This window comes from Aquibacillus kalidii (genome assembly GCF_014280935.1).
Taxonomy (GTDB): Bacteria; Bacillota; Bacilli; order Bacillales; family Amphibacillaceae; genus Aquibacillus_D; species Aquibacillus_D kalidii.
The window spans coordinates 57,672-115,342 of record NZ_JACLZI010000044.1 but is presented as its reverse complement, the minus strand read 5'-3'; the positions used below and the strand labels follow the sequence as shown (position 1 = coordinate 115,342).

At 35.3% G+C, this 57,671-nt stretch carries 48 protein-coding genes and 2 riboswitches (2 of these 50 cut by a window edge); of the genes, 40 read left to right on the top strand and 8 right to left on the bottom strand.

Features of this window, described 5'->3' with window-relative positions:
- The 4 genes from H7K77_RS12905 to H7K77_RS12890 all read left to right on the top strand — a co-directional run.
- A protein-coding gene (locus H7K77_RS12905) for a glycoside hydrolase family 3 C-terminal domain-containing protein (protein ID WP_186578251.1) crosses the window boundary here: on the top strand, positions 1-942 show its 3' end. The gene continues 1,845 nt to the left of window position 1, outside the view; 942 of the gene's 2,787 nt are visible here — the last part of the coding sequence; its start codon lies off the left edge, out of view; it ends in the stop codon at positions 940-942.
- Positions 943-1,369: 427 nt separating this feature from the next.
- Positions 1,370-3,070 (top strand): spore germination protein, encoded by a 1,701-nt coding sequence (locus tag H7K77_RS12900; protein WP_235988930.1) that lies wholly within the window; start codon positions 1,370-1,372, stop codon positions 3,068-3,070.
- Positions 3,071-3,095: 25 nt separating this feature from the next.
- On the top strand, positions 3,096-4,316 hold the full coding sequence (locus H7K77_RS12895) for a Ger(x)C family spore germination protein (protein WP_235988929.1): 1,221 nt from the start codon (positions 3,096-3,098) through the stop codon (positions 4,314-4,316).
- On the top strand, positions 4,313-5,410 hold the full coding sequence (locus tag H7K77_RS12890) for a GerAB/ArcD/ProY family transporter (protein WP_186578250.1): 1,098 nt from the start codon (positions 4,313-4,315) through the stop codon (positions 5,408-5,410). The genes H7K77_RS12895 and H7K77_RS12890 overlap by 4 nt, the downstream gene beginning before the upstream one ends.
- A 169-nt stretch (positions 5,411-5,579) precedes the next feature.
- Here the strand turns inward: H7K77_RS12890 and H7K77_RS12885 are convergent, their stop codons facing one another.
- Entirely contained in the window at positions 5,580-5,786 is a 207-nt protein-coding gene (locus H7K77_RS12885) for a DUF305 domain-containing protein (RefSeq protein WP_222599357.1), read from the bottom strand.
- 191 nt (positions 5,787-5,977) lie between these two features.
- Positions 5,978-6,081: riboswitch (purine riboswitch) on the top strand.
- A 179-nt stretch (positions 6,082-6,260) separates the two neighbouring features.
- Positions 6,261-6,338: riboswitch (ZMP/ZTP riboswitch) on the top strand.
- A 137-nt stretch (positions 6,339-6,475) separates the two neighbouring features.
- On the opposite strand from H7K77_RS12885, the gene H7K77_RS12880 reads away from it, so the two are divergent.
- The 7 genes from H7K77_RS12880 (at position 6,476) to H7K77_RS12850 (ending at position 16,912) form a co-directional block, all read left to right on the top strand.
- Entirely contained in the window at positions 6,476-7,672 is a 1,197-nt protein-coding gene (locus H7K77_RS12880; RefSeq protein ID WP_186578249.1) for a phosphoglycerate dehydrogenase, read from the top strand.
- A 763-nt stretch (positions 7,673-8,435) separates the two neighbouring features.
- Positions 8,436-9,371: an ATP-grasp domain-containing protein gene (locus H7K77_RS12875; protein WP_186578248.1), complete on the top strand. Its 936-nt coding sequence runs from the start codon at positions 8,436-8,438 to the stop codon at positions 9,369-9,371.
- 280 nt (positions 9,372-9,651) lie between these two features.
- Positions 9,652-12,039 (top strand): sensor domain-containing protein, encoded by a 2,388-nt coding sequence (locus tag H7K77_RS12870; protein WP_186578247.1) that lies wholly within the window; start codon positions 9,652-9,654, stop codon positions 12,037-12,039.
- Positions 12,040-12,421: 382 nt separating this feature from the next.
- The gene (locus H7K77_RS12865; RefSeq protein ID WP_186578246.1) at positions 12,422-13,111 is read left to right on the top strand and encodes a response regulator transcription factor; all 690 of its coding nucleotides are present in this window, start codon (positions 12,422-12,424) and stop codon (positions 13,109-13,111) included.
- Positions 13,108-14,115 (top strand): sensor histidine kinase, encoded by a 1,008-nt coding sequence (locus tag H7K77_RS12860; RefSeq protein WP_186578245.1) that lies wholly within the window; start codon positions 13,108-13,110, stop codon positions 14,113-14,115. Before H7K77_RS12865 ends, H7K77_RS12860 begins: the two co-directional genes overlap by 4 nt.
- A gap of 99 nt (positions 14,116-14,214) precedes the next feature.
- A complete protein-coding gene (locus tag H7K77_RS12855; RefSeq protein ID WP_186578244.1) occupies positions 14,215-14,976 on the top strand; it encodes an ABC transporter ATP-binding protein in 762 nt (253 codons plus the stop codon).
- Positions 14,966-16,912, top strand: coding sequence for an ABC transporter permease (locus tag H7K77_RS12850; RefSeq protein ID WP_186578243.1), 1,947 nt, complete (start codon positions 14,966-14,968; stop codon positions 16,910-16,912). Before H7K77_RS12855 ends, H7K77_RS12850 begins: the two co-directional genes overlap by 11 nt.
- 62 nt (positions 16,913-16,974) lie before the next feature.
- On the opposite strand, the gene H7K77_RS12845 is transcribed toward H7K77_RS12850, so the two are convergent.
- Positions 16,975-17,319: a winged helix-turn-helix transcriptional regulator gene (locus H7K77_RS12845; RefSeq protein WP_186578242.1), complete on the bottom strand. Its 345-nt coding sequence runs from the start codon at positions 17,317-17,319 to the stop codon at positions 16,975-16,977.
- A gap of 237 nt (positions 17,320-17,556) precedes the next feature.
- Between H7K77_RS12845 and H7K77_RS12840 the strand changes: the two genes are divergently transcribed.
- From H7K77_RS12840 to H7K77_RS12830, 3 genes are all read left to right on the top strand, one after another.
- Positions 17,557-18,615, top strand: coding sequence for an LLM class flavin-dependent oxidoreductase (locus H7K77_RS12840; protein ID WP_186578241.1), 1,059 nt, complete (start codon positions 17,557-17,559; stop codon positions 18,613-18,615).
- 12 nt (positions 18,616-18,627) lie between these two features.
- Positions 18,628-19,194, top strand: a complete 567-nt coding sequence (locus tag H7K77_RS12835) for an NADPH-dependent FMN reductase (protein ID WP_186578240.1) — start codon at positions 18,628-18,630, stop codon at positions 19,192-19,194.
- Positions 19,195-19,498: 304 nt separating this feature from the next.
- A complete protein-coding gene (locus H7K77_RS12830) occupies positions 19,499-20,107 on the top strand; it encodes a hypothetical protein (protein WP_186578239.1) in 609 nt (202 codons plus the stop codon).
- Between the two features lie 194 nt (positions 20,108-20,301).
- Here H7K77_RS12830 and H7K77_RS12825 read toward each other — a convergent pair whose 3' ends face one another.
- Together H7K77_RS12825 and H7K77_RS12820 are read right to left on the bottom strand one after the other, a co-directional pair.
- Complete coding sequence (locus tag H7K77_RS12825) at positions 20,302-21,489, bottom strand: chromate transporter (protein WP_407926435.1); 1,188 nt, start codon at positions 21,487-21,489, stop codon at positions 20,302-20,304.
- A gap of 18 nt (positions 21,490-21,507) precedes the next feature.
- The gene (locus tag H7K77_RS12820) at positions 21,508-21,816 is read right to left on the bottom strand and encodes a PadR family transcriptional regulator (protein WP_186578238.1); all 309 of its coding nucleotides are present in this window, start codon (positions 21,814-21,816) and stop codon (positions 21,508-21,510) included.
- Between the two features lie 232 nt (positions 21,817-22,048).
- Here H7K77_RS12820 and H7K77_RS12815 point away from each other — a divergent pair, with 232 nt between their 5' ends.
- From H7K77_RS12815 to H7K77_RS12795, 5 genes are all read left to right on the top strand, one after another.
- Positions 22,049-22,393 (top strand): ArsR/SmtB family transcription factor, encoded by a 345-nt coding sequence (locus H7K77_RS12815; protein WP_186578237.1) that lies wholly within the window; start codon positions 22,049-22,051, stop codon positions 22,391-22,393.
- 14 nt (positions 22,394-22,407) lie between these two features.
- Positions 22,408-23,706, top strand: coding sequence for an arsenic transporter (locus H7K77_RS12810; protein ID WP_328701114.1), 1,299 nt, complete (start codon positions 22,408-22,410; stop codon positions 23,704-23,706).
- Between the two features lie 20 nt (positions 23,707-23,726).
- Positions 23,727-24,146: an arsenate reductase (thioredoxin) gene (gene arsC, locus H7K77_RS12805; protein ID WP_186578236.1), complete on the top strand. Its 420-nt coding sequence runs from the start codon at positions 23,727-23,729 to the stop codon at positions 24,144-24,146.
- 618 nt (positions 24,147-24,764) lie between these two features.
- Entirely contained in the window at positions 24,765-25,181 is a 417-nt protein-coding gene (locus tag H7K77_RS12800; RefSeq protein WP_186578235.1) for a DUF1641 domain-containing protein, read from the top strand.
- 37 nt (positions 25,182-25,218) lie between these two features.
- On the top strand, positions 25,219-26,400 hold the full coding sequence (locus H7K77_RS12795) for an NAD(P)/FAD-dependent oxidoreductase (protein ID WP_186578234.1): 1,182 nt from the start codon (positions 25,219-25,221) through the stop codon (positions 26,398-26,400).
- Positions 26,401-26,522: 122 nt separating this feature from the next.
- On the opposite strand, the gene H7K77_RS12790 is transcribed toward H7K77_RS12795, so the two are convergent.
- Positions 26,523-27,155, bottom strand: coding sequence for a helix-turn-helix transcriptional regulator (locus H7K77_RS12790; protein ID WP_186578233.1), 633 nt, complete (start codon positions 27,153-27,155; stop codon positions 26,523-26,525).
- 275 nt (positions 27,156-27,430) lie between these two features.
- On the opposite strand from H7K77_RS12790, the gene H7K77_RS12785 reads away from it, so the two are divergent.
- The 19 genes from H7K77_RS12785 to H7K77_RS12695 all read left to right on the top strand — a co-directional run bounded on the left by H7K77_RS12785 (position 27,431) and on the right by H7K77_RS12695 (position 53,394).
- Positions 27,431-28,051 carry a superoxide dismutase gene (locus H7K77_RS12785; protein WP_186578232.1) on the top strand — a complete coding sequence of 207 codons (621 nt, stop codon included), beginning with the start codon at positions 27,431-27,433 and terminating at the stop codon, positions 28,049-28,051.
- A gap of 83 nt (positions 28,052-28,134) precedes the next feature.
- Positions 28,135-29,082: a bifunctional riboflavin kinase/FAD synthetase gene (locus H7K77_RS12780; RefSeq protein WP_235988928.1), complete on the top strand. Its 948-nt coding sequence runs from the start codon at positions 28,135-28,137 to the stop codon at positions 29,080-29,082.
- A 29-nt stretch (positions 29,083-29,111) separates the two neighbouring features.
- A complete protein-coding gene (locus H7K77_RS12775; protein WP_186578230.1) occupies positions 29,112-29,660 on the top strand; it encodes an NADPH-dependent FMN reductase in 549 nt (182 codons plus the stop codon).
- A 25-nt stretch (positions 29,661-29,685) separates the two neighbouring features.
- Positions 29,686-29,925, top strand: coding sequence for an indolepyruvate ferredoxin oxidoreductase subunit alpha (locus H7K77_RS12770; protein ID WP_186578229.1), 240 nt, complete (start codon positions 29,686-29,688; stop codon positions 29,923-29,925).
- Positions 29,926-30,117: 192 nt separating this feature from the next.
- On the top strand, positions 30,118-30,936 hold the full coding sequence (locus H7K77_RS12765; protein WP_186578228.1) for a sugar phosphate isomerase/epimerase family protein: 819 nt from the start codon (positions 30,118-30,120) through the stop codon (positions 30,934-30,936).
- A gap of 52 nt (positions 30,937-30,988) precedes the next feature.
- A complete protein-coding gene (locus H7K77_RS12760; RefSeq protein WP_328701112.1) occupies positions 30,989-31,612 on the top strand; it encodes an SGNH/GDSL hydrolase family protein in 624 nt (207 codons plus the stop codon).
- 299 nt (positions 31,613-31,911) lie between these two features.
- A complete protein-coding gene (locus tag H7K77_RS12755; protein ID WP_186578226.1) occupies positions 31,912-34,506 on the top strand; it encodes a cellulase family glycosylhydrolase in 2,595 nt (864 codons plus the stop codon).
- A 512-nt stretch (positions 34,507-35,018) separates the two neighbouring features.
- Complete coding sequence (locus H7K77_RS12750) at positions 35,019-37,340, top strand: glycosyl hydrolase family 95 catalytic domain-containing protein (protein ID WP_186578225.1); 2,322 nt, start codon at positions 35,019-35,021, stop codon at positions 37,338-37,340.
- Between the two features lie 289 nt (positions 37,341-37,629).
- A complete protein-coding gene (locus H7K77_RS12745; RefSeq protein WP_186578224.1) occupies positions 37,630-39,450 on the top strand; it encodes a cache domain-containing sensor histidine kinase in 1,821 nt (606 codons plus the stop codon).
- Positions 39,428-40,942 (top strand): response regulator transcription factor, encoded by a 1,515-nt coding sequence (locus H7K77_RS12740; protein WP_186578223.1) that lies wholly within the window; start codon positions 39,428-39,430, stop codon positions 40,940-40,942. Before H7K77_RS12745 ends, H7K77_RS12740 begins: the two co-directional genes overlap by 23 nt.
- Positions 40,943-40,992: 50 nt before the next feature.
- The gene (locus H7K77_RS12735) at positions 40,993-41,661 is read left to right on the top strand and encodes a YesL family protein (protein WP_186578222.1); all 669 of its coding nucleotides are present in this window, start codon (positions 40,993-40,995) and stop codon (positions 41,659-41,661) included.
- A gap of 19 nt (positions 41,662-41,680) precedes the next feature.
- Positions 41,681-43,105, top strand: coding sequence for a DUF4340 domain-containing protein (locus tag H7K77_RS12730; protein ID WP_186578221.1), 1,425 nt, complete (start codon positions 41,681-41,683; stop codon positions 43,103-43,105).
- Between the two features lie 758 nt (positions 43,106-43,863).
- Positions 43,864-44,874 (top strand): ABC transporter permease, encoded by a 1,011-nt coding sequence (locus H7K77_RS12725; RefSeq protein ID WP_186578220.1) that lies wholly within the window; start codon positions 43,864-43,866, stop codon positions 44,872-44,874.
- Between the two features lie 54 nt (positions 44,875-44,928).
- The gene (locus tag H7K77_RS12720; protein WP_186578219.1) at positions 44,929-45,819 is read left to right on the top strand and encodes a carbohydrate ABC transporter permease; all 891 of its coding nucleotides are present in this window, start codon (positions 44,929-44,931) and stop codon (positions 45,817-45,819) included.
- Positions 45,820-45,869: 50 nt separating this feature from the next.
- The gene (locus H7K77_RS12715; RefSeq protein WP_186578218.1) at positions 45,870-47,549 is read left to right on the top strand and encodes an ABC transporter substrate-binding protein; all 1,680 of its coding nucleotides are present in this window, start codon (positions 45,870-45,872) and stop codon (positions 47,547-47,549) included.
- A gap of 106 nt (positions 47,550-47,655) precedes the next feature.
- Entirely contained in the window at positions 47,656-49,683 is a 2,028-nt protein-coding gene (locus H7K77_RS12710; RefSeq protein ID WP_186578217.1) for a beta-galactosidase, read from the top strand.
- A 27-nt stretch (positions 49,684-49,710) separates the two neighbouring features.
- Positions 49,711-52,029 carry an alpha-xylosidase gene (gene yicI / locus H7K77_RS12705; protein WP_186578216.1) on the top strand — a complete coding sequence of 773 codons (2,319 nt, stop codon included), beginning with the start codon at positions 49,711-49,713 and terminating at the stop codon, positions 52,027-52,029.
- A 201-nt stretch (positions 52,030-52,230) separates the two neighbouring features.
- The gene (locus H7K77_RS12700) at positions 52,231-52,755 is read left to right on the top strand and encodes an NUDIX domain-containing protein (RefSeq protein ID WP_186578215.1); all 525 of its coding nucleotides are present in this window, start codon (positions 52,231-52,233) and stop codon (positions 52,753-52,755) included.
- Positions 52,756-52,785: 30 nt separating this feature from the next.
- Positions 52,786-53,394 (top strand): class I SAM-dependent methyltransferase, encoded by a 609-nt coding sequence (locus tag H7K77_RS12695; protein ID WP_186578214.1) that lies wholly within the window; start codon positions 52,786-52,788, stop codon positions 53,392-53,394.
- Positions 53,395-53,443: 49 nt separating this feature from the next.
- Here the strand turns inward: H7K77_RS12695 and guaC are convergent, their stop codons facing one another.
- Positions 53,444-54,427: a GMP reductase gene (gene guaC, locus H7K77_RS12690; RefSeq protein ID WP_186578213.1), complete on the bottom strand. Its 984-nt coding sequence runs from the start codon at positions 54,425-54,427 to the stop codon at positions 53,444-53,446.
- Positions 54,428-55,132: 705 nt separating this feature from the next.
- Entirely contained in the window at positions 55,133-55,504 is a 372-nt protein-coding gene (locus H7K77_RS12685; RefSeq protein WP_186578272.1) for a GNAT family N-acetyltransferase, read from the bottom strand.
- Between the two features lie 178 nt (positions 55,505-55,682).
- On the opposite strand from H7K77_RS12685, the gene H7K77_RS12680 reads away from it, so the two are divergent.
- Complete coding sequence (locus H7K77_RS12680) at positions 55,683-56,195, top strand: GNAT family N-acetyltransferase (RefSeq protein ID WP_222599354.1); 513 nt, start codon at positions 55,683-55,685, stop codon at positions 56,193-56,195.
- A gap of 31 nt (positions 56,196-56,226) precedes the next feature.
- Here the strand turns inward: H7K77_RS12680 and H7K77_RS12675 are convergent, their stop codons facing one another.
- Positions 56,227-56,424: a cold-shock protein gene (locus tag H7K77_RS12675; RefSeq protein ID WP_186578212.1), complete on the bottom strand. Its 198-nt coding sequence runs from the start codon at positions 56,422-56,424 to the stop codon at positions 56,227-56,229.
- A gap of 625 nt (positions 56,425-57,049) precedes the next feature.
- Here H7K77_RS12675 and H7K77_RS12670 point away from each other — a divergent pair.
- Positions 57,050-57,671, top strand: the 5' portion of a protein-coding gene (locus H7K77_RS12670) for a C40 family peptidase (RefSeq protein ID WP_328701111.1). It continues 593 nt past the right edge of the window; only the first 622 of its 1,215 coding nucleotides appear in the window; it begins with the start codon at positions 57,050-57,052; its stop codon lies off the right edge, out of view.

Below are 57,671 nucleotides of genomic sequence, written 5' to 3'. Positions count from 1 at the left end.
TATTTCTCAGAAGACCCACTTATAACAGGTGCATTCGCAACAGTCAACGCTCGCGGTATTGTAAAAGGAGGATCAAACGCTACACTTAAACATTTTGCATGTAATAGTCAAGAGCATGAGCGTCATACGGTAGATGCTGTCGTTTCAGAACGTGCCCTACGAGAAATCTATTTGAAAGGATTTGAAATGGCAGTAAAACATGGTGGAGCGAAAGGGATTATGACATCTTATAACCCGATCAATGGTCATTGGTCTGCCTCTAACTATGATTTGAATACAACTGTTCTTCGTCAGGAATGGGGTTATCAAGGAATTGTAATGACAGACTGGTGGGCAAAAATGAATGATACGATAAAAGGTGGACCATCTGATACGAAAAACACAAACTTCATGGTTCGTGCTCAAAATGATTTATATATGGTGGTTAACAATTATGGAGCAGAAATTAACTCTTCTGAAGACAATACACTTAAATCTTTAGAAGATGGCAGCTTAACTCGTGGAGAGTTGCAGCGATCCGCTATAAATATTTGTAACTTTTTAATGCAAGCACCAGTGTTTTCTAGAAAACAAGAATTAAATGAAACGGTTAAGAAGTTCCAGGCAAATCCAACTCTCGAACAAACAGATGTACAAAGTTTGTCAGGAAATGAACAAGTGAGTACCACTTCAACTAAACCTACTTATATAAAAGTAGATCATGCAGGTGAATATAGAATTATTGTGAAGATTATGTCACCAGACACTAATCTAGCCCAAACAGCTTGTAATCTAACTTTAAACGATCAATTAGTGACAACGATACAAACCAATGGGACAGATGGTAGATGGATTAAGCAGAAGCTTGTAAAGATTGAGTTAGAAGAAGGTCTATATGAGTTGAAACTAGACTTTGTTAAACCAGGTATGCAAGTGGAATGGGTTGAATTTAAAAAAGTATAAGGAACTTATCGGGAAATTTATAAGTGAATAGAATGCTGAGCGAGGTGCTATCAATAGATAGTGCCTTGTTTTTTTGAAAAATTACGAGACAACTAATAAGTTTTGCCTATTTATTTGAATCTTCTTCTTTTCTTTTTTTGAAATCTAGTTTTAGAGATTTCCCACTCATAGTGAACCATATTAAGATTCCAGAGACAAAATTTAAAAAGAAAACTAACAACACAATTGTCCAGATGAACCATTCGGTATTTAGTATCTTCTCATAAGCCCAAAAATGATAAAAGTTCACTTCTTTTCACCCCTTCTCCGTTTAAATGAACTATCACAATACTGACCAATAATATTAAGCTTTATTCAATATGGTTATATATTGATACGATTTGGGCAATATTCAATAAAGAAGGTATCTTTATAAAGGAGAAAGCGAATGCCAACGAACCTTGAATTAAAAATGAAACAACAACTTTCTGAAAATATAGATGCCAATATAAATACAATTAATAGTCTATTAGAAGATAATGATGACTTAGTGATACGTACTTTTTACTTACAATTCCAACAAGAGATTAAGTGCATAATGTTTTATTTAGAAGGAATAGTTAATGCAAATAAGATAGATTCAACACTACATGACTTAATGAGCTATCGGTCAGCTAATAAAGCAACCGAGAATCAAGAAAGTAGCAACAAAGAGTTGGCTGAATCTATCCAAAAACATCTATCACATAATTCCTCGGTTATGGTTTGTAGCAATATTAGGGATGGGATTACTGCAATATTAAATGGTGATTGCCTATGTATCATAGATCAATCAGATCAAGGACTTTGTGTCTCGTCTAAGGGTGGAGATAAACGGGCTGTAGAAGAGCCAATGTCAGAGCAAGTCGTACGTGGTCCACGAGATGGCTTTACGGAGGATATCCGGACTAATACAGCACTTGTTAGACGTAGAATTAAAGATGTGAGACTTAAGATGGAAGGACTTAAGGTCGGAACATCAACACAAACTACGATTAATATTTCCTACATTAGTGGTGTCGTAAAGAAAGGGTTAGTGGAAGAGGTTAAACAGAGGCTTAACAAAATCAATATTGATGGAATATTAGAAAGTAATTATATTGAGGAATTAATAAGAGATGCCCCTTATTCCCCTTTTTCAACCGTAATGAATACAGAGCGTCCAGATAAAGTGGCCGCAGCGCTGTTAGAGGGACGAGTAGCTATATTCGTAGACAACACTCCATTTGTGCTTGTTGTTCCTGTGAACTTCTGGGACTTTTTACAAGCGAGTGACGATTACTATTTACATTACTTGACTGGAACATTTATTAGGTGGGTACGTTATGTTGCTTTTATTATTAGTCTAACACTACCTTCTATCTATGTTTTATTAACTAGTTTTCACCAAGAAATGATACCAACAGCACTTGCACTAACTATTGCATCTGGACGTGAGGTAATCCCATTTCCAGTCTTATTTGAAGCAATTGTAATGGAAATTATTTTTGAACTTATGAGGGAAGCTGGTTTACGAATGCCAAAGCCGATTGGTCAAGCAGTTAGTATTGTAGGTTCTCTTATTATAGGGCAAGCGGCAGTTCAAGCTGGGGTCGTATCTCCGTTTATGGTAATTATTGTGGCACTTACAGGAATTAGCTCCTTTGCTATCCCAAATTTTTCAGCGGCCTATTCTATTCGATTAACTCGTTTTCCTTTACTGATTGCATCCGGTACGTTGGGCTTACTAGGCTTTATTGGAATGTTTTTTATTCTAGCAATTCACGCTGTGTCAATTAGATCATTTGGTGAATCGTATTTAGCACCTGCTACTCCATTTAAGCCTTCGGACCAAAAAGATTTCGTCGTACGTTTTCCTTGGTGGGGAATGAACAGAAGACCGCAGCTTGCCTCAGGAAAAGGGGTGCGTCAGGCTACAAAAAAACCAACACCACCTCAGGAGGAAGAGAATAGTAATAAAGGAAGTAGTAGTGTGATAGAGGCTGGTAAGTACATTAGTCATGAAAAAGCAGATGATAATAGTAAAAGAGGTCGCAAGCAAAGAAAAACAATAAAACTAGCTGATTTAGTAGCAAGTAAAAATAAGAATGATCAAGATAATAGAAAATGATTAGGCTGTAAGGAGATTGTGTTCTATGGCAAGGTACTTTTGGAGAACGGGATTTATGTTAGCCTGTTTACTTATCTTGACTAGTTGTGTAGGTAAAAGGGAAATAGATGACCTTGCGATGGTAATGGGGGTTGGATTAGATCTAGTAGAGGCTGAAAATGGTGAACAGCATGTGAAAGTCACCGCCCAAATTGCTAGACCAGCAGATGCAAGAGGTCAAACAGGTGCTCCCTCAGGTCAAACAGGTGAACCAATATGGACTATATCAGCTACTGATAAATCTATTTTTGGTGCGATTAGAAAATTAGGTAGCGCTTCTTCCAGACGAATTTTCTGGGCTCACTCTTATGTGATTGTAATCAATGAGGATCTTGCTAAGAATGGGATTAAGGACATAATAGACTTTTTTATACGAAACCCGGAATTACGGATGCGTACGTGGGTTGCTGTCACTCCTGATAATGCCAGTGAATTAGTATCATCATTGACAGGACTTGAAGTTATACCAGGACAATCTATTGATGGTTTATTTCGATATAGTAAAATCACTCGTTCCGCACCGAGAACGCAGATGATAGACCTGCATGCAGCCTACTTAAGTGATAGTACAGAGCTTTACTTGGCCCGATTAAAGTTAGAAAGTAATGAAATATCGAACAAACAACCAGAACAAGGTGAAAAGCAGAAAAATATAACACTTGCTGGAACAGGTGTGTTTAAGGGAGATAAATTGATTGGGACATTGTCTGCGAAGGAAACACGTTCACTCCTATTATTTGTAGAAGATGTTAAATCAGGTGTTGGAATTGTAAAGTGTCAAGACGATGAGAGCAAATTCTCTACATTTGAATTGGTCCACGAAACATTGAAAGTTACGCCAGATTATAAGAATGGAAAGCCAGAATTTACTTTAACAGTGAGAACAACTGCCAAATTAGTCGAAACGGATTGTACTATTGGATTTGATGATGATGATAAAATTGCTGAGTTGGAGACAGATATAGAAAATGAATTAAAAAGTGATGTAACGAACATGTTAGATAAAGTTCAGAATGAATTTGGTGTGGATATTTTGGAGGCTGGTAATGTTTTTAATAACGAGCATCCAAGTGAATGGAAGGAACTTCGAAATAATTGGAATTCACATTTTGAAAAAGCTGCTATTCATCTAAATATGGATGTGAAACTTAAAAGTGGTGCGCTTTTATTTAAACCAACTACTTCGGGTAAGAAGGTTGATCAATGAAATATAAAATAACAAATGGCATGTATATGGCCTTAATAATTAATATGCTTTATCCAAAGGCAATAGGGATTACACAAGGAAGTATTGCTAGAGAAGTAGGGAGCGATATGTGGATATCAACACTAGTCGCTACTTTGCTCGCTCTCCTTATATTTTGGTTACTGGTAGTTGTGATTCAGCGTATTCCGGAATTAGATATTATTGATCATAGTAAAGTTTTATTTGGCCCGTTGTTCTCCAAACTTGTCTCTCTAATTATGTTTATATATTTTGTGCTTTCTTTTGGTCCAATTATGGTTACCTTTGTCTATCATTTGAAAGATTTTTTCTTACCCGACGCACCTGTCATCCTTTTTATTGTAGTAGCAGTAATTGTTGGCTCCTATGCAGTTTACTTTGGAATAGAAGTAATTGCTCGAATTTCGCTAATAGGTCTTTTTTGCATTATTTTATTAAATACTCTTCTCATTATAGGTTCACTTGAGGACTTTGATATCCGTGAATTACTTCCTGTCTTTGAATTTGGTATAACTAGTCCTATTCTTGCTAGTAGACATCACCTAGCTGATTGGTCTATCGTGATGATGATGTGCCTGGTTATTTTACCAACAGTAAACAATGATGAGGGGTGGAGGAGATCTAGTATGTTTGGTGTAATCTTCTCTCTCATATTTGTGGTGATGTGGCCAATTTTAGAAACAGGTGTGTTAACCTCTCAAGTTACTTCACAATATTTGGTTGCCTGTATGCAAATGGCTCGAAGCGCCCACATTGGTTTTTTTCTGCATAGATATGAAATGGTGATGATTGCTTTTTTTGGTATTTCGGTTTTAACCCAAATTACAATAGCACTATTATGTGCCTCTGTATGTTTTTCTAAGTTATTTGGTTCTAAAAAATATCATCCTGCAATCCTACCAAGTGCCATCATCATGGGAGCATACGGTTATTGGGTAGTTTTGAATCATAACCGTGCTATGGGGATTCTGGAAAATTCATGGGTAACTTATTCATTATCCATCACTCTCGGAATAATAGGGTTTATGTGGATCATTGGTTTTTTTATGAAAAAGAAGATAAAAAATGCAAAGTGACAATGTCATTAATGCCCTTTGTCATAAGAAAAGGATTCTGTCTTAACAAACAAGGGTTAAAGTGGGATGGATTAACCCTGGAAGTATAGAAGTGAGTTTAATAATAAAATCAAGAACGAGTGTAACAAATGAGGCTTCCTTCGTTCTTAATGTACTGCTTATCATGGAGTTAGGGATTGGCTAATTGCTCTGCCTCTAAGTCTAGAATAAGCTGCTTTATTTCCCCAATCTCTTTACGTTGCGATTCAATAATTTCTTCGGCAAGTTTTTCGACTCGGGGATCAGAGAGGTTTGCTCGTTCACTTGTTAATATTGCGATAGAATGATGTGGAATCATTGCTTTCATCCATGCTGTGTCTTCAACAGTCCTTATCATTCCCACACGTTAAAATCTAATCTAATGTTAGAATTCCATCTCTGAAAATATAAAGTAACACTGAAGTGAAAAACGACTATTATGAGGTGTAAGTTATTTCAAAGTGTACTTAAAGGCGAACGATTATATGTTTTTTGCGTTTAATATTAAGTTATAGTTGATTTAAATCATGTTCTTTGCTATATTATCCATATACAATTTAAATATTTACTCGTATATATTCAGTAATATGGTCTGAGTGTCTCTACCAAGTTCCCACTACAAGAACTGGACTACGATTAAAGTATTTGACGGAACCCTTAATTTTGGGCTCTGCTTTGAGTGAAATAGGATACTTTAACCAAGTCGGTCTAGAGGGTAGGAGCACTATATCTCTTAGGCCTTTTTTGATATATTCTAGAGATTTCATACAACAAGTATTGAGATTGGAAAGCTGCTCAATTATTGCAATACCTTTCTACAAATTAAAAAGACAAGACTATGTGTGACTGGCGAACGCGGAAAACCGCGAGGGAGCACTTAGTGTCATAGCCGTTCGCCTGGGCAGAGGTAAGGGATCATGATCCCTTACCTCTTTCTGTTTATTAGGAGGGATAGTCGAAACTATTTTGATTAGAAAACTAGATGAATGGACAGATGGAAGCCTTGTTATGCCTTTGCCTTAGACAATTTAGAGGAGGAATATAAAAATGAGCACAGTGTTAATAGAGAAAGAAAAAACAGTTAGAACCTTAAACAATATTTCTAAAAGTGGATTAAGTGTGTTTAAAAATAATTATACAATTGACGGTGACAATGAAGATCCAGAAGCTATTTTGGTGCGTAGCTTTAATATGCATTCTATGGAATTTGGAAATAGCTTAAAAGCTATTGCCCGTGCAGGTGCGGGGGTTAATAATATTCCTATTGAAACATGTACAGAAAAAGGTATTGTCGTATTTAACACGCCTGGAGCCAACGCAAATGCGGTGAAAGAACTTGTACTCACTTCAATTATGGCTTCTTCTCGAAACCTTTTTGATAGTATTGCCTGGACGAAAACGCTAGAAGGCGAAGGGGACAACATTTCCAAACTTGTAGAAGCAGGGAAAAAACAATTTGTTGGGAAAGAAATGAAAGGGAAAACGTTAGGGATCATCGGATTGGGAGCGATTGGTGCATTAGTAGCTAATGATGCTATTGCATTAGGGATGGATGTAATCGGTTTTGATCCTTTTATATCGGTAGATACAGCATGGAACCTATCAAGTCATGTTCAACGGGCAATGACCATTGAGGAATTATTCTCTGAAGCGGATTACATTACTGTACACGTTCCCTTTACAGATAACACGGCAGGCATGTTCAACAAACAAACATTTGAATTGATGAAGACTGGTGTTCATATTTTAAATTTTTCACGTGGTGAGTTAGTTAACGAAACAGATATCAAAGGGGCACTTGAAAGTGGCAAGGTAGGTAAGTATATTACGGATTTCCCTAATGAAAATGTATTGAAAATGGAAAACGTAATTGCGATACCTCACCTTGGTGCATCCACAAAGGAATCAGAGGATAATTGTGCTGTTATGGCAGCTCGTCAGGTGAAGGACTTTTTAGAAACTGGAAATATTAAGCATTCTGTAAATTTTCCCAATGCCTGTCTTCCTTATACAGGGAAAACACGCTTAGCTGTATTTCATAAAAATGTTCCCAATATGGTAGGGCAAATTACGTCAGCATTATCAAGCTTTAGCCTTAATATAGCTGATATGGTTAACAGAAGTCGTGGGGAATATGCCTATACAATGGTAGATATTGAAAATGACGTCACGGAGGATATAATTCCTAGTTTGGAAGATGAAATTAGTCTGATCAATGAAGTTGTTAGGACTCGTATAATTTAAAGCTTACAAATTACATTAAAAGTGTTTTAATTAAAGTTTCTCATTCATTGTTATTAAGCAGACAGCCGTAGTTGAGAGAAAATCTGTAGTAACTTGATATACTTTAATTATTTAAGTGCAAACCCGACGCTGCGGATTGTGAAGTGAAAGGAATTCTAACGTCGCGAAATTAGATAAATATCAAGAATTCTCTATGTAAAGGGCTCCTTACATTGCGAAATTAGAAAAACAATAAGAATTCGCTTTGAAAGGGCAGCTTACGTCGCGAATTTAGAGAAACCAAGAGAACTCCCATCGTAAGAGGGTTCCTTAGAACGCGAAATTAGAGAAACCATAAGAACTCGCATCGTAAGAGGGTTCCTTAGATCGCGAAATTAGCGGAACCAAGAGAATTCGCATCGTAAGAGGGTTCCTTACATCGCGAAATTAGCGGAACCAAGAGAATTCGCATCGTAAGAGGGTTCCTTACATCGCGAAATTAGAGAAACCATAAGAACTCGCTTCGTTAGAGGGCAGCTTACGTCGCGAAGTTAGATAAACAATAAGAATTCGCTTCGTTATGTTGCCTATCCAAATACTTACTGGTGATTCTATGGAAAATCTTTAATACCACAGTGGTTAGGAAAAGATTTTTTTCGAAAAGATGGTTTTCTTTCTACTATCTAAAACCGATAAACAAACATTATCTTTGACACTATTATATCTATTGTGAATACTGAAGAAAGACACTTAGAGTAGTGACAAAAGTAAAGGGGTATTTATTATGTCTAAGATATATGTTATTCACGAAAATGATGATTGGACCCAACATTTAATCAACAGGTTCGAGGAGTTAGAGTTACCTTATGAAACATGGCATCTGGATAAGGGATTAGTCGACTTATCTTCAGAACCACCAGAAGGTATCTTTTACAATCGGATGAGTGCTTCATCCCATTCAAGAGGACACCGTTATGCACCAGAACTAACTGGAGCAGTTCTTGCATGGCTAGAACAACATAACCGGACAGTTCTAAATGGCAGTAGTGCACTAAATCTAGAACTAAGCAAAATTAACCAATATGCGGCCTTAGAAGCAAGTGGAATTAATACACCAAAGACAATTGGAGCTGTAGGACGTGAATCATTATTACAGGCTGCAAAAAAGCTTGATAAAACCCCATTTATTACGAAGCACAATCGTGCAGGAAAAGGATTAGGTGTTCAACTATTCCACTCTGTTAAGGCACTAGAAAATTATCTGGATAGTGAAGAATTTGAAGAACCTATTGATGGAATTACGCTTATTCAGGAGTATATTGAATCACCCGATTCGTATATAACTAGGGCTGAGTTTGTCGGTGGTAAGTTTATCTATGCAGTAAGAGTCGATACATCGGATGGGTTTGAATTGTGTCCTGCAGATGCTTGTCGGATTGATGACAAGTTTTGTCCAGTTGGGGAAGAAGAGGAAAGACCAATGTTTGAAATTATAGAGGATGTAGATCGCAATCTAATTGCGAAATATGAATCGTTTTTAGCTGCTAAGCAGATTGATGTTGCAGGTATTGAGTTTATTCAAAACGCAGATGGTGAAGTTTTCACGTATGATATAAATACAAACACAAACTATAATTCAGAAGCTGAAGCTAAGGCGGGCAAGTTTGGTATGTTGAAGCTTGCGAAGTTCTTAGGAGATACTTTACATCAAAATAAATGAACATAAAATAATAGTATTACGGAACCCCAAGTTTGAAAGTGAACTTGGGGTTCTTTTATTAGAGTTCAAAATAATCTTCCTGTACGGTGGTTAATTTTTTAAATGGAAATGGAAAACTAAACTAATATAAAAGGATAGTAAAGACTGTGTTACTGCAATCCAGTTTAGAATGATGAAACTATTATTGAATTAATATGAAATTTTTCTAAAAAAATCCATTTGCTTATAGTATAATGTTTACAAAACATAGCATATTTCGACATGAGGGATTGTTTAGCTAATGACATATTCATTCTTTTCTTTTAATATCTTTGATGTTGTTCTCGTCATTATATTATCTATTATCAGCTGCAAGATTGGATTTGAATTCAGTATACGACTAAAAACACTACGTAATAGACGGCAGCTTAAACTAATTTTGTATTCCTTAATGTTGGGAGCTAGTTTCTGGATTAATTACACGTATGTTTATCTATCGATTCCCATTCCGATTGGGATAGACAATCCAATTCAATTTTCCATCATTGTGTTCCTATTTTGTTTTGGAGGAAGCTACTTTACCTTAGCCATGTCTAGAGCTCATGAACTAAAGATATGGAAATATATAGTTTCTAGTTTTTTTATTACTTTCCTTATACTATCGGTGACAACCTTTGGATTATCAATTCTATTCATGGAGTTTGTCGATTTTAAATCTGCTTTATTCTTTTTGAGCTTTTTGACTGTAAGTACTACAGCCTTTTGCTTGCTAAGGTTTTTAAGACAGATTACTAATGAAGAGGACAAATCAATTAGAAGTAGATGGTTAAATTTTGGATCGATTGTTTGTGGGTTATCAATTGGTGGAATCCCATATTTAGTGCTTACAACTATTCTGGACTTTGATAGCTTATTACAGCACGAATATAGTGGGTATGCCTTTTTGGACCCATTTATATATGTTATGTCCACTAACTTTATTCTTATGATATCTCCTGATTTGTTTGCAGAGCGAGTCCTCTCAACAACGTTAGTAAAATACAAATCATTATTCAGTTTTAATCCGAACGCTGTTTATTCGGTAGATTTAGATGGGAAGATTACTAGTGTCAATAAGGAAATGGTCAAAATGACAGGCTATGACCAAGAAGAATTAATTGGAGAAGATTTTATTTCATTGTTATTAAGAATTAAAGATAAGCAATCCATTAATGATTATTTATCTCAAGTAAGAAAAGGCTCTGTAAAAGATATCGAAACAACGATAACGGATAAATCTAATCAAATTACTTACGTTAAAATTACGACGATGACCATCGTTATTAATGGTAGTATAACTGGTTATTACGCGGTTATGAAGGATATTTCGGAGGAAAGACGATCTCAGGAAGTGATTCAAAAGTTAGTTTACTATGATGACCTTACTAAATTATATAATAGAAGGAAATTGTTAGAAATAATAAATGACTTAGTTACTAAAAAACAAGAGTTTTCGATCATGTTAATAGACTTTGATCGATTTAAAAGAATTAATGATAGTTTTGGTCACGCATTCGGAGACGAGTTATTAAAGAAAATAGCTGTTAGATTAAAATCAGTTATGAAAGATAATGGAATTGTCGGAAGGTTAGGTGGAGATGAGTTTCTAATCGTATGTCAAAAGACTGATATAGAATCCCACTATCTTCCTGCTATTATTAATGAGTTTAGAAAACCAATGACGATTATGGGAGTAGAAGTGATTTCAACAGCTAGTGTAGGAGTCTCGAGTTATCCTATCGATTCTAACAATATCGATGAATTATTGAAGTTTGCTGATATTGCCATGTATCATACAAAGGATAATGGGTCGAACGGCTACTCCTTATTCTCCAATAGCATGTTAAACGGAAATTTAGAAGGAATAGCTATTGAGAATGAATTAAGGCATGCGATTGAAGAGAATGAATTATCAATCTACTATCAACCTAAATATAATATGATAAATGGAGAAATGGTTGGAGCTGAATCACTGTCAAGGTGGAGACACCCAATAAAAGGTTTTATCCCTCCAAGTATATTTATACCTTTAGCTGAAGAAATTGGAATAATAGATAAATTGGAAAAAAACATGATTGTTGGTGTTTGTGAGATGCTTTCACGGTGGAAAAGTGAAAACAGAAAAATATATCGTACGTCTATTAACATCTCATTACCCACTTTACTAAATGATGATTTAATAGAATTTATCTCTGCTACTCTGACAAACTGTCATATTGATGGATCTTTATTGGAATTTGAAATCACCGAGCGGATAGTAATGAAATATGAGGAAGAGGTAAATTATAAGCTACAGCAATTGAGGGAATTTGGCATAGAGATAAGCATAGATGACTTTGGAACAGGTTATAGTTCGTTAAGCTATTTATATAAACTTGAGGTAGATAGATTAAAGATTGATAAGTCATTTGTAGATCAATGTGTTGTTAATTCTGAAGTGGTATCGACTATTATTTCTTTAGCTAAAGGTTTGGGTCTAAAGGTGATTGCAGAAGGGGTCGAGGATAAGGAACAATTGGAGGTCTTACTAGACTTAGGTTGCTATGAAGCGCAAGGTTTCTATTACTGCAAACCATTAGATTACGCAGAGTTTGAACTGAGATTACCTACTATTACCACTTATTCGCAACAAGGTAGTAATGAGTTCTAATATAAAGAGTTTTGAAAAGGTGTCAGCCCGTTACTTTATGTTCGGATTGACACTTTTCTTTATTAATTCAAATTCAACCTAGTTTATGTTTTCTTATACGCCGCCCCACGAAGAATTTGGATTATTACAGAGATTTAATTGGTGGAATTCCTAGTTTGAAGGTACAAAAAATAGAATAGTTATTTGGTTGGGTTAATGTTTAAAAGGAGAAGAAGTGATAAAAGGAATACCACACTAATTTCAGGTGTGTCACCTTTTAGAATGATTTAAAAGCTTTCTGATAAAATAATCTAATTTTAGAAAAAGAGCATGTTATTTTATTAAAAGATTACGATGACTCTGCTATAATTCTTGTAGATATAGTCTTGAGAGTGGGGCCTTTATGTTTAAAATTTTATTAGTTGAAGATGATAATGCTTTATTTAATGAGATTAAAGAAAGGTTGTCTCAGTGGTCTTATGAGGTATCAGGAATTGATGATTTTCAAAAAGTAATGGAAAAGTTCACTATGTTTACGCCCGACTTAGTTATCATTGACATCCAACTACCTATGTATGATGGTTTTCATTGGTGCAGAATGATCAGAGAGCATTCTAATATCCCTATTATTTTTCTTTCTTCAAGGGATCACCCTACTGATATGGTCATGTCAATGAATCTTGGTGCTGATGACTTTGTTCAAAAGCCATTCCATTTTGATGTTCTAATTGCTAAGATTCAGGCTATCCTACGTCGTGTTTATAACTACAATACGGAGGCTCTCCATCTAAAAACATGGCTTGGAGCAACAATTGATAGTGAGCGAAGCCGAGTTACCAATGAGCAGGGGACAATGGAGCTAACGAAAAATGAAATGTACATATTAAATATATTGATCGATAGAAAAAATAAAATCGTTAGTCGTGAGGAATTAATAAACCGGTTATGGGATGATCAACGATTTGTCAGTGATAATACATTAACCGTAAATGTGAATCGTTTGAGGAAAAGATTAGACGAAATTGGATTAGGAAAATATATTCAAACAAAAATGGGACAAGGTTACTTAGCAGTAGACCAGGTGAATACATGATAAGAAAATTTGTACGCGAGAGAATTAGTTGGATTATGGTTGTTCTAGCCCTGCAGTTGTTAGGGTTGGTGATGGCTTTTCTAGATTCAGCGATTAGTTTTTCATCCATGTTTTATTATGTGTTTTTATCTACTGTTATTTTTGTCCTGTTTATCGTCATCAGATTTCATCGAGAAACTAATTTTTTTCTAGAACTCCTAGATCGAGAAGACAATCTAGATAAGACGAGCCTGCCAGAGGCAAGTTCCCCTTTTGAAGAAATCGTTGAGAAGAGCATCACGAAAACAGTTGACCATCTCAAACACGAATCTTCAAGGAACAAACTAATGCTTGAACAAGAAAAGGATGAGCTCCTATCTTGGATCCATGAAGTAAAGACCCCGATGACAACGATGCATCTAATAATAGATAGAATTGGGGATCTACATGTAAAGGCTGATTTAACTAGGGAATGGCTTCGTATCCACTTACTCTTAGACCAACAGCTTCATCAAAAAAGAATTCCTTTTATCGAAAATGATTTATATATAGAAGAAGTTAAATTAAACACTATTATTGTAGAAGAAATTACAACATTGCGATCGTGGTGTATGCAAAAAGATATAGGAATTGAAATAAATCTTCAGGTTGAGACAGTGCTAAGTGATGCTAAATGGCTAGCGTTCATTATCCGTCAATTAGTAACGAATGCAGTGAAGTATAGTAATCCGTCTTCTGAAATCTTGATAATAAGTAGGAAACAAAATGGTCGAACTTTCTTACAAGTAATGGACAACGGACGTGGAATAGATCCGAAAGATTTACCTCGTATATTTGATAAGGGTTTTACATCTACTAATCAACATGGTGATCATGCTGCAACAGGTATGGGGTTATATCTTGCCAAAGCAGCTGCTGAATCTTTGTTAATTCACATTAAGGTGGAATCGAAAGTTGGAATAGGGTCTACTTTTTCACTATTCTTTTCGGAAAAAAATGAATTTGAAAAGACTAGAGGGATGTGACAAAAGTGTCACATCCCTTTGTTATTTGTTAGGAGAATGAAAGGACTCTTGAACAAATGCCGTATAAAATAAAACTATCAAATAGACGGAGGTACTGATATGAGCATATTAGAGGCGAGCAAAATCCGGAAAAGTTTCGGTAATAGGCACACAAAACAGGAAGTATTAAAAGGAATTGATTTAACTATTGAAAAAGGTGAGTTCCTTACTATAATGGGCCCGTCAGGATCTGGAAAAACTACTTTACTGAATGTATTGTCTTCTATTGATCAAGTAAGCGACGGTGTAATAAAAATCAATGGAGAAGAGCTTACTAGAAAAAAGGAAAAACAGCTAGCAGAGTTTAGGAAATACCATTTAGGGTTTGTGTTTCAAGAATATAATTTACTTGATACACTAACAGTTAAAGAAAATATTCTGCTTCCCCTATCTATCTCAAAGGTTTCCAGGCAAGAAGCTAATAAAAGATATGAAGCTCTAGCATCAGAGTTAGGAATTGAAGAGTTAAAAGATAAGTATCCAAATGAAATTTCTGGTGGTCAAAAACAACGAACATCTGCAGCACGAGCTTTTATCCATGAACCAAGTATTATTTTTGCCGATGAGCCGACTGGTGCACTTGATTCTAAGTCAGCATCTGACCTGTTGGCGAAAATGAGTGAGTTAAATCAAAAACGTCAATCCACCATTGTAATGGTTACACATGATCCAGTAGCTGCAAGTTATAGTAGCAGAGTAGTCTTTATAAAGGATGGAGATATTTATACCCAGTTGAATAAAGGGGAAGAAACGAGACAGGCTTTCCTGAAAGATATTATGAAAACGCAAGGGGTATTAGGAGGGGTTGAGTATGAGTATTAATCAACTAATACTTCGGAGTTTAAAGAAAAATTTAAAGAACTATTACCTCTATGTATTTGCGCTTATTTTTAGCGTTGCCCTGTACTTTGCATTTGTAACATTGCAATTTGACCCATCAATGGATGAAGCAAAGGGTTCTATAAAGGGGGCTGCTGCCATTAAGACAGCCTCGGTTTTACTAATAGCAATCGTATCTATATTTCTTATCTATGCAAATAGCATTTTCATCAAACGTCGTAGTAAGGAAATTGGATTATTTCAGTTAATTGGGATGACAAGGATCAGAATTTTCCGGTTAATAAGTATGGAGAATTTGATCATCTACTTTGGCTCACTAGTAATGGGAACATTTATAGGTTTCTCGATCTCTAAATTAACAACGATGATCTTATTCAAAATTACAGCTGTTGACACCGTAGCAAAATTAAATTTCTCTATGGAAGCTTTTAAACAGACTTTACTAGTATTTAGTGTCATTTATCTACTTATTATGATGATGAACTTTTTATTTATAAAGAAACAAAGTATTCTTTCTTTGTTCCGGGTCGTTTCTAAAACAGAAGGAAAGGTTAAGAAAATCTCTATTCTTGAAGTACTAATTGGAGTATTAGGAATTGTTCTCATTATAACAGGTTACTATGTCTCTTCCCTATTATTTGACGGGAAGTTCACGTCAATAAACAAACTATTTATTGCGATGGTATTTATCCTTGCCTCGGTGATTATTGGTACTTATTTTTTCTATAAAGGATCAGTAAGATTTTTGGCAAATCTCATCCGTAAAAGAAAAGGTGGATATTTAAATATTAATGACGTCTTATCACTGTCGTCCATCATGTTTCGTATGAAGTCAAATGCGTTGTTGCTGACAATAATCACCACTGTTTCTGCACTAGCAATTGGGTTTCTAGCATTAAGTTACATTGCTTATTATTCGGCAGAGCAGACTGCAAAGGGAATTTCAGTAGGGGATTTTTCTTTAGTTAATAGTGAGCATGCTGAAATGTTTACGAAGAAATTGGAACAGAGTGGGATCAAATTTGAATTAGATTCGACTAAAGTATTACAAGCAGATGTTGATATGGAGAATATCATAGGTTCTGAGTTAAAGGAGTTAACAGCAACTGAGGAATTAATGCCACTAGCAATTGTTAGTGACGAAGAAGTTGCCGGTGTGGATGTAACAGAAAGTGAAACCCTACTGACTGGGTATAATGATGCACTTAGGAAGCTAATGGGTCTAAAGAATTCAGGGGAAATTATAATTCATGGGAAAACGGAAAAAATCACGCAAAATTACATTGGTTTAAATAAAGACACTGTTGTCTCCACTTACTTTTCAAATGGTGGTATGCCGACAGCAATTGTCGATAAGAAAACTTTTTCACAATTAGAAAATGATCTAGATACTAAGATTCAAAAAGAATCTTCATCCTTTATTAGTATTAATCTAGAAAAAGACGAAGATTTGGAAGAAGCAAATCAAATTTTTCAAGCGATGACAACTAGCGAAGAAATTGGCTACTATTCCTATATTCAACTAGCCAATTCTCAGAAACAAATTATGGGATTGATGATGTTTATTGTGGGCTTTTTAGGACTGGCATTTCTAATTACGTCTGGCTGTATCCTATATTTTAAACAAATGGGAGAAAGTGAAGAAGAAAAGCCAAGCTATACAATCTTGCGTAAGTTAGGTTTTACGAAAAAAGACTTAGTAAGAGGTATCAGAGGGAAACAAATTTTCAGTTTTGGTATTCCGTTAATAGTAGGTTTGTCACATAGTTATTTTGCTGTTCAATCAGGTTGGTTTTTCTTTGGGACAGAGCTTTGGATGCCGATGATTATTGTTATGCTCTTATATACAGGACTATATTCCATCTTTGGAATCCTTTCTGTTCAGTATTACAAAAAGGTAATTAACAGTGCATTGTAGTCAGGTAATGCCTATAGCAAAAGAGACGAGCCAAATGACCAGCTCGTCTCTTTTTGCTATTGTTAGGAGCTCTTTTGGTTTTTCTTCATCTTATGCAAAGTGTGGTTCATACCCCATTCATGCATAGCTTCTAATATAGGTTCTAAGCTACGCCCATACTCAGTAACAGAGTATTCTACTTTTGGTGGGACTTGAGGATAGACTACACGTTCTATGATATCTTCTTCCTCCAATTCCCTAAGCTGCTTCGTCAACATTTTCTGCGTAATTCCGGGCATGCTACGTTTAAGCTCATTGAATCGTTTTGTACCTAATTGTAATAAGTGAAGTAAAATAATCGGTTTCCATTTTCCGACTAATATACTTAAAGCATCCTCAACCCGACAGTTATCTGGTACTTTATCCATGTTTAAACACCCTCCTTAAGTATCCTTTTGTATACTATACCACTTTTAAGTGCGTACTTATATATTTCGACGTTATAATCTATAATGATATTTTGTAAGGCAAATTAACATGAGGAAGTAATTTAGGACGTTTCTTTAAGCAAATTACTTTAAGTTAGTACCTTGTTTAATATAATAATATAGCTAAACACATAAAAGTCAAAAGTATGATATAAGAGAAAGAAAGGTGTAGAAGGTATGGATAAATATGGGATCGATCCGAATAAGGGGCTAGAATTTGGTATTTACACACTAGGTGACCACTTACCAAATCCTGTTACAGGAGAAAGAAATTCGGCACAACAACGTGTTAATGAAATCATAGAATATGCTAAGTTAGCGGATCAGGCTGGATTAGACTTTTTTAGTGTCGGTGAAAGCCATCAGGACTATTTTGCAACCCAAGCACATACAGTAGTACTTTCCGCTATTGCACAAGCAACTAATAATATAAAATTAGGAAGCTCATCTACCATTATTAGTACATCTGATCCAGTAAGAGTTTACGAAGACTTTGCGACAATCGATTTAATTTCAGGAGGAAGAACGGAAATTATAGCTGGTCGTGCTTCTAGAATTGGTCTATTTGATCTATTGGGCTACAATGTTCGGGATTATGAAGCATTATTTGAAGAGAAATTTGACTTGTTAAGAAAAATCAACGAAGAGGAAGTTGTCAATTGGAGTGGGGAATACCGTGCCTCTCTGAAAAATGCAGAAGTGTTACCACGTCCGAAAAATGGAAAACTACCAATTTGGCGTGCAGTTGGCGGTTCACCTGCAAGTGCAATAAAGGCAGGTTACGCTGGGGTACCTATGTTCATGGCTCATTTAGGTGGGCCAGTTACGGTATTTAAACGCACCATTGATGCCTATCGTGAAGCTGCAGAGCGTGGTGGATTTAATCCAGATGAATTACCAGTTGCAACAGCTGGCTTCTTTTATGCAGCAGAAACTTCTCAACAAGCTCTTAAAGATATGTATCCGCATATAAATGAAGGAATGAAGAAAACGAATGGCCAAGGCTTTCCAAAGCAACACTTTGCCCAAGGTATCGATCCACATAATGTAATGAACATAGGAAGTCCTCAGGAAATCATTGAAAAGATACTATATCAGCATGAAGTATATGGTCATCAGCGTTATATTGCGCAAATTGATTTTGGTGGAGTACCTTTTGAAAGATTAATGAAGAATATCGAACTTATTGGTAATGAGATACTACCAGCCATTAAAGAATATACGGCTAAAAATTAGGAGGGGTGCAACATGAAGATTGTTGGATTATCCGGATCTAATGTCGGTTCTAAGACACGAACGGCAATGGATTATACAATAAAGTCATTAAAAGAAAAGTATTCTGAAATAGATGTAACACTAATTGACCTTGCTGAATTTGATGTTCAATTTAGTGATGGAAGAAACTTTATGGAATATGAAGGAGACACAGGATACGTCACAAAAACAATTATGGAAGCAGATGCCATCATTATTGGAACTCCAATATTTCAAGCATCTTTACCTGCAACGTTAAAAAATATTTTTGATTTACTACCAGTAAATGCTTTTCGAGATAAAGTAGTAAGTATGCTAGTTACAGCAGGCTCTGCTAAGCATTATTTGATCCCAGAGCAGCAATTAAAACCGATCTTAGCTTACATGAAAGCACAAATGGTTCAGACATATGTATTTATTGAGGAAGCAGATTTTTATCGCAAACAAATTACGAATGATGATGTACTGTTCCGACTTGATCGATTAGTGGAAGATACAGTTGTCTTAACAGAAACATATCAAAAAGTACGCGAGGCAAAAGAAGCAGAGTATGATTTTTAATTAGTGTTTAAGAAAACAAATGAAATCAGCAATCCAATTTCCTTATATTGGACTGCTGATTTTTTGGTTTTACAGCCTTGATAATGAACTGAAGGTGAATGAAGACTCTGATTAGCACCTGTTATAGTGTACGAGGTAAACTCTCAGCTTAAAGGTTTGCTTGCAAAACATTGTACTAACTTTTATGGGAGATGGATATTTATGGTAATATAGAGGGGGAATAATGAATCGACTTTTTGACATATAAGGGTTTAGAATAAAAAGCAATTTATCTGTTAGAATTTAATTTTTTGGAGGTGTACATATGAAACGAATGTCCTTTGAACCACCAACAGACCACTATGATACAAAGATTGAATCAATTGATGAACAAATATGTGAATTAATGGCGCATCGAAAAGAACGTTCCAATAATAACCCTGGTTTTCCAACTAAACAACTTATTTCCAAGTGGTCAATAAAGTATCATTTCTATGAAGATTTTCTAAACAGTGTATTTTCACATTTTTTAAACGAAGAAATATACAGACCGGATATAGAGCCAAAAGGATTTCTGAGGAATATTCCCGTTTTAAAATCATTTGAAAAGGATAATATATTTTATTCGGTAACTTTTGTTCGTCAGTTTAAAAATGCAAGTGTCGTACATTTTAATATTGACAAAGAAGTTTTTGATGAGGAATTACCAATACAAGAACATACATTTTTTGACCTTTCTATAGAAGGAAAAGGGACTAATTATGACTGTCAAAATAATTTCGGTGGAGGGTCAGGAGGACATCATTCTTTTACGTTCACTGTATCCCCAGCATTGCCTGATGATTTTTCAAATATTAAGTTAATCTTTAAAGAATATAAAGTACCATATCAAAAACTAACTGGTTTTGAAGTTGTTATAAAAATGGACGATTAAACAAAAGTGAAATCTTTTCACTTAACGGGTGAGGATTGAAAAAGCTTTTCATTACTTAAGAGTTTATGCGCTATTGCTTATAGCAGTAAAGCATGCGCAAAGAAGCCTTCTTCAGTATTAAAATAAATAAAAAAGCCGCTCAGAGCTTATTTTCTGAGCGGTTTAAGTGTTCCTATATTATAATTGTAAATCATTTAAATGAAAGACAGCAATGCTCCGCCCAATGCACCAGTAACTACAATAATCCAAGGTGGAAGTTTCCAATAAACTAACATGCTGAACAAAATAGCAGCAAATGCAAAGTCTATAGGTGCTAAAATGGAGCTAGTCCAAATTGGTTGATAAAAGGCAGATATTAATATGCCGATAACAGCAGCATTTACCCCCATCAATGCCCCTTTAATTTTCGGATTACGTCGTAAAGACCCCCAAAAAGGTAATGTGCCATAGATAAGTAGAAAAGCAGGTAAGAAGATTGCCACTGTTGCTAACAAGCCGCCTTGCCATCCATTCATGACGGCACCAAGATAGGCCGCAAAGGTAAATAAAGGCCCAGGAACAGCCTGTGCTGCACCATAACCAGCTAAGAAAGACTCTTCACTTAGCCAGCCTGTTGGAACAAATTCACGTTCCAATAACGGCAAGACAACGTGGCCACCACCAAATACTAATGAGCCAGACCGATAAAAACTATCAAACATAGCAATCCAGTTAAGTGTAGTAACCTCTCTTAAAAACGGCAGAAGAATTAGTAATCCAAAAAATAAAGAAATACATATGATAGCAAACCTTTTTGATATAGGTACCTGTATATCGGCATCTTCGGTAGTACTATGATTCCTATAGAGCAAAAAACCGATGATGGCAGCAATTAGGATAATGCCAACTTGAGAAAATGCAGTTTGCCATAATAGGGTAGTAACTAACGCTAATAAAGCAATTGTTTTTCTTTCTACATCAGGAGTTAACTTCTTTGACATCCCAACAATTGCATGAGCAACAACTGCGACAGCTACTATTTTTAATCCATGAATCCATCCAGCATCGGCAACGTCTAAACCCTCGAGAACCAGTGCGAAAAGGATAAGAGCAAGCACCGAAGGAAGTGTAAAGCCAATAAAGGAAATAATTCCCCCTAAAGCACCAGCGCGCATAACGCCAATTCCAATCCCAACTTGACTACTTGCAGGACCAGGAAGGAACTGACATAGGGCAACTAAGTCTGCGTAGCTCTTTTCATCCATCCATTTTTTACGTTGAATATATTCATTATGAAAGTAGCCTAGGTGAGCAACGGGTCCACCAAATGAGGATAGCCCAAGTCTAGTAGAAATGATTAGAATTTCTAACAATGCCTTTATTCCTGTTTTCTTTTCTTTCAATATCATCACCTTCTTTAGTTAATCTCTTATTTCTTTAAAAAGCTCATAAGCTTTCTTTCTTGCTTCAACTAATACTTGATTTCCTTTGTCTGTTGTTGTGTAATACTTTCTCACTTTTCCTTCTACGGTTCGATCCTCTCTGTCTAAGAGGCCATCCGTTTCCATTGTGTGTAAAATAGGGTATAACGTACCAGAGCTAATTTTATACCCATGCTCCTGTAATTCCTCGACCATCCATGCCCCATAGACGGGATGTTCCTTTGCGTGGTGTAAAATGTGGATATGAATGAAACCGAGAAACAACTTTCGTAACACTTTGTCTTCCAAAATCAATCACCTTCTCTATAATATCGAATACCAATATCGAAATTCGATAATGGAAGTTTACAAGAAGGAAGGGTTCTTTTCAAGTGGTTGTATTAGAGTTTACAAATTCTTAACATTCATTTGAAGCATAAACAACTCCTTAGAAATGTTTGTAAACCTATAGAAAAAATTCATTTGAATATATAAGTAAATTATTATATAGTAATATCCAGAATGAATGGAGGTGTTCTCTATGATTAAAACTCAAGTTGAAATTGATAAGGCTGCAATGCTATTAAAGTTATTGGGCGATAAAACACGTTTAACGATGATGAAAATTCTTGATACTCATGATTGTTGTGTGTGTGAATTCGTAGAAATATTTAAAACTAGTCAACCTTCAATTAGTCAACATCTTCGTAAATTGAGGGATGTTGGGTTAGTGAAAGAAGAAAGAAGGGGACAGTGGATCTTTTATTCCATGAATAAAAGCAATGAGTACTATAGCTTTATACAGCAAGTTATTAATCAATTGCCTGACCAAAACTATCATTTAAAAGAACTAGAAGAAAAAGGTACAAGAATTACATGTTGTTAATTGGAGGGATAAATGTGTCAACATCAATTTTACTGGCATCGGTTATCTTCCTTATAACGCTTGTCCTAGTAATATGGCAACCAAAGGGATTATCAATTGGATGGTCTGCTTGTGGTGGGGCAATTGTTGCGTTATTGGCGGGAGTAGTTGGATTGACTGATGTTATCGCTGTAACAGAAATAGTTTGGAATGCTACCTTGGCGTTTATTGCTATTATTATTATTTCGTTAATACTAGATGAAATTGGATTTTTTGAATGGGCAGCCTTACATATGGCACGAGCAGCTAATGGTAACGGGGTAAAGATGTTTATTTATGTCAGTATCCTTGGCGCAATTGTTGCTGCATTTTTTGCAAATGATGGTGCTGCTTTAATTCTTACACCAATCGTTCTAGCGATGGTGCGTAACCTCAATTTCAATGAAAAAATGGTCTTTCCATTTATTATGGCAAGTGGATTTATTGCGGATACTACCTCGTTACCATTGATAGTGAGTAATCTTGTTAATATTGTATCAGCAGATTTCTTTGATATTGGTTTCGTTGAATATGCATCTAGAATGATTATCCCAAATCTGTTCTCACTTGCAGCGACAATCACTGTTTTGTTGATTTATTTTAGAAAAAGTATTCCACGTACGTATAATATCGATCAATTAAAAGAACCAGCTGATGCGATAAAAGATTTACGTATGTTCCGTATTTCTTGGTATGTACTTGGAATATTATTAGTTGGGTATTTTGTTAGCGAGTTTGTTAATTTGCCTGTCTCAATTGTAGCAGGTATTATTGCCATTTTCTTTTTAATAATGGCTAGGGAAAGTAAGGAAGTAGATACTAAAACAGTTATAAAAGGTGCACCCTGGGCAATTGTGTTCTTCTCCATAGGAATGTATGTTGTCGTATATGGACTAAAGAATGCAGGGCTAACGGATGTATTAGCTAAGTTAATTCAAGCTAGTGCTGAGCAAGGATTATTTGTAGCCACAATCGGTATGGGTTTTATCGCTGCTATTTTATCTTCGATTATGAACAACATGCCTACAGTAATGATAGATGCCTTGGCAATTGCTGAAACGAGTACATCTGGAGTAATAAGAGAAGCCCTTATTTATGCCAATGTAATTGGTTCCGATTTAGGACCTAAAATTACTCCGATTGGTTCATTAGCTACATTGTTATGGCTTCATGTTTTATCTCAAAAAGGGGTTAAGATTTCCTGGGGTACTTACTTTAAAACAGGAATTATTTTAACTATCCCAATATTATTTATTACATTAGTAGGGCTATATCTAACATTATTAATATTTTAAATGAAGGAGACTATGTAAATATGTCTAAAAAAACGATTTACTTCTTATGTACTGGTAATTCTTGCCGTAGTCAAATGGCTGAGGGTTGGGCTAAACAATATTTAGGTGAGGATTGGAATGTGAAAAGTGCAGGTATTGAAGCACATGGATTGAATCCAAATGCAGTTAAAGCGATGAATGAAGTGGAGATTGACATATCCGATCAAACTTCAGATATTATAGATCCAGATATTCTAAATAATGCTACATTAGCTGTAACGCTTTGTGGTGATGCTGCGGACAAATGCCCAGTAACCCCTCCTAGTGTGAAACGTGAACATTGGGGATTTGATGATCCGGCGAAAGCAGAAGGTACTGATGAAGAAAAATGGCAAGTTTTCCAACGTGTTCGTGATCAAATAGGTGAACGAATTAAGCGTTTTGCTGATACAGGTGAATAGAAAAGAAAAGGATTCAGGGACGATTTTATACGTCCCTGATTTTTTACTTGTTGTTTAGTCGTACAATGTCAATAGTAAATATATATTTTAATTTAACGAATGAAGTGATTATTAATTAATTATTTTTGATTAAGTGGCGGTTATTTTTTGTGAAGAACATTGTTGTTGGTTTAACACAAAAGTAATAAAATAGGAATTAATGGATAATAGTCGGAGGAATCATGCTGAAATACATGTTAAAATTGTAGATATAAACTTATACACAGTTAGATTTACTTACATATTGGTGAAATAAATACGGTATTTATTATAATTTGTGACAATATGTACTCTTTGATTGTTAGAATTCAAAATTACTGATAAAATTAGATAGTATGGCAGATTTAAAAGAACAAAAAGTAAAGAAAGTATATTCATTATCTGAATAGCCGTCATTACTTTATTGCAAAATAAGCAGTAATAATATATTTTCTTTATTTAATATTATGTAGGGCAATTTAATGTGAATATAATCACTATTTTGGAATCATAGCTTGTTTTTAAAAGGGTTGGTTAACTGTCTTCCATTACTCTTTTACATAAATAATTAAAAAGAATGTTCTATTAGGAGGAAAAGTTATGTCAGAGTCATTTCAACAAGAAAACGATCAACATAAGTCAGTTTCAGAGAAAGAATTACTTGAACAGCTTCTAGATCCTCAAGTACAGGAGTCATTAACTACATTAATTAAGGAACTTCCTAAGCTAACAGAATTAGTAACGCTTCTATCTAAGTCGTATGACACTGTTCAATCATTTGCAACTGACGATGTGTTCAAGAGTGATACTGTTGGTGCGATTACCGAAATGGTAGAACCAATTAAGTCATCAGTGAAAAATGTAGCGGCAACTGCAATCGAAGCAAAGGATGAGTCAGAAAAGAGTACAGAAGTTATTGGGCTGTTTGGACTTTTAAAAATGTTAAAGGATCCTCAGGCACAGAAACTTTTCCGTTTCGTTAATGCTTACCTTAAAATCTCAGCAGAACGCAAATAATCTTCAAAAGACTTTATTTTAAAATGGAGGAGAAAACATGTCTAAAAAGATCGTCATCATAGGTGCTGGTTACGGGGGACTTCTTTCCGCTTTAACTGTTAGAAAATATTTAAATCAATCAGAAGCAGAAGTGACTTTAGTAAACCAGACTCCAACACACCAAATTATTACAGAATTACACCGACTTGCAGCTGGTAATGTAAGTGAGCAAGCAGTCGCAATGCCACTTGAGAAGCTTATTAAAAACAAGGACATCGCACTTAGAATTGCCAAAGTTGAATCATTCGCAGTTGATAAAAAACAAGTACAATTATCTGATGGATCTTTCCTTACGTATGATGCACTAGTTGTAGCGCTAGGTAGTACAACTGCTTACTTCGGTATTCCGGGTCTTGAAGAAAATAGCCTTGTATTAAAGTCAGCTGATGAAGCGAATTATATCCGTAAACATGTCGAAGAACGCATTCGTGAATTTGCTAATTCAGGAAAAGAAGAAGATGCTACCATCTTAATCGGCGGTGGTGGATTAACTGGTGTCGAACTAGTTGGAGAACTTGCTGATGAACTACCTGAACTAACTAAAAAATACGGTGTAGACTATAACAAAATTAAATTGTTACTTGTGGAAGCTGGTCCTAAAGTTCTTCCAATGCTATCAGACGAACTTATTGACAGAGCAATGCAAAGTCTAGAATCTCGTGGAGTTCAGTTCTTAACTGGTCTTCCTGTAACTGGTGTAGAAGGAAACGTTGTAGATTTAAAAGATGGACAAAAAATTAAAACAAACACGTTTGTTTGGACTGGTGGCGTACAAGGTAATCCATTAGTTGGAGAGTCAGGTTTAGAAGTAAATAGAGGCCGCGCAACTGTGAATCAGTATTTACAGTCAACATCTCACCAAGATGTATTTATTGCTGGTGATAGTGCAGTTTATTTCAAACCTGGTGAAGAACGTCCACAGCCACCAACTGCTCAAATTGCATGGCAAATGGGTGAATTAATCGGGTACAACCTATACGCATATTTAATGGGTAAAGACTTTGAAGAATTCAGTCCAGTAAACTCAGGTACACTTGCTAGTCTTGGTCGTAAAGATGCAGTAGCTACAGTTGGGGCAAATGCTACTCAACTTAAAGGTATGCCTGCTTCCTTAATGAAAGAAGCTAGTAACATTCGTTACCTCTCCCACATAAAAGGATTATTTAGTTTAGCATATTAAAAAAGAAGTAGATTCTAATTTGATTAGGATCTACTTCTTTTTGTTTCTCGTAATTATTGTTGGTTATGTCGTACCTTCTATAACAGACACCCACAAGAATTACTGCGAAAGGGTATCTGTCATTAATTGTTTACTTTAATCAAAAATTTACAATGATCATTGCCTTCTGTTTTGCAGCTAGTTCTTTTCACATGATCTGTGTTCAGAACGGTTTTAAACATAGAAGTTTCACAATGGCATGCAACTTTGAATTCTTTTGCAACGGCCATGATTGGACAGTTATATTCGATAAGTTCAAATGTTGATTTATCAATTTGAATTAAGTCAGCCATATAGCCCTTTTCATTTTGAATAGCAGCCATTTCTTTTATTTTTTCTGTTGATGATCTCTTTTCCATTCTAATGGAGTATTCCTTAGATAATCGGCGTTCACGATTTTGGAATAACTGAACGATTGACTCATCACCATGGAGGTCACGTATTTCTTTCATAAACTCAACACTTAACCCCTCATAGTTTTTAGGAAATAATCGTTCACCCTTTTCTGATAAAGAGTACATTTGAGTAGGTCTTCCCATAGGTAATTTAATCTCTTTAGCTTGGATTAGTCCGTCTTTTTCCATAATAGATAGGTGCTTACGTACAGCCATATCTGTAATTTCGAGGTGCTCGGTTAATTCACTAACTTTTACCCTCACTCGCTTTTTCAGGATTTCAAGTATCCTGTCCTTTGTGGTTACTCTAGTTTGGTTCAATTGAAGCACCTCCTTAAAATGAGATAAGATCCTTGATAAAAATTGCGTATCTAAAATAAAAAGCAGTGCAGATTAATAGAGCACCACTTTAGCTTAAATTAATTATCTTTAGACTTATTATATAAGATAGTATAAAAAGTTAACAGTAATAACATTCAATCCGTAACGAGCAAATTAATTGCATTTACCTATTGTATCAGATAGGATAAACACATACTTATTATACTTTTTGGTATAAAAAGAATAATATATTAAATTTATTGGAGGAATTTATCATGGCAAAATTTGAATTACCAGCATTAAAATATGATTTCGATGCATTAGAGCCTCATATTGATAAAACGACTATGGAGATTCACCACGGTAAGCACCATCAAACATATGTAAGTAAGCTTAATGCTGCGATTGAAGGTAAAGCAGATCTAGAAAGCAAGTCTTTAGAACAGTTGCTAAGCAATTTAGATGCAGTACCTGCCGAGGTTAGAACAGCAGTTAGAAATAATGGTGGTGGACATTTCAACCATACGCTTTTCTGGGAAGTCATTGCACCGGGTAAAGAACAAGCAGCTCCTAGCGGTAAGTTAGCAGATGCAATAAATGCTGCTTTTGGCAGTGTTAGTGCATTTGAACAAAAGTTTTCTGATGCAGCTGCAACACGTTTTGGTTCAGGTTGGGCATGGTTAGTAGTAAACCAAAATGGTGAGTTAGAAGTAACAAGCACACCAAATCAGGATAACCCTATCATGGAAGGTAAAACTGCAATTTTAGGGCTTGATGTATGGGAACATGCTTACTACTTAAATTATCAAAATAGAAGACCAGATTATATTGCAAGTTTCTTTAATATCATAAATTGGGATGCTGTTGCTAAAAAATATGCGCAAGCTATAAACTAATAGTTAATTTGTAGAATAAGGTACCGTTATGGTACCTTATTCTATGAGTAAAAAACTATTTGTGATAGAGAAAAGGGATGGCAATGGAAATTATTGAAGTGACTGGAAAACCACCTTATAATAAAGAACCACTTACAATGGTAATTGGGAAATTTGATGGTATTCATAAAGGACATGAGGCAATTCTGCGTACTGCAAGACAATACATGGATAAAGAAAATGATACGTTAGCAGTAATGACTTTCTCCGATAATCCGTTATGGGTAATAAAACAAGATCCCAACTTTAAACGAAAAATAACCCGAGATATAGACAAGTTTGATTTATTAGAGAGGTTTGGATTTGAGCGTTTTTATCGAATCCTCTTTACCAAGGAATATGCTAGAACGACTGCGGAAACATTTGTATTAGAACATCTCTCACAATTAAATGTGAAGCGTATCATTGTAGGAGAGGGGTTCCGTTTTGGAAGTGGTGCAACATCTTCTACGGATGCACTTATCGGTTTGTGTAAACAACTTAAGATTGATGTAATAGTCGTTCCTAGTATTAAAGAAAGTGGCACAAAGATAAGTAGTCGACACATTCGTGCATTGATCGAAGATGGGTTATTGGAACCTGCTCATTCTTTATTGGGACGTCCATTTACGATAACGGGTAAAGTTGTACATGGCCAAAAAATGGGGAGGAAGTTAGGTTTTCCTACTATTAATTTGGGCGAAATAGATGAGTATGTTGAACCAAAACCAGGCGTTTACCTTGGGGTTGTAGGCATTCACCAGAATGATGTTATTACCGAATACTATCATGTGTTAATAAGTGCAGGTTATCGACCAACTGTTAAGGGTGAAGGATATTTAGTTGAAGCCCATTTACTTAATTTTTCTGGAGATCTATACGATAAAACGGTTTCCGTATCTTTCTTACGCTTTATGCGGGAGGAAGTAAATTTTAATGGGTTAGATGCGCTTATCGAACAAATGGAACAAGATAAGCAAGATGCGTTACAATTGATTGGTCAGAACGAATAAAAATTAATACTGGAAAGGGAGGATGTACTTTGAAACTGGTTGGTGTTGCTGGTTCTTTAGCTGGATGGAAAACAAATGTTTTAATCCATAAAGTATTGGAAGCCGCAAAGGAAATCGACTCAAGCATTGAGACAGAATTAATTGATTTAAGGGACTTTGACGTTCAATTTGTGAATGGGGACCCATTAACCTTTTATAATGAAGATACCTTTAATGTTGTAAATAAGGTTTCAAATGCGGACTTTCTTATAATAGGTACGCCTATCTATCAAGCATCGATAACTGGGGCATTAAAAAACCTGTTAGATCATTTTCAGGTAGACGTATTCAAAGGAAAAGTAACAGGAATGATAACATCTGGAGAAATTGATAAACATTTTCTTGTTTCGGAATATCAACTGAAACCAATCCTCACTTATTTAAAGGGATTAGTTCCAACCGGTAATGTGTTTGTTCATAATGATGCATTTGATGATGAAAACGAAATAATAGATGAAGACATATCTAAAAGAATAAAGTTACTTGCAGATGAAATGATTTTCCTGCAAAAAAGTCTGGATAATAAAAAGAGTCATTAAGATAAATGAAGGTAGGAGGATTGTTATGGCATTCGTTATTACAAGCCCATGTGAAATAGAAAAAGCAGGAGAATGCGCAACAGTTTGTCCTGTTGATTGTATAGAAGAGGGGAAATCTCAGTTTTACATCAATCCGGATATTTGTATTGACTGCGGTGCATGCGTGGCAGTTTGTCCTGTGGATGCAATTGTAGAAGAATATGATCTTACGGAAGAACAAGAGCCATATTTGGAAAAGGCTGAGAAGTTTTTTGAGAACTTTTAACTATAATAGAGTAGCATCTAATTAAATAGAATTGATAAAATAGCGGTTTTTTTCAAGAAAATCGCTATTTTTATATTATAAATAATTAGTTTTATGGTAGTCTAGACTTAAAAGAGATATCGTATTTCCAAATGAATGTAATCGCTTTAATTTATTGTTGGAATTAATTACTAGATAGTGGAGGGAATTCAATTGTCCTTAAAATTAGCTTTTACCACATTAGGGTGTCCTAATTGGGATTTGAATACTATTATAAAAAATGCAGTGAAAAATGGATATCAAGGTGTGGATTTTCGTGGTTATTTGGGAGAATTCGATATATATAAGCTCCCTGTATTTACTACAAAATTGGAGGAGACAAAACAGTTATTCAAAGATGCTTGCCTAGAAATACCTTGTTTTTCTAGCTCTGTTAGTCTAATTACTAAATCTGAACAGCAATTAAAAAAGAGTTTAGATGAGCTGGAGGCCTATGGATACTTATGTAATCAGTTTGGTGCTTCTTATATTAGAGTATTTGGAGGTATGATCGGTGACATGACAAAACAGGATGCGCTTCGGATAGCTATAGATAATGTAGAGCAAATGCTGGTGATTGCTGAGAAATATAACGTAACCTTACTTTTGGAAACACATGATGATTTTATTGACAGTCAATCTATAAAACATTTACTAACCAAAGTTGAAAGTCCGCGACTTCAGATATTGTGGGATGTACACCATCCTTATAGACTAGTTGGAGAACTCCCTGAGGAAACATGGAATACGTTAGGAGATCGGATTAAGTACACCCATTGGAAAGATTCATACTTGAGGGACGATCATCCGCGTGGCTATCAACTATGTTTATTAGGAAGTGGGGATATACCATTAAAGGAGAGCTATAATCAATTAATTGAAAATGGTTATAGCGGATACTTTACTTTAGAATGGGAAAAGATTTGGTGCCCCGAAATTGAGGAGCCTGAAGTTGCATTTGAACAATTTGCTAAGTTCATGAGGACTTTATAAAAAAATAGAAATGTGATTAAAGAATGGTATCTAGCATATGGGAGTGAATTCTGTGAGATTTATAAAGGGTGACAAAATTATTTTAATAGGTGATAGTATAACAGATGCTGGACGTCTTAGTGATCCGGAGCAAGTTGGAGATGGTTATTACAGATTAATTCGGGATTACTATTTAGCTAGTTTTCCGGAACTTAATTTACAGTTTATTAATAAAGGTGTCGGTGGGAATCGCGTTACAGATTTGTTTGATAGATGGCAAGATGATGTTATTGCCTTACAACCAAATTGGGTATCCGTAATGATCGGAATAAATGATGTCTGGAGACAACTAGATAGTCCAGGTATAGAACAAGTCTATCCAAATGATTTTGAAAGAATTTATACAGATATTTTAACAAAACTTAAAGAACAGACTGATGCTAAAATTATTTTAATGGAGCCGACTATCATTGAAGAGAACCTTGCTTCAAAGGGAAATCACTTACTTGTTGATTATGTTCAAATAGTAAATGACTTAGCGGTTAAATTTGATGCTTTATTAGTGCCTACAAATAAGGTTTTTAGACAATATGTAGAAGGTGGTTATGATAATAATTTGACAACTGATCATGTACATATGAACTCAATAGGTAATATGTTACTAGCAAAGACATGGATAGAAACGGTACAAAACTAGACAAATTGATCACTGGAGTTGTGACAGTAAAAACAAGCTTAGATTAAATATCTAAGCTTGTTTTTGTTTGTGGTGAGATTAATAAATTTATTAATTTGATGAGAATTTTAGTAGCAGTACACTTCTTATTATAAATATCGTCTATTTGCTAAATCTGTACGGTACTCTCTTTTTTGCAAATCACTAGTTTATAACTGAATTTATATCTAATTCGTTGTGTACTAAATAAAATCACTCTATGTTAAATTTTAGAAAGCGTTTACAATAAACGCGAAAATAGTAGGAAAAGGAGTGTTTTTATGATTAAACGTAAAGGAATTGTTGGACTCTTGACAGCTTTTTTGGTAGCAATGTTTTACATTTTTCCTCAAGTTGCTCAAGCAGAAACTGCCACACAGGTTGAATATGATATAACTACTTATGCAGCAGATATGCAACCTGGGTGGAACCTAGGCAATACTTTTGATGGATTTGATACAGAAAAAGACGTATTTGATGAAACAGCTTGGGGCAATCCACTTGTCACAAAAGAACTTATTAATAGCATTTCCGATCAAGGTTTTAAAAGTATTCGTATCCCTGTAACTTTCTCAACTAGAACGGGTGAAAGTCCTGATTATACGATTAATGCACAATTTCTTAATCGTCTTCAGCAAGTGGTGGACTGGTCACTAGAAGCTGAATTAAAAGTTATGATTAATATTCACCATGATTCATGGGATTCCATTGCTAAAGGGATGTCTAGTGATCATGACAATACCGTTGCGCGATTTAATTCAATCTGGATGCAACTTTCTGAGAGATTCAAAGAATACCCAACTGACCTAATGTTCGAAAGTATTAATGAGCCACAGTTTTGGGGACCAGGTGGAGATGAAGAAGGACAAAAATTTCTAGATGAATTGAACAATTCCTTTTATGATATAGTGCGAACTTCAAGTGGAAACAATCCTATCCGTCCACTTGTAATCCCAACATTGCATACCAATTTTGAAGAACAAGTACATGTGGATAATCTCTACAATTGGATTATTTCAAAAAACGATCCCTATATCATTTCAACTGTTCACTATTATGGGTACTGGCCTTTTAGTGTAAACGTGGATGGTACGACTACCTTCGATGAAGCAACAAAAAATCATATCATTGATAATTTTAATCGGGTAAATGAAAAATTTGTTCAAAATGGTATTCCAGTAGTAATTGGAGAATTTGGACTGTTAGGTTTTGATCAACATATAGGAACAATTCAACAAGGCGAAAAACTTAAATTCTTTGAATTTCTAATTAACTATGCGAATGAAAAAGATTTGGTTCATATGCTGTGGGATAATGGTCAACATTTCAACCGTATATCTCACGATTGGAAGGACCCACAACTTTATGAAATGATGCGTGCTAGCTGGGAAGGACGTTCAGCAACGGCTGAAACAAACTTCATTTATTTGAAGCAAGGCGAAAAGATTGTTGATGTCGAAAGAAAGCTAAACTTAAACGGTAATACATTTATTTCCCTTCAAGTGAATGGTGAAAACTTACAAGAAGGACAAGACTATGAATGGAACGGGGAGATATTAACGATTAAAGCGAGCTTACTTTCTGACCTTATTTCAGAAAAACTAGGAAAAAATGCAACACTAACGGCAACTTTCAATAACGGTTCAAATTGGTATTTTGACATTTACAATTACAAGACACCTACTTTTGAGAATGCTTTAGGTAGTACAAATGATTATGCTATACCAGTTCAATTTAATGGAACTGACTTAAAAACTATGGAAGCTATATATACAGATGATAGTAGCCCAGCAGGACCACAAAATTGGACAACATTTAAGGAATTTGGTTATGCATTTAATCCTTCTTATGAGACCAATGAAATAACTTTCCCATATGGAAATGAACGCTTTTTTAATGAACTGGACAATGGACGTGAAGTTGAATTAACTTTTCATTTCTGGAGTGGAGAGCAAATTACCTATACTATTGTAAAAAATGGTGAGGGTGTTGAAGGGAAAGGTAAAGTTCCTGATGAAGTCCCTGTTGATAATGGCAATGGACAAATGCATGAGGAAGTGGTAAGTACACCACAAATCGAAAATGGAATTGCTACGGTATCAGATGAGGATATTGAAAAATTAGCAAATGGTGGATTATTTGTTATTGAGATTGGTGATAGAGAAAATGTTAATAACATTATCTTAACAAGTGATCAAGTGCAGAAGCTGGTAAGCAAGAATGCTAACATAACAATTTTAAAATTTGGAATAAGCTTGGTTGTGGCTACTGCACATTTTAATCCAAATCAATCAGTATCGATAAGCATCGAATCAGAAAATGCTGATCAAATGAGTATACCGGAAGATATGAAAGTGAGAAGTGAAATCTATGATTTAACTATTACGCAATCAAACAATATTAGTGAATTTGGAGATAATCCAGTAACACTAAAATTTGCCGTGAACGAAGAAAATGTAAAAAAACTTGATAACTTGAGTATTTATTATTTTAATGAAGAAACGAAAAAGTGGGAGATCGTTGAAAGTGTTTATAAAGATGGAGTAGTAAGTGCAAATGTTTCGCATTTAAGCATTTACACTGTTTTAGAGAAAGAAATTTCAACTACAAAAGAAGATCCGAATATAACAGCCCCAGTTAAAGATGATAGGGAAGAGGAACAACTTAATAACGAGGGGGCAAAGGACAAGGAAGCAAATGAACAAGACAACAATAGTGGGAATGATCAAGGAGACTTGCCGACTTCTGAAGAAAACCAAGAAGTGCTTCCCAATACTGCAACACCGTTATTTAATATGATGTTGGCTGGCTTCAGTCTATTAATATTAGGAAGTGTATTCTTTCTATTTATAAAAAGAAGAAAATCAATAGAATAATGATGTAGCAAAGGGGGTGTCCCAATTTAGGGGCACTCTCTTTTACCTTGCTATACCTCTAATTTTTAACTGAATTTGTATCTAATTAGTCATGTATTTATAAAAAAAACGCTATGTTAAAATTAAATAAACCGCTTACATTTGTGAGGGTGTTAGCGATTCGTTTAAATTTAACTGTCCGGCGCAGAAAATTAGATACATTACTTTTTTGATGGAGGAGGAGAAAGGTGATGGATAGAGAACATCTAGCATTCTGGTATATCCAAAACACTTTGGAAAACAGGATAGATAATGTAATGAGTAAATTATCGATAGATGAGTAGATTAGTTTATTATTCACAAAGTGCAATCAGAAGAAATTAGAAGAATTGACATGGATACTGAAATTCCTGATCAATTGGGTAATTATGAATTTCCATTTGTAACTTCACGAGGGATGCATGATCTGTATATATAATTTCAAGGTCCGGTTTCTATGGCAACGATTCAAATAAAAAAATGTTGGTGATAGGATGAATACTTTCGAAACTAGTTTTCCTTTAAGGGGAGCTTGGAATAAAAATTATGGAAATACGTGGGAAGAGGCATTGGTTAGTGGCAATGGTAGACAAGGTGTTATGGTACTTGGTAACCCTTCAAACGAAACCATTATTGGAAACCATGCTAGGTTATATTTGCCAACTGGTACCAATAATTCACTACCTAACATGGCACCATATCTCGATCAGTTTAGACGAATTATCAAGGAAAAAGGATATGAACAAGCCGTCGAATTTTATTATAATAAAGCATTAGAGTTAGGTTACAGTGGGTTACAAATGAGTGATCCTTTTCATCCTGGTTTTCATTTGCATATTAATTCTTCTTTTGGAAAGGTAAAGAACTATAGAAGAAGTGTAAATTTTGATTCGGGGGAAATTCAAGTTAGTTTTTTAGATGGAAGCGGTAATTGGCATACTCGAAAAACGTTTGTATCCAGGGCAGATGACATTATTGTTCATTCCATACAAAATGAACATAGTGACGTAACTTGCAAGCTTGATATTGAAGATTATAAACACGAATTGATTAACCACGAAAGAGAAATTGGAGAGAGCTTCGTAGGCTTGACGAACAAATATGTATTAGGGCCTGGTGGGTTTCAAGTCGCTATAAAGATTGTAGCCCCAGGTGGAACTGTAAAAGTAGAGAACAATCAGATACTAATAGAACACGCCAAACAACTACTTTTAATCATGAAAATAGTTCCCTTTAAAACAGAAAAGTTACTAAGTATTAACCAAATCATTGCCGAATTAGAAACAGTTTTATCCTCCTATGACGCTCTTATGGAACGTCATCTAGGTTTGCATCAAGCATTATTTGAACGTGTTAGATTAAATCTATCAACAGATACGGAAAGACTTAGGTCAACAGAGGATTTGTTTGCTGAAACTAAAAAAACAGAAAAATTACCTTTTGCTTTAATAGAGAAAATGTATGATGCAGGTAGATATATGTATATATGTAGTGCTGGTGAACTAACACCAAATCTTCAGGGAATATGGACGGGAACCTTTAAACCTGCATGGAGTGGTGACTACACATTCGATACGAACGTGCAGCTCTCGATTGCATCTGCTTTATCTTGTGGGATGAATGACGGATTAAAAGGGTTGTTTCGACTAATAAATGAATTGCTTCCTGGCTTCCGTGATAATGCAAGGAATTATTATGGGGCAAGAGGAATTATGGCTCCGGTTCATGCGAGTAATAGTGGGCAGCATTTTCATTGGAACAGCGAATGGCCACTTCATTTATGGACATGTGGTGCAGGATGGCTCGGGCACTGGTTTTATCAATATTATTTATTTACTGGAGATAAACAATTTTTAGAGGAACAAACCATCCCTTATTTAATGGAATGTGTTCAATTTTATGAAGACTTTCTAATTGAGGACCCAGATGGTAAGTATCGTTTTACCCCTTCCTACTCTGCAGAAAATGGCTGTGGTGACAATGCAACGCAAGATATTGCTGTTGCAAGGGAAGTATTACAAAATTTAATTAGCAGTTGTAGAGAACTGAAAGTACACCATTCTGAAATAAAGAAGTGGGAAGACATGCTTGTGAAGCTTCCGGATTACATGATTAATCAGGAGGGTGCTATACAGGAATGGGCAATAAATGGAAAAGAAGAGAACTATAATCACCGACACTTTTCACATCTTTATTCGATATTCCAAAGTAGAGAATTCAATGAGGAGTCAGAACCGAGATTATGGGAAGCATCAAAAGTGGCCTTAAACAAACGCTTAGAGGCTTGGTTAAGAAGTGAGGATGCCGACACATCCTCTACACATGGTCGAATGCATGCAGCCCTTTGCGCAACCCAATTTAATGATAGCAAATTAGTCTATGAAATATTACAGATGATGGTTGTAAAGGAATCCATTTTTCCATCAATGATAACATCCCATTACAATGATCGGCACTTATTTAATGTAGACGGTAATGGTGCCATTCCCCAAGTTATTAATGAAATGATTATTGATGGAGTTCCTGGAGAAATAATTTTACTAAGAGCACTTCCAACTCATATTCCAAAAGGTAGATTAGAAGGAGTAAGGGTACCTAATCAAATTGTTATAGATAAGGTTGAGTGGGATCTCACAAATAAGAAGGTGGATATATCTCTGACTTCTTTTATAGACCAAGAGATTAGAATAAAACTGCCAAACTTTAGACAATGTATAATAAAAGAGAGTACTAGGTGCTTTACTAGCGAAGTTGAGGGAGAATTGTTACTTAAGGTAAGTAAAGATACCCGTGCGGAACTAGTTTTCCAACTTTGAGGATCTCTTAGAAGTAGGTTAAAGAAAAAAACTTTATAGTATTTATATAATGAAATCTATAGTAAACAGATGTTAGATACTGTAAAATAACGGTAAAGTAGTGGCTGTGCCTAATATTTTATAGAAAGGCATGGCCTCACCTTTTCTTTGAGAACCCTTTTATTTTTAATTAAATGGAAGCGCTTAATAATTTTGGTGAGTGTATTTTTTAAAAGAAGAAGGCAGCTTTAAATAAATGATGTACAGCCGTACAAAAACAACAGGCGACAGGACGGTAGGGGGAACACCGATGAAATTACTGGAAAGGTTATTAACTTGGTTAACTGACATTAGAATTAGACATAAATTACTAGGAATCTATATTGTTGTAACCTTAATTCCGGTATTACTAGTAGGTATTTACCTTAACTATGGGATGAGAGAAGTTGTCCTGAACAATTCACTAAATGAAACGCATGCCAATATCGATAAACTAGAAATGCGATTAAACACAGTATTTAACCGTGCTACAAAAATTTCTGATCTTATATATATGAACAAAGATGTAGAAAAACTCCTTTTACAATCTTATGAAAATAATCTAGAAATATATAATGCATACAATCTATACCCGATCTTCGATGAATATTTGAAATACTACAATGAAATAGAAAATATTCAATTTTTTATGACAAAGGATATTATTACTAATTCCTATTTCGTGTACGCAGACAAAGAGATAACAAGTAAGGAATGGTACCAACAGGCTTTGAAAAAGAAAGGCTATGTAAGTTGGGTTTATAAAGAAGACCACTGGACAAAAAAGAAATTCCTAACCTTAACCAGGGCCGTTTATTCCTCTAATAATCAATTACTTGGGGTTTTGTCTGTCTATATTTCACCTGATGTATTAAACGAAATATCGAAGGATGAGGTATATGATGCCTATATTTCTTTAAACAATGAAACCATAGTTCATAATAAGAACCGTGATTTAATTGGCACGGAACCAACATTTTTAAATCATAAAAGTTCTGATATAGAACAGGGTAACTTTGTACTAGATACAACTTATCAAGAGGAAGAGGTTAAAGTTAATGTCCGTTCCTTTCATCCTGAAAAGGCATTAGAGGACAGTATTCAGATAGCAGCAATCATTCCAGTAAAAGAGGTAATGCAGGAATCAAACACAGTTCTCCTTAAGGGGTTCATTGTTGTTATTGGGTGTATTTTAGTTTCGATAACATTGATTGTCCTATTTATCCGTACCTTTGATCGACGAGTTAACCTATTAAAGCATGCTATGAATAAAGTTTCTAAGGGTGACTTTGAATTAAGAAAACAAATTGAAGGAAAAGATGAAATTGGGGAGGTATATCGAGAACTATCTATTACAGCTGAAAGTATCAAAAAATTAATTAATGAAGTATATATTCATAAAATTAAAGAAGAAAAATGGAAAAGAAAACAAAAGGAATCGGAATTTAAAATGTTATCGAGTCAAATTAATCCTCACTTCTTATACAATACGTTAGAGATGATTCGGATGAAAGCATTTATGAATAAAGATGTTGAGGTTGCCAATATTGTAAAACTACTTAGCAAAATGATGAGATCTGGGTTAGAAAGAACGGATAAACCTGTATCTTTAGAGCATGAAATCGACATTGTAACAACCTATCTTGAAATTCAAAAGCTGCGTTTTGGAGAAAAAATAGAGTATGAGATTTCAACAGAATGTGATCTGACAAACTATAAAGTATTCCCTTTACTACTCCAACCTATCGTGGAAAACTCGGTTATACACGGATTAGAAAACAAAGAAGGGCGGGGAGAGCTGCAGATTATTGTTAAAGAAAACAGTAACTATTTGATGATTGATGTGAAGGATAACGGCATTGGTATTACTAAGTCAGAACTTGAAAAGTTACAATTACGTTTGGATCAATCGGAAGAGCAGTCAACATCTAACAGTATTGGATTATTCAACGTTCACCAACGAATCAAGTTGCATTATGGGGACGAATTTGGTTTAAAGGTAAATAGTGAGAAAAATATCGGCACGACTGTCACCTTGTACTTACCCTTAAGGAAAGGACTAGATAGCAATGAGAAAAGTAGTAATCATTGATGATGAACCTATTGTTAGAGAAGGGTTGAGAAACATAATTTCTTGGTCTGATTACGGGTACTATATTTGTGATGTTGGAGTGGATGGGAGAGACGGCTTAAACAAAATTCGGTTACAAGATCCAGATCTTGTCTTAATAGATATTCGAATGCCAGGTTTCTCAGGCATAGAGATTATTCAACAGATTAAGGAGGAGGGCTATAAATGTAAATTTATTATACTTTCTGGATATTCTAGTTTTTCCTATGCGAAGGAATCTATCAAGCTAGGAATTGGATCCTATTTATTAAAACCAATTGATGAAGAGGAATTGATTAGTTCAATAGTAAAAGTTTCTGAGGAATTAAAACAGGAAGAAAATATAAATAATCAACTTACCCTCTTTAAAAGAATAAATGAAGAGCAGTCCCTAAAAAAACTATTGGAAGGTAGAGCTCACGAAATTGATGAAAGCCTATTGGAAGAATGGACAGACGAGCTATTTCAAGTTGTAAGTTTATTTAAAGAAATTAACCAGCCTGGTTATCAGTGGTTAACAAATGAATTGACGGATCATGAAGATGCTATTAAATTGATCCGAAAAGACGCACGAATACATCTCTTGTTTATTAATCAAGAAGAAAAAGTGATTAAGGATTATATTCAATTCCTTATTACTAACCTTGAAAAGTATGGTAATGAGGGTTGCACGGTCCTACTAGGAAATCCCGTAACAGGTAGTGTACAAATAGTTGATTCTTTTAGGCAAACTCAAAAATTGAAAGATGTTTATTTTTGCCACAGTCAGGAGTCTTTCCTCTCCTATGAAATGTTAGAAGAGAAGACTCAGGGAAAATCACTCGAAACAATTAAAAATAATCTCTGTAGGTTTATGGAATTCAATGATTTTAAAAATATTACGAATGAACTCAAACAAGTTGAGAAGTACTACCAATTCTCTTATTTTTCTCAAGATCGTGTAAAGGCAGAAATAATTGATTTTACTGCATCGATTTTCGAATACTTGCAAAAGCACCACTCATCTGTCGTATTTACACCTAAAGAAGTTTTGGTTGATAAAATCTTAAAACAGCCGACATTACAAGATTTACTTCAATATATTCAGAAAGAACTAGAAGCTGTTAGTCAAAATATAAACAAAAATACATCAAATAGAAGTACAGTTCAAAAAATGAAAGACTATGTGGACCAGTATTTTTATGAAGATTTAAACTTGAAGCTCTTAGCGGAGCTATTTAACTATAATAGCTCCTATTTAGGAAAAAAATTCAAAAAGCAAACTGGAGAGTATTTTCACACTTATTTAGATAGGGTGAGAATCGAAAAAGCAAAAGTGGCCCTATCTAAAGGGGATGATAAAGTATATCAAATCTCTGAACGTGTAGGTTACTGTAACATTGACTATTTTCATAAAAAATTTAAAAAGTATGTTGGTATTAGTCCAAAGGAATATCAAAAGGGATGTAATGATAAAAGAGTAAAGACAGAATAAGAGAACAAGATCTTATATTTAGGTAAAGATCTAATTGTGAGGGGATTTCTATGTCAAAGCCAATTACGGATCGCCCGATCTACGTAGCGATGAGGTATATGTATGTATTTTTGTTAATAAATATATACTTTTTATTATGTAATATTACGTTTATAGTAGTCTATTTTTTAGCAGATTTCACTTTTGAAAATATATTATTATTCTATTTAACACTGATACCAGCAGGGCCAGCAATTGCCGCCGTTCTGAGTTCAATGGGGAGGTTTATCAGAGAAAGGGAAATTAGTCCTACTTTAGACTACTGGAAGGCTTATAAGCGTAATTTTGGAATTTCTATGAGGTACTGGTTCATTCAATTAACTGTAATGTTTATTTTAGTAGTAGACTTTTATTATGCTACTCGTAATATAAATGCAGCCTCTCCCTTGTTTTTAATTTTGCTTTTCATTTGTGGGATGATTATGATGTATGCCTTTCCAATCCTCACTCGTTTTGAAGTGAAAATGAAGAATTTATTTCTTATTTCTATTTATTCTAATTTTAAATATTTTAAAACTACATTACTAAATGCTACCAGTATCATATCATTTGGATTTATATTTTATTACATTCCAAGCATTAGCTCGCTATTTGCAGTTAGTTTAATTTGTTTTTTCATCATGTTTAACTTACAAAGTCCTTTTATTCAAATGGAACGTGAAATGACAGAGCAGCACTAATTAGGTCGGGGGTATTAAAATGAGTAAACGATACAAGTTGATATCAGTCGCAGTTGGGTTTACCTTATTTATCGGATTATTAATTGTTCTTTCTAATCAGCCTGTTAAAACAGCAAAACCAGATGTTGAGGCAGATCAAGGTAAGGAAGAAGAGGCAGCAGCTGTAACGGTAGAAAATCTTCTACCCTCAACAGATGACTTCAAAGAAATTCGTATTACTAACGAAAATGGTGAACTCATGCTAAAACAAGATGCTAGTGGTAACTGGAATGGAATTGATTTAGATAGAGAGCAGGATAATAATAAAGTTAATAATGCTATTGTGGGTATTTTTTCATTGCAGGGTATTAAAGCTAGTTCTATTTCAAGAGAGGATACCGGATTGGATGAATCAAAAACGACGATAGAATTACTAGGTGAATCTGGAACGACTGTTACTACTATTTCAATAGGAAAGATTAGTGAAGATGAGAAATTTAAATATGTTGCTTTATCTGATAAAAAAGATGCGATTTATCAAGTTCCAGTAGCTCTCCTACAACCGATTCCAACACGAAGTCATGATTTAACGGATAATTCTATTACAACGATTAAATCTGAGTCAGTAAACAAGATTACGATCAATAATGGCATGGAAACCATTGAACTACTACCAAGCTCCCCATACGAGGAAGAGGAAGTTAGAACAAACCTATCCGGGTGGTTTATGCATCAACCTTATAAGGGAGTATATAGTGTTCAGTATAATAAATTGGAAAATATCCTACTTGGTGTTAACGAATTGGAATTAGAAGAAATTATGGTTGAAGGTGTAGATGATCTCCAATCATATGGATTAGATGACGTTAACTTTACAATATCGCTTCAGTCAGATTCAGACCAAGATACCATCCTAATCGGTAGTCCAGCCGGTGGCAATACTTACTACGCTAAAATGAAAGATGATGACAAGGTGTTTACGATAAGTAAAAAGTTATTGGAGCCCTATAGTTATCAAGCGTTTGATATCGTGGATCATTTCGTGAAAATTATAAGTCTTGATGTACTTAGTGAGATCAAGGTGAAGACCAATGATAATGAGACAGTTATGAAGATTGCCAAAAATCTGGCGGATCATGCCGTAAATAGTAAAGAAAAGGGTATGACGTTTAAAGTAGATGGTCATGTTATGGAAGATAAAAAATTTAGAGATTTATATAAGCGAATTGCAGGTTTGAGTGCAACCGATGTAGTAACTAACGCTGAGTATGATCATCCCGAGGTATCAATCACTTATACTATACAGTTAGCCTCAGATGAAACGAAGGAAATACTGGTTGAATTTGTATCTTATGATGAAGAAAACTATGTGGCTTTTGTTGGAGATACAGCAGAGTTACTTGTTGATAAACAACAAGTAAAGGATATGATTAATGAGATTAACAAGGTAAAAAAAGACGAATAACCCATTAAAAATCCATGTACACGGTGATGTGCTTGGATTTTTTAATTTGACTCTTTTCGTACAGCTGTTACGTCTCAATATCTATAGACTATGCAGTAAGTAATTCTCATAATTACTTAATTGATGAGTGCGATCACTTGCTTCGGCAGAATACTCCGCTTTTCGTGGGCACGGCCTCAGCCTCCTCATCAGCAAAGAACGCTTCTTCCGGGGTCTTCGGACGCGTGTTGTTCCCACAGAAGTCTCCGTATTCTGCCTACGCTGGATTGTGTTGTCTAGTCAATTTTAGCTTAATACCTGAAATGAATTAATTAAAAGCACATCTCTCTTTTTGTGAAAATTAGGCAAGTGGAGGAAATATACGGAGACTCCTGCGGGAACAGCGAAGACGGTGAGACCCCACAGGGAGCGTTCTTTGCGACCGAGGAGGCTCAGCGCGAGCCCGCGGAAAGCGTAGTATATTTCCGGAACGGTTGATCAGCATTTATTAAGATTGTAAAAAGTTAGTTACTGGAGAGTTTATCTCAACACTCTAGTAAGGGAAGGATTTAAAATGTGAATTATTCTATTTGCTCATAGTCTTATTCACATCGTATGTGTCTATATTTTACTGTTTGATAATATCTAGTTTTTACATGATTTTTAGTCTAGTTTAATGCGTATCTTTTGTAAGCGATTTCTTTTATGCTTGTATTAAGCAATAGAGGCAAGAAGAAATACATTCTTAGCTCTTTTCTAAGTAGTAAGGAGAGATTATTATGGGGAAATCAGTCAGAGAAGTTAGAGGGCAACCTAATGCCCCTCTAATTACAGAAAGGCCTATCGATAATGGGGAATTAAAAAAACCTCCAAAGCTTCCCAAGAAAGGATTCTGGAAACAAGTAAAGAACCAAAAAGCACTAATTTTAATGTCACTCCCATTTGTAATTTGGTTAATTATATTTAAATATATACCAGTTGGCGGTTGGGTGATGGCCTTTCAAAATTACAAGCCACAGAATGGGTTGTTTGACCAGGAGTGGGTCGCACTAAAGCATTTCAAGGATTTATTTAATGAACCAATGTTCTATCGGGCATTAGAAAATACACTAGGAATGGGAATCCTTGGTTTAGTGTTTGGTACAATCTCAGCAATCATTTTTGCATTATTGTTAAATGAATTAAGGCTGTTACATTTTAAAAAGTTTACGCAAACAGTCTCCTATTTACCACACTTTGTTTCATGGGTAATTGGTGCAAATATTGTCATCACTATGCTTTCACAGGATGGTGTTATCAATAATTTGTTAATGGGAATCGGAATTATCAACGAACCAATTGGGTTTATGGCAAATCCCGACATGTTTTGGGGAATTGTTACTGTCGCTGATGTGTGGAAAGAAACAGGATGGAATGCCATTATTTATTTAGCTGCAATGGCGGGGGTTGATCCACAACTATACGAAGCAGCCAAGGTTGATGGTGCTAGTAGGATAAGACAGATGTGGCATATAACGCTGCCAAGTATTCGACCAGTCATCATTGTACTTTTAATCTTAAGTATCGGTAACTTAATCAATATTGGCTTTGAAAAACAGATGCTATTAGGAAATAATATTGTAGCTGAAAAAGCTCTAGTTATTGATTTATATGCATTGGATTATGGTATCGGAATGTTCCGTTATTCCTTCGGTACGGCAATAGGAATATTCAAATCAGTAATTAGTATCATTTTAATCATTATCTGTAACCAGTTTGCAAAACGGATTGGTGAAGGACGAGTGTTCTAGTACAAAAGAATGAGGAGATAAATTTCCTGATTTTGAGGAAAGGGGAAGAATAACATGCATAACAAAAAAAAGAAATGGACGTTATTTGATATAGTGCTAGTTCTATTTATGGTGTTCGTACTGGTCATTACCTTATACCCATTTCTAAACATACTGGCGATCTCGTTAAATAATGCAGTAGATACAGCAAAAGGTGGGATCCATATATGGCCAAGGGAATTTACATTTGCTAACTATACAGAAATATTTGGAAGTAACGATCGATTATTACAAGCATTTCTCATGTCCCTTTTGCGGACAGTTGTTGGTACAATTACAGGATTAATCGCAAGCACGATGCTAGCCTATACGTTGAGTCGAAAAGACTTTGTGTTTAACAAAGTTGTAGGCATATTACTTGTTATGACCATGTTCATAAGTGGAGGATTGATCCCAGACTACATGCTAATAAGACACCTCGGATTAATTAATAATTTCTGGGTATATATTTTACCAATGCTATTGTCCGCTTTTAACGTTATAATCATTCGATCCTTTATGGATAACATACCAAAAGCGCTAGAAGAATCAGCCAAAATCGATGGTGCAAATGATTTTACAATCTTTACTAGGATAATTGTGCCATTATGTTTACCAGTTATTGCGACGATTGCCTTATTTTTAGCAGTAGGTCAATGGAACAGCTGGTTTGATACGTATCTATATGCTAGGGCAAACGAGAATTTAACGACACTGCAGTATGAATTGATGAAGATTCTAGACAATTCAAATATCTCAGCAGGAGATATTACGTCTGGAAATGCAAAGGTGATAGCAGATCAAACTAATCCACAATCTATTAAAATGGCGATCACTATTATTGCTACACTTCCAATATTGCTAGTTTATCCATTTTTACAAAAGTATTTTGTAACCGGTTTAACACTTGGGGCAGTGAAAAGCTAAACTTGGTATTAATGAAAAATTAATATAAACAAATAGTAGGAGGGTCTAACATGAAAAAGGTATTATCTATTTTTACATTGTCATTACTGTTCCTTATTGGAGCAGTAATCATGACAGGTTGTTCCGATGATTCATCTTCAACGGATGATTCGGAAGGGGATAGTGAAGAATCATCTACTGAACCTGTAACACTAACTTTTTATAGTGAGGATGGGGTAGAGAAAACTTTCGATGATCCAGTCGCAAAGAAAATTACAGAAGCAACAGGCGTAACGCTAGAACTAGACTATCCTGTAGGTGGTAATGACGAAACGATTCCATTAATGATCGCTAGTGGAGACTATCCTGACATGATTTATGCAAAAGGTGATATTGGGAAGTTGATAGAAGCTGGTGGTGTAATAAAATTAGATGACCTAATTGAAGAAAAGGGAGATAACTTAAAAGCATTGTATGGTGACCAACTTGATCGACTACGTAATTCAATAGATGATCCTAGTATTTATACTGTAGGTACCTATGGAGTGGAAAATGCCTATTGGGCTACAAGTGGAACATTTCAAGTGCAATTGGATGTGTTAAGAGAACTTGGTTACCCAGAAATAAAAACACTTGAAGATTTTGAAAACGCTATCACTGAATATAAAGAGAAGTATCCGGAAATCGATGGACAAAAAACGTTAGGGCTATCTTTGTTAGGTAGTGATTGGAGATGGCTAATCACTGTAGGTAACCCTGCTGGATTTGCAGCAGGAATCCCAGATGACGGCCAGTGGGCTATTAACGATGAAACAGGAGAAGCAACTTACAAATTCTTAAAGCCAGAGCTGAAAGAATACTTTAAATGGTTAAATGGCATGAATGACAAAGGCCTATTGGATCCCGAATCGTTTACCCATACCTATGACACTTATATTGCAAAGCTCTCTTCAGGCAGAGTATTAAGTATCGCAGACCAAGACTGGGATATAGCAGATGCAGACAAAGCACTTGTAGCTGATGGGAAAGAGTGGAAAACCTATGCACCACTACCTGTAACACTCGGTCCTGAATACAAGTCTCAAGGGTTAAAAGATTATGGTTTTGCTGGTGGTTGGGGAATTGCTATTTCTTCTACTAGTGAACACCAAGAAAGAGCGTTCGAGTTTCTTGATTGGATGGCATCAGAAGAAGCTCAAATTCTTGTCAACTGGGGTGTAGAAGGTGAAAATTACGATATCGTTGATGGTAAGCGTGTCCTTCAAGAAGATGATAAAGAACGTAAATTAACCGATCCTGATTATGCGAAGGAGACTGGTGTTGGATTTTATGTGTACCCTTTCCCTCAATGGGGTAACGGTGCCGTTGATTCTAATGGTCAATCTATAACGCCAGATACAGAACAAGATATCATTGCAAGCTTTAATAAAGCGGAAAAAGAAGTTTTAGCTGAATATGAAATGGAAAACTGGACTAATTGGTTCCCGCCAACTGAAGAATTAGGGATTTCTAATCATGGTGCTGCAGCAAACTATGCTATACCACCTGGTAGTGATTTACAAATTATTCAACAAAAAGCGGATGATCTAGTAGAGCAAAGAATTACGCAAGCTATTTTAGGCGATCCAGCTGAATTTGATGATGCATGGGATTCCATGATTCAAGAATTAGAGGATATGAATATTGAAAAGGCCAATGAGGAAATGACGAAATTAACCCAAAATAAAATGGAATTATGGGGTACTAATTAATTTAAATTAAAAGAATGCAGCCTGGTTCCGTAGTTCTGGAATCAGGCTAAATTTTCTAGACTAGTTATCTACTATATTAAAGTTAGAGGATAGGTGCTGATTATAAATGATTAATAAAAGACTACCAAAAGTTTGGTATGGGGGAGATTATAACCCAGAGCAGTGGGATAAAGACACATGGGATGAAGATTACCGAATGTTTAAGCTAGCAGGTATCGATGTTGCAACGATAAATGTTTTCTCGTGGGCTTTAAATCAGCCAAATGAGGATACATATCACTTGGAGTGGTTGGATGAAACAATTGATCGATTACATGAGAACGGTGTATTTGTCTGTTTAGCTACCAGTACTGGAGCACATCCAGCTTGGATGGCAAGGAAATACCCAGATATTAGACGAGTTGACTTTGAAGGAAGAAAGAGACAATTTGGTGGAAGACATAACTCTTGTCCAAGTAGTCCGACCTATCGAAAATATGCGGAGAGAATGGCTAGTAAACTGGCTGAACGGTATAAAAATCATCCGGCAGTTCTAATTTGGCATGTATCCAATGAATATGGTGGCTACTGTTACTGTGACAATTGTGCAAATGGTTTTCGTGAGTGGTTAAAAAGTAGATACGATACATTGGATGCCGTTAATAAAGCATGGAATACTAGTTTCTGGGGTCATACTTTCTATGAATGGGAAGAGATTGTTCCGCCAAATGGATTAAGTGAAGAATGGCAGGGAGGGCAAAACACCAACTTTCAAGGAATTTCTTTAGACTATCGACGTTTTCAATCAGATCGTCTTTTAGAATGCTATCAGTTGGAAAGAGATGCGATTCGCAAACATACACCTGATATCCCCATCACAACTAATCTAATGGGTTTATATCCGGAATTAGACTATTTTAAGTGGGCAAAAGAAATGGACATTATCTCATGGGATAATTATCCTTCGATCGATACACCTGTAAGCCTAACTGCTATGACACATGATCTTATGAGAGGGCTAAAAGGTGGGGACCCGTTTATGCTGATGGAACAGACTCCAAGCCAACAAAATTGGCAACCTTATAATTCATTAAAGAGACCAGGAGTCATGAGGTTATGGAGTTATCAGGCAGTGGCACGGGGTGCAGATACCATTATGTTTTTTCAGTTACGTAGATCAATTGGTGCAACTGAAAAATATCATGGAGCAGTGATCGAACATGTTGGACACGAACAGACTCGAGTTTTTCGAGAGTCTGCTGATTTAGGTAGGGAGCTTATCCAACTATCTGACAAATTTATAGATGCTCGTATCAATGCGAGGGTTGCTATTGTGTTTGATTGGGAGAACCGTTGGGCGATTGATTTATCTAGTGGACCATCCATCGCATTAGATTATGTGCAAGAAATCCATAAATATTATGATGCTCTTTACGAACAAAATGTGCAAGTAGATATGATTGGTGTAGAGGAAGAACTAAGTAAATATGATATTGTGATTGCACCTGTTCTGTATATGGTGAAAAGTGGTCATGCAAAAAAGCTAGAAGCTTTTGTAGCAGCAGGGGGAACACTTGTTACAACTTTCTTTAGTGGGATCGTAAATGAAAATGATCTGGTTACAACCGGTGGCTATCCAGGAGAATTACGTAAGCTATTGGGTATTTGGGCAGAAGAGATTGATGCACTTGATCCTAAGGTTACCAATCAAATTGTTATGAAAGAAACATTGGGTGATTTACAAGGTGAGTATGAATGTAATCTCTTATTTGATCTTATTCATACGGAGGGAGCAGAAGTTTTAGCAACTTACGGATCTGACTTCTATCAGGGAATGCCAGTATTGACTAAAAATATATTTGGTACTGGTCATGCTTATTACGTAGCTTCTAGTCCAGATAAAGCTTTTTTAAAGGGATTACTTTCCAATCTTTGTCATGATAAAGGGATTGAACCTTTAGTCAAAAGTGCGGAACAAGGAGTGGAAGTATCAGAACGTGTTAAAGCGGGTAAATCCTACTTATTTCTATTAAATCATAACGAAGAAAAGGCTACTTTCGTGTTGAAAGAACAACGAAAAGATTTAATTACGGGTCAATCTATTAGTCAAAAAGCAACTATTCCAGGAAGAGCTATTATGATTCTAGAAAACTAGTAACTATAAAGAATGGGGGAACAGATAATGAAATTTACAAGTGGGAATTGGCTTGTTAGAGAAGGATTCACGATAAACTTTCCTAAAATCATTCATGATATGGAGGTGAATGACGATGGGATAACTCTTTATGCACCATGTAAGGATATTAATCACCGTGGGGATACACTAGATGGACCTTTACTTACTATTAAATTAACTTCACCAATGAAAAACGTTATCCGATTACAAACTTGGCATTTTAAAGGTGGAGCGAAAAAGTATCCGAATTTTGATGTTCAAGATCAAAAAAGTGACTTTCAAGTTGACGAGAATGGCGATGAAATTATTTTCTCAAGCGGAAACCTAACGGCAAGAATAAATAAGAAGCCGTTTGGAATGGAAATATTAAATGGTACTACAACGCTAACGAACATAGATGGAAAAGGCTTGGCATGGATTACAGGACCCGAGAAAAAAACGTATATGAGAGGACAGCACAGTTTAAAGGTTGGTGAGCAATTATATGGATTAGGGGAGCGTTTTACACCTTATGTGAAAAACGGTCAATCCGTAGATGTATGGAATGAGGATGGTGGAACTAGCTCAGAACAATCCTACAAAAATATTCCTTTTTATTTGAGTAATCGTGGATATGGTATTTTTGTAAACCACCCAGAAAAAGTCAGCTTTGAATTAGGTTCAGAGGTTGTTTCTAAATCACAATATAGTGTGGAAGGTGAGTATTTAGATTACTACATCATTAATGGGCCTACACCTAAACAAGTAGTTAGTCGATATACGGACTTAACTGGCAAGCCAGATCTACCACCTGCATGGTCATTTGGATTATGGCTATCAACGTCGTTTACTACGGATTATAATGAGGAAACAGTTAACCACTTTGTCGATGGAATGGCTGAGCGTGGTATTCCTTTAAGCGTATTTCATTTCGACTGTTTTTGGATGAAAGAATTTGAATGGAGTAACTTCATATGGGATGAAAGGAACTTTCCAGATCCACAAGCAATGCTGAAAAGGCTTAAAGACAAAGGATTAAAAATCTGTGTTTGGATAAATCCATATATCGCCCAAAAGTCATTGTTGTTTGAGGAAGCTTGTGAACATGGTTATTTAATAAAAAGGACGAACGGGGATGTATGGCAGTGGGATTTATGGCAAGCAGGAATGGGGATTGTAGATTTTAGTAATCCAGAGGCTTGTGCATGGTTCGCTAGCAAGTTAAAAGTACTGCTAGATATGGGCGTTGATTCGTTTAAAACAGACTTCGGGGAACGGATTCCAACAGAAGACGTAGTCTATCATGATGGTTCGGATCCATATAAAATGCATAATTACTATGCGTATAAATATAATGAAGTAGTGTATAACTTGCTTAAGGAAGAGAAAGGGGAGAAGGAGGCAATTGTCTTTGCTCGTTCAGCTACTGCTGGCGGACAAAAGTTCCCAGTACATTGGGGAGGCGATTGTGATTCTACCTATGAGGCAATGGCGGAAAGTCTAAGAGGTGGTTTATCTTTAACAATGTCTGGGTTTGGTTATTGGAGCCATGATATTGGTGGCTTTGAAAACACAGCTACGCCAGATGTATTTAAGCGTTGGACGGCATTTGGTTTATTATCTAGCCACAGTCGTTTTCATGGTAGTTCTTCCTATCGAGTGCCGTGGAAATTTGATGAAGAGGCAGTAGACGTGGCAAAACACTTTGTAGAGCTTAAGAATAGTTTAATGCCGTACTTATTTCGTACTGCTGTCGAAAACAACCAAACAGGAATTCCAGTCATGCGTTCGATGCTATTAGAATTTCCAGAGGATCCGCTTTGTGACACATTAGATAGACAATATATGCTTGGGGATTCCGTCTTGGTGGCGCCTATTTTTAATGAAGAGGGAGTAGGGTCATATTACTTACCAAAAGGAAAATGGACACATCTACTTTCAGGTAAAACAGTTCAAGGTGGTACGTGGAGAAAAGACAAATATGATTATTTCAGCCTACCTTTATTTGTAAAAGAGAATACAATATTACCTAGAGGGGCTGTTAGTAATAAACCAGATTATGACTACATGAGAGATGTATGTTTCCATGTTTATACCCTACAAGATGGGAAGGAAGCGACTGCAACCATTTATGACATGGATGGAAAACAAGCTGGTGAGATTAAGTTGTCACGTATTGGAAATGAGATAACAGTTAAACATGATATGAGCGGTAACCCTTTCTCTATTCTCCTACATGGTGAATCGATACAATCTGCCACTAGTGATGATTGGTCAAATGATAAAGATGGTGCTAAAATTACATTTCATGCAACTAACGAATCACATACTTTTACGTTAAAATAACAAAGATGATAAAGGTTGTTTCCTGAATAAGGGACAGCCTTTTTTGTGAGTTATTTTAGCTATCTAGTTCACATTTAAGGGGATTTTTACTATCATTAGTTCAACCATTTTCCTAATTTAAGTGGGAATGTATTTATGATTGCGATAGATATGATTATAAGTACTCGTAAGAATGTGTTTATAGAAATAGGGAGGCTTATTATGCTTTTTAATAAAACGATCGGACTACAGTTGGATAAAAAACAGAACAAAATAATAAGAAGAAAGGCAGTTAGAGGTATCATTACTGTTAATAACAAAATTCTTCTTGTTCTGTCCAATAAGGGGGATTACAAACTCCCAGGAGGCGGCATAGAAGTTAGCGAGAACCATGAAACAGCCCTAATTCGGGAAGTGGTCGAGGAGACTGGATATTTCTCTATTATTAATGGGGATAAACAAGGAATGATAGTAGAGAGGTATGCTGATCGGTTTGAATCTGATGCAATTTTTGAAATGACCTCATATTATTATTTTTGTGAATTAACAGGAAAAAAAAGCGAACAGAACCTGCAAGGATATGAAATGGAGCAGAATTTTAAAGCTACATGGATGCAGATAGATGAAGCAATAAGACAGAATGAAATGGTTAGTGTGGATAAATTAAAAAATGATTGGGTGGAAAGGGAAACCTATGTTTTAAAGCAAATTCGTAAGTTGTTTGAGAAAGAAAGTGAGAAAATCTAAAGTACGAATTTCTGTTAGGAGTTAGATAGAATGGGAAAATGCTTTCCTAGAATATATGATTTTGCAATGGCACCACTAGAACGTAAAAAATTAAAAGGATTTAGAAAAAATCTTATTGCAAATGCTGAAGGAAGAGTACTAGAAATAGGGTCTGGAACTGGAGTTAACTTTGGTTTCTATTTGCCTATTCGGACTAAGTATGTAGATGCAATAGAGCCTAACCCAGATATGAAGGAAAGATCAGTAAAACGTATAGAGGCAGCGAGTGTTCCTATTCAAGTTCATTTGGTTGGAGCTGAAAAACTCCCATTTCCTGATAATACATTTGATTCAGTAGTAGCTACTCTCGTGTTTTGTACGATACCAGACCCGGAACAAGCATTACGAGAAATTCAACGAGTCAGCAAACCTGGTAGTTCTATTTTACTGTTTGAGCATGTGAGGATGAATGATTCACCCTTTTTAGCAAAAATACAGGAAAAGTTAACGCCACTTTGGAAAAAGGTATGTGATGGTTGTCATCTAAATCGAAATACTAAAGAACTTATTTTACAGTCTGGTTTGAAAGTTACTCATGTCAATACTTATTATAAAGGGTTGTTTGTAACCATGAATTGTACAAACAGTAAAAGAAGGTAGGATGTTTGACCTAAATATCCTACCTTTCACTTATGAGAGACAACACCTATTAATATACTTTATCCCCGTTAAAAATAGAGTTTTTTACTACAACATAATCAACAGTACGAATAGAATCTAGTTTGTTCCCGCCGGAGTACGAAATAGAAGACTGAAGGTCCTGCTCCATTTCTGTAAGTGTATCTTGTAAGGAACCTTTATGATCTACAAGCATTTTCTTTCCTTCTACATTTTTCTTTTCTCCCTTTTGAAACTCAGATGCTGAACCAAAATATTCTTTATAAAGCTTTCCATTTTGTTCAATTGTTACTCCAGGAGACTCCTCATGACCAGCAAACAACGATCCGATCATGACCATCGATGCACCAAATCGAACTGATTTGGCTATATCACCATGTGTACGGATTCCACCATCAGCTATAATTGGCTTTGTCGCAGCTTTTGCACACCAACGAAGTGCTGCTAATTGCCAACCACCAGTTCCAAATCCGGTTTTAATTTTTGTGATACATACTTTACCTGGTCCTATTCCTACCTTAGTAGCATCTGCCCCTGCATGCTCTAATTCTCTAACTGCCTCAGGAGTTCCAACATTACCTGCAATTACAAAACTAGTAGGTAAGAAAGTTTTAATATGTTTAATCATATTAATAACAGCATTAGAATGACCGTGAGCAATATCAATGGTAATGTACTCAGGTGCTAGTTGTTTTTCTTTTAGTTTCTCTATAAAGTCATATTCTTCTTCTTTTACGCCAACACTTATGGAAGAGTATAGTCCTCGTTTATTCATATCTTGAATAAAAGCTATCCGCTTCTCTGGTTCAAATCGGTGCATGATATAAAAATAATTATTTTCTGCTAAGTAAATGGCTATCTTTTCATCAATAATAGTTTGCATATTTGCAGGCACAACAGGTAGTTTAAATTTGCGTCCACCAAATGTAATAGAAGAATCACACTCAGAACGACTATTAACAACACACTTTGCTGGAATTAATTGAATATCTTCGTAATCAAATACGTTTTCCATGATGCACACCCCTAAACACGAATATTTAATTTAATTTTAGTTAAAACGTTCGTTACTTAGGTAATGTACATCATTTTTGAAAAGTTGTCAAAATATTTAACAATAACTTTTGGTGAACAGTGACTTTAGCTACTATCAAATAATTTAATAAGTTTTAGGAAGGCGTTTATTTGTTGTTAATGCTAAAGTAAAAAGATATTTTTATGATTTAGTGGTTAAAGCTAAAACCGTACAATGTCAAGTATTTCTAGATATTTTAGAAATAACAATTAGGAAGTCGGATGGACCTAAGAAGTTTGAGATATTTCCTGTGGGAGTAACAAGAGATAGAAAACCTGAACAGCTCGTCATAGACTTAATCGTTATGCTGGGTTGATTAAGGTGGAGTAGAAAAAGGTTGTTACTTATCTTGTTGAGCGGTTTAAAACGTAAGAAGGTGAGAAGGTGAGAAGGTGAAAAGGTGAGAAAAATTGTACATTAATACGTTTTGGAGCAAGAGGAGAAATGTCCGAAGAGTACACCAAAGTTTGGAGATGAATTTCTCGAGCATTATTTTCCAAAAAATTGGTGGTTTTTTGACGCAATAAGTATAGCGTGAGTAGATTATCTCTAACAACCCCTCACGCATACCATCTCCTTCTATCATGAAAAAGAAGCAAAAGGAGTTACGACCGAAGATTCTCAGGCAAATAAGGCTCTTATAAATTAAAACTTTTTCAAAAATACATAACTTACTTTATCATAGTCCATTTTCTGTTCGTAAAATCGATGTGCATCTGTGCGTTGTAATCCTGAAGAAAGGGATATCGCATCATAACCATTTTCTTTTGCTTCCTCTTCTACATGTGATAATAGTAATTCTCCATAACCCTTTGACCTTGCTTTTGAATCGGTAATTAAATCACATACCCATATGAATTTACCGTTATAGAGAGTTATCATAGGCAAATAACCGATAAGCGCAACCATTTTGTCTTGATAAAACAGTGCAGTAAGACTGTAGTTGTTGTGATGAACGGATTGTTTTATCAGACTAAGATAATCAGCTAAATTTAAATGTGTACGTAATTGTTTCATTAATGGGAATGCTTCCGCCCATTTTTTTTCTGTTTTCAACTCTCTTATGGAAATATTACTATTTTCCAATGATATCCCTCCAATTTTTTTTTGTACTAATATTCAAAAGTAAATAGTTATAACATTAATTCTACTATATAATTTTAATTAAAACTTAGAAAAAAGGTGGTTGAGAAAGTTGGAAAGACCATACATAGAAGAAGTTATTTCAATCGATAGATACATAATAGACCTCAGTCGTTTGTTAATAAAGGTTGTTGACAGTGGAGCGTCTATTGGATTTATCCCTCCTTTAGACATAAATAGAGCAAATATATATTGGGATAATGTACTAAATGAAGACACTGTGTTATTCGTTGCTAAATTTGATAAGCAAACAATAGGAACTATCCAGCTCCACTTATGTAGTAAAGAAAACGGTGATCATCGTGCGGAAGTTGCTAAGTTAATGGTGGATCCGGCATATCGCCGACTTGGTATTGCTAAAATGCTGATGGAAGTGGTGGAAAACAAAGCTCTGTCAGAAGGTAGGCAGTTATTGGTTTTAGATACAAGAGAAGGGGATCCGTCAAATCAGTTGTATTTATCATTAGGCTATAAATTAGCGGGGACTATTCCATGCTTTGCTAGATCAGGAACTGGAAAGCTGGATGCAACAAATCTATATTATAAAACAATGAAAGAAAATTAAAAGACCCCGAAAACGGGGTCTTATTTATGGTTTATTTTTGTACGTTAGCTGCTTGTGGTCCGCGGTTACCTTCTTCGATGTCGAAAGTTACTGCTTGACCTTCTTCTAAAGTTTTAAATCCTTCGCCTTGGATAGCTGAGAAGTGTACGAAAACGTCGTCTCCGCCTTCAACTTCGATAAATCCAAAACCTTTTTCTGCGTTAAACCATTTTACTGTTCCTTGAGTCATTAAATTGTGCCTCCTGTGTGGACAACTCCACTTGTAATATTACTATCTTTGTTCCTTAGTATAGTTCATGTAAGACAAAGCATTTTTAATAAAAAAAGATTTGTTATCAAGACACACATACCGAACAAAAATAATTACCTTTATAATAGCTTAATATATCCTTATTTGCAAACACTTTCATCCTTGATATTTCAACAATCAGCGAGTTAAATCGACAAGTGAGGATTCAAAATTTGTCATGTTTATTTCAATATATTATGATTCTGTAAAATCTTTGTAATAAAAATAGATGAAACGCTTAAAAACTATCTAAATGGGAAGTATAGCATTTCTTAGAATTAATCAACTAAGTGGGTTGTTCCCTAAATAAATCACATTTTGTTACTAATTGTTTGTTTTGTGAGTGAAATTACCTATATAATCTTTGTGTTTTATTACAAAAGTAGACCTAATGACTATATTTGAAATAGAATTGTAATATTCGTATTACATTCCTGTCATTTTTCAATGTTATACTGACTGTGGTTAAAGATAGACTACCTTACATATATGGAAGCCTTTTCAAAAATGTCATAGCTTACATCCTATAAATTATATTAAAATGGAACGAAAGTAGGGGAAGAGAGTGCCGATTAATAAGAAGAAAGTGGTTTTAAACCTAACGCTAACAATCGGATTGATGAGTACATTTGTTGCACATCCAGTCCACGCTGAAACAGCTACTCAAATCCAAGAGAAACGTTCACAAATACAATCAGATATTGCTAAAACAGATGAAGAAATTGCTAAGGCTCGTGCAGAGATGATTCAATTAAATGAACAAATTGTGCGTGTTGATCAAGCAATTAAAGATAACGAAAAAATGATAACCAAAACAAAAGAAGACATAGCAGCTGCAGAAGAAGAAGTTAAGCAGATTGAAGAAGAAGTTGCTGAGTTGCAAGAAAATATAGATAGAAGAAGTGAAATTTTAAAAGATAGAGCGGTTACGCTACAACAGAATGGTGGATCTGTTAGTTATTTAGATGTAATCTTTGGATCTCAAAGTTTTGGAGATTTTATTGACCGTGTCTCACTAGTAAATAAGATAACAAAAGCAGATACGGATTTATTAGAGCAGCATCAAGCGGATAAAGAAGAGATAGAAGAAAAACAAAATGCTGTAGAAGAAAAACTTTCGGGTTTAAAAGAAATGAAAGTTGAATACGAAGGAATGCAAGCTCAAATTTTAGAACAAAAAGAGCAGA

Coding starts and splice junctions, on each gene's coding strand:
- H7K77_RS12710 (WP_186578217.1), top strand. CDS start 47,656: ATGATTAATAAAAGACTACCAAAAGTTTGGTATGGGGGAGATTATAAC.
- H7K77_RS12785 (WP_186578232.1), top strand. CDS start 27,431: ATGGCAAAATTTGAATTACCAGCATTAAAATATGATTTCGATGCATTA.
- H7K77_RS12850 (WP_186578243.1), top strand. CDS start 14,966: ATGAGTATTAATCAACTAATACTTCGGAGTTTAAAGAAAAATTTAAAG.
- H7K77_RS12740 (WP_186578223.1), top strand. CDS start 39,428: ATGAGAAAAGTAGTAATCATTGATGATGAACCTATTGTTAGAGAAGGG.
- H7K77_RS12750 (WP_186578225.1), top strand. CDS start 35,019: ATGAATACTTTCGAAACTAGTTTTCCTTTAAGGGGAGCTTGGAATAAA.
- H7K77_RS12845 (WP_186578242.1), bottom strand. CDS start 17,319: ATGGATAAAGTACCAGATAACTGTCGGGTTGAGGATGCTTTAAGTATA.
- H7K77_RS12795 (WP_186578234.1), top strand. CDS start 25,219: ATGTCTAAAAAGATCGTCATCATAGGTGCTGGTTACGGGGGACTTCTT.
- H7K77_RS12800 (WP_186578235.1), top strand. CDS start 24,765: ATGTCAGAGTCATTTCAACAAGAAAACGATCAACATAAGTCAGTTTCA.
- H7K77_RS12815 (WP_186578237.1), top strand. CDS start 22,049: ATGATTAAAACTCAAGTTGAAATTGATAAGGCTGCAATGCTATTAAAG.
- H7K77_RS12720 (WP_186578219.1), top strand. CDS start 44,929: ATGCATAACAAAAAAAAGAAATGGACGTTATTTGATATAGTGCTAGTT.
- H7K77_RS12735 (WP_186578222.1), top strand. CDS start 40,993: ATGTCAAAGCCAATTACGGATCGCCCGATCTACGTAGCGATGAGGTAT.
- H7K77_RS12840 (WP_186578241.1), top strand. CDS start 17,557: ATGGATAAATATGGGATCGATCCGAATAAGGGGCTAGAATTTGGTATT.
- H7K77_RS12890 (WP_186578250.1), top strand. CDS start 4,313: ATGAAATATAAAATAACAAATGGCATGTATATGGCCTTAATAATTAAT.
- H7K77_RS12880 (WP_186578249.1), top strand. CDS start 6,476: ATGAGCACAGTGTTAATAGAGAAAGAAAAAACAGTTAGAACCTTAAAC.
- arsC (WP_186578236.1), top strand. CDS start 23,727: ATGTCTAAAAAAACGATTTACTTCTTATGTACTGGTAATTCTTGCCGT.
- H7K77_RS12855 (WP_186578244.1), top strand. CDS start 14,215: ATGAGCATATTAGAGGCGAGCAAAATCCGGAAAAGTTTCGGTAATAGG.
- H7K77_RS12770 (WP_186578229.1), top strand. CDS start 29,686: ATGGCATTCGTTATTACAAGCCCATGTGAAATAGAAAAAGCAGGAGAA.
- H7K77_RS12830 (WP_186578239.1), top strand. CDS start 19,499: ATGAAACGAATGTCCTTTGAACCACCAACAGACCACTATGATACAAAG.
- H7K77_RS12865 (WP_186578246.1), top strand. CDS start 12,422: ATGTTTAAAATTTTATTAGTTGAAGATGATAATGCTTTATTTAATGAG.
- H7K77_RS12755 (WP_186578226.1), top strand. CDS start 31,912: ATGATTAAACGTAAAGGAATTGTTGGACTCTTGACAGCTTTTTTGGTA.
- H7K77_RS12695 (WP_186578214.1), top strand. CDS start 52,786: ATGGGAAAATGCTTTCCTAGAATATATGATTTTGCAATGGCACCACTA.
- yicI (WP_186578216.1), top strand. CDS start 49,711: ATGAAATTTACAAGTGGGAATTGGCTTGTTAGAGAAGGATTCACGATA.
- H7K77_RS12675 (WP_186578212.1), bottom strand. CDS start 56,424: ATGACTCAAGGAACAGTAAAATGGTTTAACGCAGAAAAAGGTTTTGGA.
- H7K77_RS12730 (WP_186578221.1), top strand. CDS start 41,681: ATGAGTAAACGATACAAGTTGATATCAGTCGCAGTTGGGTTTACCTTA.
- H7K77_RS12745 (WP_186578224.1), top strand. CDS start 37,630: ATGAAATTACTGGAAAGGTTATTAACTTGGTTAACTGACATTAGAATT.
- H7K77_RS12860 (WP_186578245.1), top strand. CDS start 13,108: ATGATAAGAAAATTTGTACGCGAGAGAATTAGTTGGATTATGGTTGTT.
- H7K77_RS12715 (WP_186578218.1), top strand. CDS start 45,870: ATGAAAAAGGTATTATCTATTTTTACATTGTCATTACTGTTCCTTATT.
- H7K77_RS12895 (WP_235988929.1), top strand. CDS start 3,096: ATGGCAAGGTACTTTTGGAGAACGGGATTTATGTTAGCCTGTTTACTT.
- H7K77_RS12835 (WP_186578240.1), top strand. CDS start 18,628: ATGAAGATTGTTGGATTATCCGGATCTAATGTCGGTTCTAAGACACGA.
- H7K77_RS12875 (WP_186578248.1), top strand. CDS start 8,436: ATGTCTAAGATATATGTTATTCACGAAAATGATGATTGGACCCAACAT.
- H7K77_RS12900 (WP_235988930.1), top strand. CDS start 1,370: ATGCCAACGAACCTTGAATTAAAAATGAAACAACAACTTTCTGAAAAT.
- H7K77_RS12685 (WP_186578272.1), bottom strand. CDS start 55,504: ATGAAACAATTACGTACACATTTAAATTTAGCTGATTATCTTAGTCTG.
- guaC (WP_186578213.1), bottom strand. CDS start 54,427: ATGGAAAACGTATTTGATTACGAAGATATTCAATTAATTCCAGCAAAG.
- H7K77_RS12885 (WP_222599357.1), bottom strand. CDS start 5,786: ATGATAAGGACTGTTGAAGACACAGCATGGATGAAAGCAATGATTCCA.
- H7K77_RS12780 (WP_235988928.1), top strand. CDS start 28,135: ATGGAAATTATTGAAGTGACTGGAAAACCACCTTATAATAAAGAACCA.
- H7K77_RS12870 (WP_186578247.1), top strand. CDS start 9,652: ATGACATATTCATTCTTTTCTTTTAATATCTTTGATGTTGTTCTCGTC.
- H7K77_RS12725 (WP_186578220.1), top strand. CDS start 43,864: ATGGGGAAATCAGTCAGAGAAGTTAGAGGGCAACCTAATGCCCCTCTA.
- H7K77_RS12700 (WP_186578215.1), top strand. CDS start 52,231: ATGCTTTTTAATAAAACGATCGGACTACAGTTGGATAAAAAACAGAAC.